55 protein-coding genes and 1 rRNA gene (1 of these 56 cut by a window edge) are annotated in these 55,348 nt (G+C 64.3%); 26 read left to right on the plus strand and 30 right to left on the minus strand.

The genetic code is table 11. The features are described from left to right. Nucleotides 1–91: ribosomal RNA gene (gene rrf / locus P3T42_RS15900) — 5S ribosomal RNA — on the plus strand; the annotation flags it as partial. 90 nt (nt 92–181) lie between these two features. On the opposite strand, the gene P3T42_RS15905 is transcribed toward rrf, so the two are convergent. The 3 genes from P3T42_RS15905 to P3T42_RS15915 form a co-directional block, all read right to left on the minus strand. Then, nucleotides 182–832, minus strand: a complete 651-nt coding sequence (locus tag P3T42_RS15905) for a hypothetical protein (RefSeq protein WP_429306576.1) — start codon at nt 830–832, stop codon at nt 182–184. Between the two features lie 4 nt (nt 833–836). After that, nucleotides 837–2,231 carry a selenium-binding protein SBP56-related protein gene (locus tag P3T42_RS15910; protein WP_429306577.1) on the minus strand — a complete coding sequence of 465 codons (1,395 nt, stop codon included), beginning with the start codon at nt 2,229–2,231 and terminating at the stop codon, nt 837–839. A gap of 197 nt (nt 2,232–2,428) precedes the next feature. Continuing rightward, nucleotides 2,429–3,433: a LysR family transcriptional regulator gene (locus P3T42_RS15915; protein WP_074295826.1), complete on the minus strand. Its 1,005-nt coding sequence runs from the start codon at nt 3,431–3,433 to the stop codon at nt 2,429–2,431. 217 nt (nt 3,434–3,650) lie between these two features. On the opposite strand from P3T42_RS15915, the gene P3T42_RS15920 reads away from it, so the two are divergent. The 3 genes from P3T42_RS15920 (at nt 3,651) to P3T42_RS15930 (ending at nt 7,901) form a co-directional block, all read left to right on the plus strand. Then, a complete protein-coding gene (locus tag P3T42_RS15920) occupies nt 3,651–5,822 on the plus strand; it encodes an FUSC family protein (RefSeq protein WP_429306578.1) in 2,172 nt (723 codons plus the stop codon). Between the two features lie 157 nt (nt 5,823–5,979). Beyond that, the gene (locus tag P3T42_RS15925; RefSeq protein ID WP_074295824.1) at nt 5,980–6,219 is read left to right on the plus strand and encodes a hypothetical protein; all 240 of its coding nucleotides are present in this window, start codon (nt 5,980–5,982) and stop codon (nt 6,217–6,219) included. A gap of 167 nt (nt 6,220–6,386) precedes the next feature. Further along, nucleotides 6,387–7,901 carry an acetyl-CoA hydrolase/transferase family protein gene (locus tag P3T42_RS15930; RefSeq protein WP_429306784.1) on the plus strand — a complete coding sequence of 505 codons (1,515 nt, stop codon included), beginning with the start codon at nt 6,387–6,389 and terminating at the stop codon, nt 7,899–7,901. Nucleotides 7,902–7,977: 76 nt separating this feature from the next. On the opposite strand, the gene P3T42_RS15935 is transcribed toward P3T42_RS15930, so the two are convergent. Together P3T42_RS15935 and P3T42_RS15940 are read right to left on the minus strand one after the other, a co-directional pair. Beyond that, nucleotides 7,978–8,232, minus strand: coding sequence for a GlsB/YeaQ/YmgE family stress response membrane protein (locus P3T42_RS15935; protein WP_074295822.1), 255 nt, complete (start codon nt 8,230–8,232; stop codon nt 7,978–7,980). Between the two features lie 453 nt (nt 8,233–8,685). Beyond that, nucleotides 8,686–9,393, minus strand: coding sequence for an MgtC/SapB family protein (locus P3T42_RS15940; protein ID WP_074295821.1), 708 nt, complete (start codon nt 9,391–9,393; stop codon nt 8,686–8,688). A 712-nt stretch (nt 9,394–10,105) separates the two neighbouring features. Here P3T42_RS15940 and P3T42_RS15945 point away from each other — a divergent pair. Next, nucleotides 10,106–10,612, plus strand: coding sequence for a hypothetical protein (locus P3T42_RS15945; protein WP_074295820.1), 507 nt, complete (start codon nt 10,106–10,108; stop codon nt 10,610–10,612). A 172-nt stretch (nt 10,613–10,784) separates the two neighbouring features. Here P3T42_RS15945 and P3T42_RS15950 read toward each other — a convergent pair whose 3' ends face one another. Continuing rightward, nucleotides 10,785–11,948 carry a metallophosphoesterase gene (locus P3T42_RS15950; protein WP_074295819.1) on the minus strand — a complete coding sequence of 388 codons (1,164 nt, stop codon included), beginning with the start codon at nt 11,946–11,948 and terminating at the stop codon, nt 10,785–10,787. A gap of 476 nt (nt 11,949–12,424) precedes the next feature. Here P3T42_RS15950 and P3T42_RS15955 point away from each other — a divergent pair, with 476 nt between their 5' ends. Beyond that, entirely contained in the window at nt 12,425–12,736 is a 312-nt protein-coding gene (locus tag P3T42_RS15955; RefSeq protein WP_429306579.1) for a hypothetical protein, read from the plus strand. A 125-nt stretch (nt 12,737–12,861) separates the two neighbouring features. Here the strand turns inward: P3T42_RS15955 and P3T42_RS15960 are convergent, their stop codons facing one another. After that, nucleotides 12,862–13,446, minus strand: a complete 585-nt coding sequence (locus P3T42_RS15960) for a malonic semialdehyde reductase (RefSeq protein WP_074295817.1) — start codon at nt 13,444–13,446, stop codon at nt 12,862–12,864. Between the two features lie 190 nt (nt 13,447–13,636). On the opposite strand from P3T42_RS15960, the gene P3T42_RS15965 reads away from it, so the two are divergent. Beyond that, nucleotides 13,637–14,227: an alpha-ketoglutarate-dependent dioxygenase AlkB family protein gene (locus P3T42_RS15965; protein ID WP_429306580.1), complete on the plus strand. Its 591-nt coding sequence runs from the start codon at nt 13,637–13,639 to the stop codon at nt 14,225–14,227. Nucleotides 14,228–14,327: 100 nt separating this feature from the next. Here P3T42_RS15965 and P3T42_RS15970 read toward each other — a convergent pair whose 3' ends face one another. Further along, nucleotides 14,328–14,762 (minus strand): universal stress protein, encoded by a 435-nt coding sequence (locus P3T42_RS15970; protein WP_074295815.1) that lies wholly within the window; start codon nt 14,760–14,762, stop codon nt 14,328–14,330. Nucleotides 14,763–15,111: 349 nt separating this feature from the next. Between P3T42_RS15970 and P3T42_RS15975 the strand changes: the two genes are divergently transcribed. The 4 genes from P3T42_RS15975 to yjfF all read left to right on the plus strand — a co-directional run bounded on the left by P3T42_RS15975 (nt 15,112) and on the right by yjfF (nt 19,967). Then, entirely contained in the window at nt 15,112–16,098 is a 987-nt protein-coding gene (locus P3T42_RS15975) for an ABC transporter substrate-binding protein (RefSeq protein ID WP_074297378.1), read from the plus strand. Between the two features lie 121 nt (nt 16,099–16,219). Further along, complete coding sequence (locus P3T42_RS15980) at nt 16,220–17,821, plus strand: sugar ABC transporter ATP-binding protein (RefSeq protein WP_429306581.1); 1,602 nt, start codon at nt 16,220–16,222, stop codon at nt 17,819–17,821. Continuing rightward, a complete protein-coding gene (locus P3T42_RS15985) occupies nt 17,818–18,849 on the plus strand; it encodes an ABC transporter permease (protein WP_074295814.1) in 1,032 nt (343 codons plus the stop codon). Before P3T42_RS15980 ends, P3T42_RS15985 begins: the two co-directional genes overlap by 4 nt. Next, complete coding sequence (gene yjfF, locus P3T42_RS15990) at nt 18,846–19,967, plus strand: galactofuranose ABC transporter, permease protein YjfF (RefSeq protein WP_429306582.1); 1,122 nt, start codon at nt 18,846–18,848, stop codon at nt 19,965–19,967. The genes P3T42_RS15985 and yjfF overlap by 4 nt, the downstream gene beginning before the upstream one ends. Nucleotides 19,968–20,074: 107 nt before the next feature. Here the strand turns inward: yjfF and P3T42_RS15995 are convergent, their stop codons facing one another. Then, entirely contained in the window at nt 20,075–21,379 is a 1,305-nt protein-coding gene (locus P3T42_RS15995) for an MFS transporter (protein WP_429306583.1), read from the minus strand. Nucleotides 21,380–21,457: 78 nt separating this feature from the next. Continuing rightward, nucleotides 21,458–22,237, minus strand: coding sequence for a putative hydro-lyase (locus P3T42_RS16000; protein ID WP_074297373.1), 780 nt, complete (start codon nt 22,235–22,237; stop codon nt 21,458–21,460). Between the two features lie 179 nt (nt 22,238–22,416). Here P3T42_RS16000 and P3T42_RS16005 point away from each other — a divergent pair, with 179 nt between their 5' ends. From P3T42_RS16005 to P3T42_RS16015, 3 genes are all read left to right on the plus strand, one after another. Beyond that, on the plus strand, nt 22,417–23,349 hold the full coding sequence (locus tag P3T42_RS16005; protein WP_074295811.1) for a LysR family transcriptional regulator: 933 nt from the start codon (nt 22,417–22,419) through the stop codon (nt 23,347–23,349). A 155-nt stretch (nt 23,350–23,504) separates the two neighbouring features. Further along, complete coding sequence (locus P3T42_RS16010; RefSeq protein WP_074295810.1) at nt 23,505–23,753, plus strand: AbrB/MazE/SpoVT family DNA-binding domain-containing protein; 249 nt, start codon at nt 23,505–23,507, stop codon at nt 23,751–23,753. Further along, the gene (locus P3T42_RS16015) at nt 23,747–24,067 is read left to right on the plus strand and encodes a type II toxin-antitoxin system PemK/MazF family toxin (protein WP_074295809.1); all 321 of its coding nucleotides are present in this window, start codon (nt 23,747–23,749) and stop codon (nt 24,065–24,067) included. Before P3T42_RS16010 ends, P3T42_RS16015 begins: the two co-directional genes overlap by 7 nt. A 37-nt stretch (nt 24,068–24,104) precedes the next feature. On the opposite strand, the gene mdcH is transcribed toward P3T42_RS16015, so the two are convergent. From mdcH to P3T42_RS16055, 8 genes are read right to left on the minus strand one after another with little or no spacing between them, the layout of a single operon-like run. Further along, on the minus strand, nt 24,105–25,043 hold the full coding sequence (gene mdcH, locus P3T42_RS16020) for a malonate decarboxylase subunit epsilon (RefSeq protein WP_429306584.1): 939 nt from the start codon (nt 25,041–25,043) through the stop codon (nt 24,105–24,107). Further along, nucleotides 25,043–25,771, minus strand: a complete 729-nt coding sequence (locus tag P3T42_RS16025) for a malonate decarboxylase holo-ACP synthase (RefSeq protein WP_429306585.1) — start codon at nt 25,769–25,771, stop codon at nt 25,043–25,045. The genes mdcH and P3T42_RS16025 overlap by 1 nt, the downstream gene beginning before the upstream one ends. Next, nucleotides 25,771–26,586 carry a biotin-independent malonate decarboxylase subunit gamma gene (gene mdcE, locus P3T42_RS16030; RefSeq protein WP_429306586.1) on the minus strand — a complete coding sequence of 272 codons (816 nt, stop codon included), beginning with the start codon at nt 26,584–26,586 and terminating at the stop codon, nt 25,771–25,773. Before mdcE ends, P3T42_RS16025 begins: the two co-directional genes overlap by 1 nt. Beyond that, a complete protein-coding gene (locus P3T42_RS16035; RefSeq protein WP_429306587.1) occupies nt 26,583–27,479 on the minus strand; it encodes a biotin-independent malonate decarboxylase subunit beta in 897 nt (298 codons plus the stop codon). The genes mdcE and P3T42_RS16035 overlap by 4 nt, the downstream gene beginning before the upstream one ends. Then, complete coding sequence (locus P3T42_RS16040) at nt 27,476–27,781, minus strand: malonate decarboxylase subunit delta (RefSeq protein ID WP_429306588.1); 306 nt, start codon at nt 27,779–27,781, stop codon at nt 27,476–27,478. Before P3T42_RS16040 ends, P3T42_RS16035 begins: the two co-directional genes overlap by 4 nt. Then, a complete protein-coding gene (locus P3T42_RS16045) occupies nt 27,769–28,815 on the minus strand; it encodes a triphosphoribosyl-dephospho-CoA synthase (protein ID WP_429306589.1) in 1,047 nt (348 codons plus the stop codon). The genes P3T42_RS16040 and P3T42_RS16045 overlap by 13 nt, the downstream gene beginning before the upstream one ends. A gap of 2 nt (nt 28,816–28,817) precedes the next feature. Beyond that, nucleotides 28,818–30,497: a malonate decarboxylase subunit alpha gene (mdcA, locus tag P3T42_RS16050; RefSeq protein ID WP_429306590.1), complete on the minus strand. Its 1,680-nt coding sequence runs from the start codon at nt 30,495–30,497 to the stop codon at nt 28,818–28,820. Between the two features lie 8 nt (nt 30,498–30,505). Then, nucleotides 30,506–31,285 carry a GntR family transcriptional regulator gene (locus tag P3T42_RS16055; protein WP_074295801.1) on the minus strand — a complete coding sequence of 260 codons (780 nt, stop codon included), beginning with the start codon at nt 31,283–31,285 and terminating at the stop codon, nt 30,506–30,508. Between the two features lie 196 nt (nt 31,286–31,481). Between P3T42_RS16055 and P3T42_RS16060 the strand changes: the two genes are divergently transcribed. The 3 genes from P3T42_RS16060 (at nt 31,482) to P3T42_RS16070 (ending at nt 33,628) form a co-directional block, all read left to right on the plus strand. Further along, on the plus strand, nt 31,482–32,780 hold the full coding sequence (locus P3T42_RS16060) for an MFS transporter (RefSeq protein ID WP_074295800.1): 1,299 nt from the start codon (nt 31,482–31,484) through the stop codon (nt 32,778–32,780). Nucleotides 32,781–33,072: 292 nt separating this feature from the next. Continuing rightward, nucleotides 33,073–33,369, plus strand: coding sequence for a type II toxin-antitoxin system Phd/YefM family antitoxin (locus P3T42_RS16065; protein ID WP_074295799.1), 297 nt, complete (start codon nt 33,073–33,075; stop codon nt 33,367–33,369). Then, the gene (locus P3T42_RS16070) at nt 33,323–33,628 is read left to right on the plus strand and encodes a Txe/YoeB family addiction module toxin (RefSeq protein WP_083640345.1); all 306 of its coding nucleotides are present in this window, start codon (nt 33,323–33,325) and stop codon (nt 33,626–33,628) included. The genes P3T42_RS16065 and P3T42_RS16070 overlap by 47 nt, the downstream gene beginning before the upstream one ends. A 44-nt stretch (nt 33,629–33,672) precedes the next feature. On the opposite strand, the gene P3T42_RS16075 is transcribed toward P3T42_RS16070, so the two are convergent. Then, the gene (locus P3T42_RS16075; RefSeq protein ID WP_429306591.1) at nt 33,673–34,596 is read right to left on the minus strand and encodes a DMT family transporter; all 924 of its coding nucleotides are present in this window, start codon (nt 34,594–34,596) and stop codon (nt 33,673–33,675) included. Nucleotides 34,597–34,697: 101 nt separating this feature from the next. On the opposite strand from P3T42_RS16075, the gene P3T42_RS16080 reads away from it, so the two are divergent. After that, on the plus strand, nt 34,698–35,633 hold the full coding sequence (locus P3T42_RS16080; protein WP_074295796.1) for a LysR substrate-binding domain-containing protein: 936 nt from the start codon (nt 34,698–34,700) through the stop codon (nt 35,631–35,633). On the opposite strand, the gene P3T42_RS16085 is transcribed toward P3T42_RS16080, so the two are convergent. From P3T42_RS16085 to P3T42_RS16110, 6 genes are all read right to left on the minus strand, one after another. Then, nucleotides 35,618–36,676 (minus strand): ABC transporter ATP-binding protein, encoded by a 1,059-nt coding sequence (locus tag P3T42_RS16085; protein ID WP_074295795.1) that lies wholly within the window; start codon nt 36,674–36,676, stop codon nt 35,618–35,620. The two genes, P3T42_RS16080 and P3T42_RS16085, sit on opposite strands and share 16 nt — an antisense overlap. Nucleotides 36,677–36,713: 37 nt before the next feature. Continuing rightward, on the minus strand, nt 36,714–38,318 hold the full coding sequence (locus tag P3T42_RS16090; protein WP_429306592.1) for an ABC transporter permease: 1,605 nt from the start codon (nt 38,316–38,318) through the stop codon (nt 36,714–36,716). Further along, entirely contained in the window at nt 38,319–39,350 is a 1,032-nt protein-coding gene (locus P3T42_RS16095; protein ID WP_074295793.1) for an iron ABC transporter substrate-binding protein, read from the minus strand. It lies immediately after the preceding gene. 72 nt (nt 39,351–39,422) lie between these two features. Further along, complete coding sequence (gene efeB, locus P3T42_RS16100) at nt 39,423–40,718, minus strand: iron uptake transporter deferrochelatase/peroxidase subunit (RefSeq protein ID WP_429306593.1); 1,296 nt, start codon at nt 40,716–40,718, stop codon at nt 39,423–39,425. Nucleotides 40,719–40,720: 2 nt separating this feature from the next. After that, nucleotides 40,721–41,872, minus strand: coding sequence for a hypothetical protein (locus P3T42_RS16105; protein WP_074295791.1), 1,152 nt, complete (start codon nt 41,870–41,872; stop codon nt 40,721–40,723). Between the two features lie 78 nt (nt 41,873–41,950). Then, on the minus strand, nt 41,951–43,477 hold the full coding sequence (locus tag P3T42_RS16110; RefSeq protein WP_429306594.1) for a carbohydrate porin: 1,527 nt from the start codon (nt 43,475–43,477) through the stop codon (nt 41,951–41,953). A gap of 532 nt (nt 43,478–44,009) precedes the next feature. Between P3T42_RS16110 and P3T42_RS16115 the strand changes: the two genes are divergently transcribed. The 8 genes from P3T42_RS16115 to hutC (P3T42_RS16150) all read left to right on the plus strand — a co-directional run bounded on the left by P3T42_RS16115 (nt 44,010) and on the right by hutC (P3T42_RS16150) (nt 51,824). Beyond that, complete coding sequence (locus tag P3T42_RS16115; protein ID WP_429306595.1) at nt 44,010–44,834, plus strand: arylamine N-acetyltransferase family protein; 825 nt, start codon at nt 44,010–44,012, stop codon at nt 44,832–44,834. A 184-nt stretch (nt 44,835–45,018) separates the two neighbouring features. Continuing rightward, nucleotides 45,019–45,696, plus strand: a complete 678-nt coding sequence (locus P3T42_RS16120) for a methyltransferase family protein (protein ID WP_074295788.1) — start codon at nt 45,019–45,021, stop codon at nt 45,694–45,696. A 374-nt stretch (nt 45,697–46,070) separates the two neighbouring features. Continuing rightward, nucleotides 46,071–46,931 (plus strand): transporter substrate-binding domain-containing protein, encoded by an 861-nt coding sequence (locus tag P3T42_RS16125; RefSeq protein ID WP_074295787.1) that lies wholly within the window; start codon nt 46,071–46,073, stop codon nt 46,929–46,931. Nucleotides 46,932–47,032: 101 nt separating this feature from the next. After that, nucleotides 47,033–47,755 (plus strand): ABC transporter permease, encoded by a 723-nt coding sequence (locus P3T42_RS16130; protein ID WP_074295786.1) that lies wholly within the window; start codon nt 47,033–47,035, stop codon nt 47,753–47,755. A gap of 15 nt (nt 47,756–47,770) precedes the next feature. Beyond that, nucleotides 47,771–48,523, plus strand: a complete 753-nt coding sequence (locus P3T42_RS16135; RefSeq protein WP_429306596.1) for an ABC transporter permease — start codon at nt 47,771–47,773, stop codon at nt 48,521–48,523. A 25-nt stretch (nt 48,524–48,548) separates the two neighbouring features. Further along, a complete protein-coding gene (locus tag P3T42_RS16140) occupies nt 48,549–49,340 on the plus strand; it encodes an ABC transporter ATP-binding protein (protein WP_074297371.1) in 792 nt (263 codons plus the stop codon). Nucleotides 49,341–49,351: 11 nt separating this feature from the next. Continuing rightward, nucleotides 49,352–50,977, plus strand: a complete 1,626-nt coding sequence (locus tag P3T42_RS16145) for an aromatic amino acid ammonia-lyase (protein ID WP_429306597.1) — start codon at nt 49,352–49,354, stop codon at nt 50,975–50,977. An 88-nt stretch (nt 50,978–51,065) separates the two neighbouring features. After that, entirely contained in the window at nt 51,066–51,824 is a 759-nt protein-coding gene (hutC, locus tag P3T42_RS16150) for a histidine utilization repressor (RefSeq protein WP_074295783.1), read from the plus strand. 26 nt (nt 51,825–51,850) lie between these two features. On the opposite strand, the gene hutC (P3T42_RS16155) is transcribed toward hutC (P3T42_RS16150), so the two are convergent. The 5 genes from hutC (P3T42_RS16155) to P3T42_RS16175 all read right to left on the minus strand — a co-directional run. Then, a complete protein-coding gene (hutC, locus tag P3T42_RS16155; protein ID WP_074295782.1) occupies nt 51,851–52,573 on the minus strand; it encodes a histidine utilization repressor in 723 nt (240 codons plus the stop codon). Beyond that, a complete protein-coding gene (locus P3T42_RS16160; RefSeq protein ID WP_429306598.1) occupies nt 52,570–53,445 on the minus strand; it encodes an amino acid ABC transporter ATP-binding protein in 876 nt (291 codons plus the stop codon). The genes hutC (P3T42_RS16155) and P3T42_RS16160 overlap by 4 nt, the downstream gene beginning before the upstream one ends. Nucleotides 53,446–53,464: 19 nt before the next feature. Continuing rightward, nucleotides 53,465–54,127, minus strand: a complete 663-nt coding sequence (locus P3T42_RS16165; RefSeq protein ID WP_074295780.1) for an amino acid ABC transporter permease — start codon at nt 54,125–54,127, stop codon at nt 53,465–53,467. Nucleotides 54,128–54,137: 10 nt separating this feature from the next. After that, nucleotides 54,138–54,788, minus strand: coding sequence for an amino acid ABC transporter permease (locus tag P3T42_RS16170; RefSeq protein WP_074295779.1), 651 nt, complete (start codon nt 54,786–54,788; stop codon nt 54,138–54,140). A gap of 87 nt (nt 54,789–54,875) precedes the next feature. Further along, a protein-coding gene (locus P3T42_RS16175; RefSeq protein ID WP_429306599.1) for a transporter substrate-binding domain-containing protein crosses the window boundary here: on the minus strand, nt 54,876–55,348 show its 3' portion. 352 nt of this gene lie beyond the right edge of the window; the window shows 473 of its 825 coding nt (coding positions 353–825); its start codon lies off the right edge, out of view — the gene reads right to left on this strand; its stop codon occupies nt 54,876–54,878.

Genomic DNA, 55,348 nt, shown 5'->3' on the forward strand with positions numbered 1-55,348 from the left:
ACCACCCCTTCCCATCCCGAACAGGACCGTGAAACGACTCCACGCCGATGATAGTGCGGATTACCCGTGTGAAAGTAGGTAATCGTCAGGCTCCCTAGCAGCAAGCACAAACCCCACCCCGCAAAGGTGGGGTTTGTGCGTTTACGCGCTCAAAATTGAACGCACGCAACATCACCCTCAATCACAGCGCCAGCTGTATCACCCCGCATGTCGCCAGCGTACCGGTCCACAGCAGATCGAAGTTGAGCCACTTGGTGCGCAGACCCGCCACGCCGAAGTAATCGTAAACAGCTAGCGCGATCACCCCGGTCGTCAAAAGCATTGCCGCGCTGTGTACGCACAAGGCGATTGCTGCAACCGTCGCTGTAGAACCGGCGCTCGCGGCCGCAACCCCCGTTGCGTTAGACAACGCACTACATATCGGCATCAACGCTGGAATCAACATGAGTCCGGCGCCATGGGAACCCGCCATCACAAACGACCAAAGCGTGAGGCCGGCGAAGCCCGTTTGCATGCCGACCAACGGCCGCATCCGATGACCGCGCCACGCATGCCAGGCCGCCCAACCGATCAGCAACGTCCCACACACTCGATTCAGCACCGTGTGATCGATCACCATGCCCAGCGACAGTCCCGCCATCAACATGCTGCCGGCGGCAAGCGCATGACCTAGCGCGATCGGCACGAGCGATAGCAAAACCACCCGGCGACTGCGTCGATACAAGCCGAGCGCAACCGCGAACAGCCATCCCATCGCCGGGTTGAGACCGTGAAACGTGCCGAGTGCGGCGACCGCGAGCCATGTCCACCATGAGGAGGTTGGCGGAGTCATCTGCTCAGGGGTAGCAGTACGAATCGGACGAACAGTCGCCGCCTTGCAGGCGAATCTGATGCGGTCTATGCCCTTCGGGCCAGGCGAGGAAGAACTTCTCATCGAACGCCAGGCCGCCGTCCGTTCCGGCATCCAGTTTGACCATCCACCCGTCGATGCCTTCGGGATAGAACTGCGCATCCACCGCGCCGTAAAGCGAGTTCGTGAAGTAGACACGCTTGCCGTCGCGGCTGATCTCGACCATTTGCGGACCGCCATTGAGCGCACCATTCGATGCGCCGGGATGCGTCGCGTGCGAAACGATGCCGCCGATCCGCACTTTCCCCGTCAGTTTCGGTGCGAACGGATCGGACACGTCGTATTGCAGCAGGTCGCCCGTACCCCAGCAGGACACATATAGGAATCGATCGTCCATCGACAGATCGATGTCGCTTACCAGCGGCGGCACCGCACCGAATGATTTGAGCATTGGCGGCAGCAAAGCGGGATCGGCCGGCTCCGCCGGAATATCGATGATCTTGCGCACGGCCCATGTGTTCTTGTCGCGATACCAGACCCAGATGGACGACGACAGGTCCTTCAGACTAATCACGCAATTGACGAAGCCGTACGCTTTGGTCGGATCGTGGGCTGGGCGCAGTTCGAAGACGAGCTGATATTCCGGCCCAAAGTCGATCTCCTGCAGATGCTTGCGACGGGTGAAATCCCAGAAATGCAAACGACGGCCATAACGCGCACCGAGAAGCACTTCAGGAATCAGGCCGTCTTCAAAGGTGTCCGGCGTGCCCCATTCGCTGGTCACGAGGGTGTCGTAGCCCAGGTGCCACCAACCGTCGTAGGCCAACTGTTGCGGTCCGCGGTCGACCTCCCAGCGTCCGAGCGGCTCAAAGCTCTCAGGATCCAGCAGGAAAATCCCGCCCGGCGCACCGCCGTCGGTATTTCCGAGCGCCGTCACATAGATGCCGCCCGGACCGCAGTGCACGGTGTGCGGACGCGTGTAGCCGGTGCGGCTCGCAATCGTCTCCGGCTCGATCACCTTGGCGATGGTGGGGTTCAGCGGGTCGGCTTTCGTATCGAGGATATAGATGCGTGAGGAGCGTAGTCCCGGCACGACGAGGTAACGCCGCTCAGTATGCGGATGCGGCGCGTTGGGGCAAAGACATGAGGAGCAGGCGTTCCAGCCGAAGTGATGCAGTTCGTCGCCGGTGTGCGGCATCGACACATTACCGACGATGCGTGCATAGGCCGGGGACGCAGGGTCGACGTCGACCACGGCGATCCCATCGGGTCGTGTGCGATCCGGATCGAACGCGGCCACATAAGCGAGCTTTTCGGGCGGCGCCTGCGCGGCAAGCCGCGGTGACGGATAAAAGCTCGGGTCCGGCTTCCAGATACCCATGGTGTTGCTCCTCCGTATCGGTTTGAATTGCGAATCGGGGCGGCACAACCAGCCATCTTGAACTTTAGTTGGTTTAGGTCCGGCGCAAAGCTCATTCTGGAATAAGCATATGCGCCTTCAGCACGAAGAGAGTCAACTTGCGATGCAACATGGGCGCGGGGCACGCTCAGTGGCGCGTGTCCCGCCTCCGCAGAACCTCAATGCTCGAACGGTTGATCCGGCGCGACGGCCGGTTCGCCGCGCACGGGCAAAAGGCCGTCGCGCGGATCGGTCTGTCCCACTTCGGCGAGCAACGCCTCATCGCGGGCGATGACCTTCGGCATATGCGTGCGAAGGAATTCGACCCATGTGCGAGTCTTCGCGTCGATGAACTTGCGCGAAGGATAGAGCGCGTAAATGCTCGTCTTCTGCAGCGTGTGCTCCGGTAGAACCCGTACCATGGATCCGTCGCGCAGCCCGTCGATTGCCGCATAGAGCGGCAGCGTGCCGATCCCCATGCCTTCGCGGATCGCCACCACCAGCGACTCCGCGATATTCACCTGCACCGACCCGCTGACTTCCATCAACTCACTGCCGTGGGGGCCTTCGAGCAGCCAATCGTTGGCAGGAAAGGCGGGCGTTTGCAGGATCAGACATTCGTGATGCGCCAGATCGCGCGGTTCTTTCGGCGCTCCGCGGGCACGCAGATAGGCCGGCGATGCACACAGGATGTTGAACGTAGAGCCCAGTAACAGTGACACGAGATCCGAATTCGGCAAGCTCGAGGCCGTGACCACCGACACGTCGCTGCTACCTTCGTACAGATCCGGCATGCGTTGCGACAGCGTCAGCTCGACGGTGACCTCCGGATAGAGCGTGCGATAGCGCGAAATCGCCGGCAGCACGTAATGCTGTCCGATGCTGGCGAAGCTGTGCATGCGCAGCGCGCCGGTAGGGCGCTCATGCGCGCAACTGGCTTCCTCCTCCGCGGTATCGACGTCCGCGAGAATCTGCCGGCAGCGCTTCAGATAGCGTTCGCCGGCGGTCGTGAGCGCGAGGCGCCGGGTCGAGCGGTTCATCAGACGGGTGCGCAGATGGGCTTCGAGTTCCGAGACTGCGCGCGACATGGCGCCTGTCGTCGAATTGAGCGACTGCGCGGCGGCGGTGAAGCTGCCGGCCTCCACCACGCGCACGAACACCCGCATATTTTGTAGCGTATCCATCAGTCCTTCTGGTTCGACATTTTTGAGAGAGAGCCGATATTGTCCTCCTGTCGCGCAACGCGATTGTTGTTCGATCTGGAATGGACGTTCCCGACTCGTGCCATTAATGCGCGTCTCCTGGGCTCCTACAATCGGGCCCTTGCCAGCCGGAGCGCGCATTGCCGCGCCCGGCGCTCTCTCCAGTCCGCATGACAGTCCGGGGCGCGGTTTTGCTTTCATGAAACGCCAGCATCTGATCCAGCAAACGTCCGACCCTCGCGGCGGATGGCCCCCGGTGCTGCGTGCGACCGCCGCGGCCGTCCGTGACTGGGCGACGGGCGATGGCCTCGTCTGGCTTCATCTGTTCAAGACGGTCACCGCGGCGCTGCTCGCGCTGGGCATCGCGATGCTGCTGGATCTGCAGCAACCGCGCACCGCCATGACAACCGTGTTCGTGCTGATGCAGCCGTTCAGCGGCATGGTGCTTGCCAAAAGCTTTTATCGGATCATCGGGACGGCGGTGGGGGCGATCGCCGCGCTGGTGCTGGGCGCGGTCTTCGTGCAGCAGCCCGAGCTTTACCTTCTCGGACTGACATGCTGGGTGGGTGCCTGCACTGCTGCGGCGGTCCGGTATCGGCATTTTCGGTGGTACGGCTTCGTGCTGGCGGGTTACACCGCCGCCCTGATCGGCATACCGGCGGTGACAGAGCCCAACAGCCTGTTTCTCGCAGCGCTCACGCGCGCCGCGGAGGTCGCGGTCGGCATTGTATGTTCGAGCGCAGTCAGCGCCTTGATCATGCCCCAAAGGTCGGCACTCGCGCTGCAGCGCACGCTGCGCAACAGGTATCTCGATTTTACTGCGTTCGCTGCGCAGGTGCTCAGCGGCAAGGTCGAGCGGGGTGTCTTCGAGGGGCGTTTTGCCGACCTCGTCGATGAAATTGTGGGCTTCGAGGCGACCCGCACCTTCGCTGCGTTCGAGGACCCGGGCATGCGCTCCCGCAGCGGACGTCTGGCGCGCCTGAACAGCGAGTTCATGGACGCCTGCGCTCGCCTGCACGCCTTGCATCAACTGCTCAAGCGGTTACGGGCAAGCGGCGCGAGTGCGGTTGTCGACGCAACCCTGCCGTATTTCGAAGCGCTATCGGCCCTGTTGATTCGCCAGAACGCGCAGACCGCCGATGCTTCGCATGCCGTTCGCGCGGCCGTCGAGTTGCGGATCTTCCAGTCCATGCTGCCGCGCAGCGTGCGGCAGACTCGCCGGCCGCTGGAGGCATCGGCGCCGGACCTGCTGGCCGACTTCGATACCTCGGCCGAGCTGCTCTATCGCTTCGTGGAGGAGCTCATTCGCTATACGGAGACCTATGCATCGCTCGAACACCGCAAGCCTGAAAAGGAGCGGCAGACCGTCCGCTACGTCAGCAAAACGAACGGTGTCGTGGTCGGGCTCACTTTTCTGCGCACGGTGGTGGTGATGGCGATTGTCGGGTGTTTCTGGATCGAAACCGACTGGCCAAGCGGCGGCCTTGCCGTCATCGGCGCGGCGCTTGCCTGTGCCTTGACCTCGACCGCGCCCAATGCGTCGAAGCTAACGCTGCAGATGGCCGTCGGTGCTGTCTTCGCCACGATGGTGGGCTACCTGTTCACCTGCTATGTGTACCCGAACATCGACGGCTTCCCGCTGCTTTGCGCGACGCTCGCGCCCGTGCTGGCATTCGGTGCGTTCGTCGCGATGCGCCCCGGCATCTCCGGCTACGGCGTGGGCTTTTCGGTGTTCTTCTGCTTGCTGGCCGGGCCGGATAACGTGGTGATCTACCAGCCCGATCTTCTGATCAACAACGGCATGGCCATCGTCGCGGCAATGCTGGTTGCTGCGCTGGCGTTTGCCGTGATTTTCCCCGCGCACATGCCATGGCTGATCGGCAAGATCAAAGGCAGTCTGCGATCTCAGGTGGTACTCGCCTGCAAGGGCGAATTACGCGGGTTGAATCAATATTTTCAATCGAGTACTCACGATCTGATGGCGCAACTCCGCGTCCTGCTGACGAAGCCCTCGCGCGAGCATCGCGACGCCTTGCGCTGGATGCTCATGACCGTGGAAGTAGGACATGCGGTGATCGACTTGCGCAACGAAGCGGCTCACGCAGCCTACGCGGAGGGCTTGCATCCGCGCTGGAGTACTTGCCTGGAGGAGATGAACGGCGCTATCGCGGCGCTGTTCGAGCAGCCCACGCCGCGCCGTCTCGAGCGCGTGCTGACGTCGATGCGCGAGACGATCGGGACCGTGCAGGCGGTCCTCGAAACCGTTCACGCGGATCGCGAGCGTCGGCATGACCTGCAGCGCATGCTCGGCTGCCTGCATTTTATTCGTACCGCCTTGCTCGATAAAGACGCGCCGTTTAATGCGCGTTGAGCGAGGCGCGGCTTCAATCCTTCTGCCAGATGGAAAGATGCTTTCCAGGCAAGGCCGTTTATCCGTGTACATGCTGGCCATATAGTTTTGATCACGCCCTCGCCGTTCCCAAGGGGACTTCTTGCAGGGCGTAATCGTCAGTACCGGAGAAAATAGAATGAAAGCGTTGAAAACAGTCCTGCTTGCCTGTTCCTTGTCTGCTGTAGCCGCCGTGGCCCAGGCACAAACCACCGCTCCCGCCGCCGACGCACAGCAGCAGCTTGCGCAAACCCAGGAGCGAAGCCACGAGCCGTTCGCGAGCGGCGCCGTCCAGCATGGCCGCCTTGCCGCGCCGGCAAAAAAGGCCGAAGACTGTGTCGGGCCGGTGAGTTTCTGCAATCTGTTCTTCGGCAGCTAGGAAAAGCCATCAGCTTTTGCTGATCAGTAGTGCGATGCATGCCCCGCAGCGATGTCTTACGTCATGAGACACCGCTGCGGGGCACGACAACCTGACTCCTGATTCACGCACGCGGAAGACGTGCGCATCGGTAGGCTGGAGGGTTGATTATGGAGAGACTGAGTAGCATGTACGAAGACCGGATTCGTTGTGCCGCGGTGCGCGGCAAAGTCACCTCGGCCGCTGCTGCGGCAGCGCTGATTCACGATGGCATGCGCGTCGGCGCCAGCGGCTTCACGCGCGCGGGCGACGCGAAGGCCGTGCCCGTTGCACTGGCCGAGCGGGCCCGTCAGGAAGGCAAACCGCTGCGCATTACGTTGATGACGGGCGCCTCGCTCGGCCACGACGTGGACCGGACGCTGACCGAAGCGGGCGTGCTGGCCCGCCGCTTGCCTTTCCAGGTGGACAAAACCTTACGTGATGCTATCAATCGCGGCGAAGTGATGTTTGTCGACCAGCACCTGTCCGAAACGGTTGAGATGCTGCGCGCCAATCAGCTCGGCAAACTGGATGTCGCGATCATCGAGGCCGTCGCGATTACCGAAACCGGCGGCATCGTGCCCAGCACCTCCGTGGGCAACTCGGCAAGCTTCGCGATCCTGGCCGACAAGGTGATTGTCGAGATCAACCTCGCGCAGCCGCTGGCGCTCGAAGGTCTGCACGACATCTGGATTCCCGGCCGCCGGCCGAACCGTGAGCCGTTGCCGATCGTCCATCCGCGCGATCGGGTCGGCACGCCGGTCATCGAGATTCCGCCTGAGAAAATCGCCGCTATCGTCATCACGAATATGGCGGACAGCGCGTCGACCGTGCTGCCCGCCGATGAAGAGACCGAGCAGATCGCCGGCCATCTGATCGAATTTCTGCAGCACGAAGTGTCTCGCGGACGCATGCCGGCGCGCTTGCCGCCGCTGCAGGCCGGCATCGGCACGATTGCCAACGCGGTGCTGGCCGGCTTCGTCAAGTCGCCCTTCGAAGCGTTTGAAATCTATTCGGAAGTGCTGCAAGACTCGACCTTCGACCTGATGGATGCAGACAAGGTCACGTTTGCATCGGGCGCCTCGATTACGCTCTCGGCCGCACGGCACGCGCAGGTGTTCGGCAACCTGGATCGCTATCGCGACCGTCTCGTGCTGCGCCCGCAAGAGGTCAGCAACCACCCCGAAGTCATCCGCCGCTTAGGCTTGATTGCGCTGAATACCGCGCTCGAATTCGATATCTACGGCAACGTCAATTCCACTCATGTGGGTGGGACGCACATGATGAACGGCATCGGCGGATCCGGCGATTTCGCGCGCAATGCGTCGTGCGCGATCTTCGCGACGAAGTCGATTGCGAAGGGCGGACGCATTTCAAGCGTGGTGCCGATGGTGCCGCACTGCGATCACAATGAGCACGACGTGGACGTGGTGGTCACGGAGCAGGGGCTCGCCGATCTGCGCGGGCTTGCGCCGCGTGAACGCGCCGTGCTGATTGTTGAGAAGTGTGTGCATCCGCTCTATCGCGACATGCTGCGCGACTACTACCGGGATGCATTGAAACAGGGGGGGCAAACGCCGCACCGTCTGGAGCAGGCATTCAGCTGGCATACACGCCTGAACGAAACCGGCTCGATGCGGGAAGAAACGGCCGCGCTGGCTTGATGGTCCGTGTAACGGGACGTAAGGCGAAGACGCGCAGCCAGGGTCAGGCGACCGGAGTCGCCTGACGCGGCAAGCGCTAGGCTCCTCGCTTGAACAGCCGGACGATAAACAACAGGATCACTGCGCCGATCACCGCTGTAATGATCGAGCCGATCCAGCCGCCGCCGAGCGAGATGTGCAGGACACCGGAGAGCCAACCGCCGATAAACGCACCGACAATGCCGACGATGATGTCGACGATCAACCCGAAACCGCCGCCCTTGACGAGCACACCCGCCAGCCAGCCAGCGATTGCGCCGATGATGAGCCATGCAATGATGCCGTGTTCCATAATCAAGACTCCATGGTTGAGCGTGAAAAATTCACGGTGACAGAGCTTAGTCGAAGGGTGGGGTGCAGTCCATATTCGGGATACAGAATTAACATTGTCTCAATGTTTTGCGGCGAAGCAGACAGTGAGGCAGGCGAAAGCGCGGAACGGGACGCATGGCGGCAGTGGCCATGGCGGGGAGGCAGGGACAGACAAGGCGCAGTCGCTCGTTTCATTTCGTTCTCGGTGTCGGGCTGCACAGGCATACGAAGCGTCAACTCATACGGCGTACCCCACCCTCGCCGAGGCGAGACGCCAGCCGATGCTTCGTCTACGGTTGTTATAGATGAAGCCGTCGCCGGGCGCAAGGCGTGGACTGGCCGGTATACGGCAAGCGCCCCGCTGCCGGGCGTTTGAGGGCGTGGCGCCGGTGCGTGGCGGGCGCGGCCGTCCACCACAACCGGCGCCGCCGTGCTACTCCGGCGTCGGTTCCGCTTCTTTGGCAATCCAGCTGACGCTCGAAACGCTCGTTTCCATGCTGATGCGGCTTGCCATCAATTCGAGCTTGGACTGATCCTTTGGATGCAGTTTGATGGTCGCCGTGACGCGCATACGGCCGGGCTGCTCCGTGACATCCTCGCTTGTCAGACTTTGAAACGACAGCGGCATCGAATACATCGAGTTCGATAGCGCCGCGCGGATATGAATCTCGTCCTCGTCGCGGCAGACCACCGTCAGCACGTACTCGCGCACGAGGTCGGCGTTCGAAACCGGCGTCGCATTGATGGTGCGGCTGACTTCGCGCAGCACGGTGTTGGTCAGCAGCACGATACCGGTGCCGGCGAGCGCCGGGCCGAAATGTCCCGCACCGCACAACACGCCGACGGCCGCCGAACACCACAAGGTCGCCGCCGTGTTGATGCCCTGGATGGAACCCTTGTCGCGCATGATCACGCCGCCGCCAAGGAAGCCCACGCCGGACACCACATATGCGGCGATCTGCGTGACCCCAGCCGAGCCGTTGCCGGTCAGCACCCCGAGTGTGACGAACAGGCACGCGCCGCTTGCGACGAGGGTGATGGTGCGCAGACCGGCGGTGCGCTGCCGCATCTGCCGTTCGATGCCGATTGCCACACCACAGGCGAAGGCGGCGAGAAGCCGCAAGACAAATTCAAGCGTCATGGGATAAGTAGTCAAGGCGTGCTAGACGCATAGTTTGAACCATACGCGTGACAGCCTCGCTAATCTAACGCGAGGCGTTACACGTGACGGGCGCGCGGGCTCTCGCTCGCGACGCGAATGCTGCCGCCACGGCGAGGCATGAAGCCTTGTCGCGACGCATTACAGGTGCACGGGGATGACTACGGCGCGCACCGTCTGCCCAGATGGCAAGACGGCGGCAGGGATGAGACTGGCGCGGCGAGCTTGCCGATCAGGCGATTGCGTAAAACGGAGATCGATAACTGCTACTGTCCAAGATGGGGAGTCCGGTTAAACGTGTGGACGGATTTTAGGCAGCGGCACGACGTGAAGTCAACCGCTGAATGGCGCTGTGAGCGAGGGCGGGATGTCTTATATGGCCGTTGGCCTGGGGGCACGGTATCAAAGCGTTCTCCGATAGCTCAGGGTGCCGTCCCGAATATCTCCCGTCTCATCTCAAAACGCATCTTGAAATAAATGCGGACTCCGAAGCTTGACAGGCTTCATCCCGGAAAACAGACTGATCGATGCGTTGAATCATGCCGTGCCGCCCGTGCGTCATTTCACACGGGTGACTGCACGTAGGTGCCCTCCCACATAACCCTGCGCGAGCGCTCCCGGCAACCGGGGGCGCTGCCTGGGGCATTTGTCCGCGGCGTGATTCTTTTTTCGTCATTACCTGTTTGAGGATCGCATGAACAAGAAAGCTCTCGGCATCGTTGCCGGCGCACTGATCGCAGCAGCACCGCTTGTCTCGTCGGCGGCTGATTCGCTTCCCGCACCGTTCGAAGGCAATAGCGTGTTGCAGGCCGACGGCATCGTAAAGGGTGTCGACGAGGCAAAGCACGCTGTCACCGTGATCGACGCCCATGGCGGCGAAGCGTCATTTACCGTCACCGACACCAGCAACCTTGCCCAGCTTCGCCAGGGCAGCAAGGTCCACGTTCGTATGGTGCGTAGCGCGCTCGTGAGCCCGACGCGCAACGCGGCCGGCGTCCAGTCGTCACCGCAGAACGTCAGCGCAGAAGTGGTTGCGCTCGATCGCGCGTCCGGCGTGGTCGAATTGAAGGGCCCCAATGGCGCCGTATTCCATATCCAGGGGCGTGATCCGGTGAAGGTCGGCAACCTGCAACCGGGTATGCACGTCGAGGTGGCCTACGCTCCGCAAGTGAGCGTCGCTGTCGCGCCTGCGGCGCAATAACCGTTCCGCGGTCAAGCTAGTTAGCTAGCTGCGCGTGAGTCTGTGCGCGGAACGCCTGCAAGGGCGTTCCGCGTTTTTTTACCGCCGCTTTCGTTCGCCTTCTATCGGCGCTTTTCATCGCGCCTGTTTGCTCGACGCGAGGCGCGACGCCATCGCTGCTGACCTTCCCGTTTCAGCTGACTTCACCCGGCACCAGACGCAGCCGGGTAATCTCCGACGGTGCGCCAAGCCGCTTGGGCGGTCCCCAATAGCCGGTTCCGCGGCTCGTATAAACCCACAGTCCGTTGAGTCGCGCAAGCCCAGCCGTGAACGGCTGCTGAAACCGCACAAAGAAATTCCACGGGAAGAACTGGCCGCCGTGCGTATGCCCTGACAACTGCAGGGTGAAACCGGCTTCCGCCGCGGCTTCGGCCGAACGCGGCTGATGCGCGAGCAGTACCTTGATCAATATGTCTCCCGGGGCGCCTGCAAGTGCCGCAGCAGGGTCGCTGCGGTGGGCCGGGTCGAAGTGCGCGGCCGAGTAGTCGGTCACGCCCGCGATCACCGCACGTGCGCCTTCGTGCTCCACCACCACGTGCTCGTTAAGCAGCACATGCAGGCCGAGTCGACGGAACTCGTCGATCCAGGCATCGGCGCCCGCGTAGTACTCGTGATTGCCGGTGACCAGAAACGCACCGTGCCGTGCGCTGAGGCGCGACAGCGGGCGTGTGTGGTCCCTCAGTTGCGGCACGCTGCCGTCGACCACGTCGCCGGTCACGGCAATCAGATCGGGCTTGAGGCGGTTGACGGCATCGACGATCGCGTCGACGTAACGGCGCTTGATGGTCGGTCCAACGTGAATATCGCTGATCTGGACGATCGTGAAGCCGTCGAGTGCGGGCGGCAGATCGTCGATCGGCACCTCGATCGTGACAACGCGTGCCCGGCGCCGCGCGTTGAAGAGGCCCACCGCGGTGGACAGCAACGCCAGCAGCGGCACCGCCGCGGCGGAGTCCGTGCGCCAGACGCTCAGCGGGATGGCATGCGGCCAGATCGCATCGACGGTCAGCAGCGATGCCATTGCCAGATCGCGCACGAAGGTGAGCACCAGCAGGGACGAGAAGAAACCCATCGCCAGCAGGCCGATCCACGCGAGGCGGTCGCCGAGCGGCTGGCGCTCGATCGTGCGCGCCAGCATGCCGAGCGGAATCAGCAGGCAGGACAGCACGAGCCAGAGCGCTGCCAGCCATCGGGCGGCGGTATCGATGGGCAGGTCTGGAATGATACGAAAGCCGACGTAAATATGCAGCAGGACGCCAATGCAAATAATGCGGACAAGGAACGATGAGCGGCGCATAGAAGGGGGTCAAGGCGGAAGGGGTGCCGGACGAGCGCGCAAAGGTTCTGGCGCGTTCTGTGCAGACTTGCCGGCAAGGCAGATCATTCTACCGGCATGTCGTCGGGCCTGCCGGAGCGGCCCGGATTCCTTCCAGGCCAAGCCTGCGGCCGCGAAAATTCTGACGAGGGACGCTTGCGTGTCGCGGCGCGCTGGCCGGGTGCGGAGCGGTCAGAGGCCGGCCGGAAAAGGGCCCGGAAACGACCTCAAAAAGACCGCACAAAAACTCCAAAAAAACCGGAAAGAAACCGGGGAAACGCGAATTAAACAGCTTTTGAATTGCCCGCCCGAGTGGACTATCCTGAAAGAGAGCCCTGATGCAACCGGCCCCTCCGGCGCCTTGCATCCGTCTGGATCGCCGCGGCCAGTCAGGTATGACGGTTGCATCACGTGGTTCGTCTTGTCGCCCGTTGAGAGCGAGAGGTGGGAGACGCATCATGAAACTGACCAGAACCTGCCATCATCCGCATCACGTCGGCCATGAAGGGAGTCATGTGATGTTGCCGATGGTGGTGTTGTCGCTGATGGCCATCGGGGTGTACTACGCAGTGCGCAGTCTCGACATTTCGGAGCTGGGCCGGGACGCGCTATTCGATGTCGTGATGGTCTTTGTGGCGCTGGGCATTGCGGGGCTCTTCGGCGTCGTTGGCGCGTGGTTGCGCTCGCGCGGCGACGAGGCCGAAGAAGGTTTTTGCTTCGTCGGCGCACTGATCGGCGCCATTGTGTTTTACGTGGCGTTGTTCGCCTGAAGCGTGAAACCCGAAGCCCGAAGCCCGAAGCCCGAAGCCCGAAGCCCGAAGCCCGAAGCCCGAAGCCCGAAGCCCGAAGCCCGAAGCGAAACCCGCCGCGCGCCTCGTACTTCACAACACCTGCGTCAGACGATCTGAGCGGCCTCGTCGAACGTAAAACGCGGGCTGCGCGCGAACAGCTTCGACGGGTCGCCGTAGCCGAGGTTGATGAGGAAGTTTGCCTTCACCGTCGTGCCCGCGAAGAACGCCGCGTCGACCTTGGCCGCATCGAAGCCCGACATCGCGCCGGTATCGAGCCCCAGCGCACGTGCCGCCATGATCAGATAGCCGCCTTGCAGCGTCGCGTTGCGAAAAGCCGTGTCGGCGATGGCTTTTTCGTTGCCCGCAAACCAGCTGCGCGCATCGGCATGCGGGAACAGTTTAGGCAAGTGCTCGTAGAAGGCCATGTCCATCCCTACGATCACCGTCACCGGCGCAGCCATCGTCTTCTCGAGATTGCCAGCCGACAGGGCGGGGCGCAGCTTTTCCTTCGCTTCCTGCGACTTGACGAAAACGAACCGGCCCGGGCTCGAATTAGCCGAGGTCGGTCCGAGCAGGACGAGTTCTACCAGTTGCCTGAGCAGGGCATCGTCGACCGGTTTGGGTTGCCAGCCGTTATGCGTGCGCGCGTTGCGAAAGAGCTGGTCGAGTGCGTCGTCGGAAAGGTTCATGATGGTCAATTGGGTAACAGGAAAAGTTGGATCGTGGGGCTGCCGGAGGGGCGCAGCGTGGCACGGTTTGCCGCGAGTGGGCGTGAATAAAAGCGCAAGCCGGATACGTGACCCACGGCGGCGACTCGTTCCATAATAGCCCGGCCACTTTCCACTCAAACGCGCAGATGCGCATGCGATATGCTATCCCATGAACGATCTGTTCGACGATCTTCCCAAGCCCGACGTTGCCTGGTATCCCGACTGGCTCGCGCCCGCCGCGGCTGAGCGCGCGTTGCGGCAACTCATCGACGAAGTGGCGTGGAAGCAGGAATCGATGGGCACGCCGGCCGGTCGCGTAGCGCTGCCGCGTCTCACCGCGTGGCAAGGCGAAGCGGACGCGATCTACGTCTACTCCGGCATTCGCAACGTGCCGCAAGCGTGGACGCCGATGGTGGCCGAGTTGAAGACGCAGGCGGAAACGATCTGCGAGTGCCGCTTCAACAGCGTGTTGCTCAACCGCTACCGCGATGGACTCGACAGCATGGGCTGGCACGCCGATCACGAGCGCGAGTTGGGGCCGCAGCCGGTGATTGCGTCGGTGAGTCTGGGCGCAGCCCGCACTTTCGATCTGCGTCACAACAAGACGGGGGCGGTGCAGTCGTATCAGCTCAAAGGCGGCAGCCTGCTCGTGATGCGGGGCAACACGCAGGCGGAGTGGCGGCATCGGGTGCCTAAGGAGCCGCGTATTAGCGGCGAGCGGATCAATCTGACGTTTCGCTGGGTGATGCCGGAGCGCTAGCGGCGTTCAATGGCGCCGGCGCGGTGGGCGCAGATAAAACCCGCCTGTTTGCCGCGCGGCGTTGAAACCCCCACGCGCAAGCAAGACCGCCCATGCCGCTTCAATTGACTGCCGTGACCGGAACGCGCGAAACGCTCACCAGCCGGTCCAGCACACTGCGGTTCACCAGCCGCGCGACGGCGTGAAACAGATCCCTGCGCGGCGCGGTGACCACGATCTCGTCGCAATCGTTTTGCTCTGCGCAATTCGCAATGGTCGGCACCAGCGCGCCCACCCTGACTTCTACGGAGTACTTGACGCCTGCATCCTCTAGAATGCGTTTGGCGCGGCTAAGCGCCGCCTCGGCGTAGCCATCTTCGAGCGCGCGCAGTGTCGAGAGCGAATAAAACGCTTCGAGACGTGTCGATTCGAGCGGCGGCTGCACATTGACCAGCACGACTTCGGAGGCACATCGCTCGTTGTAGAGGAACGCAGCGTGCCGGACGGCTTGCAGCGAGCGCGTCGAGCGGCTTACGGGAACCAGCAGTTTCAGCATGATCGGTTGTCCATCAGTTGAACGTCGGATCTGACTGCGGGTGTGCAGCAGGATCAATTAAAGCGTAGCGGCAGGCGTGTTCCAGGCGTCTAAAGACTGCCTGCCGACGCGTAAAAATCACATAAAGAACGCTGCCGGAGCGCGTGGACGAGCGCACATTGCGGCTGCCGCGCCGGTATGCATGACTGTGAGCCCCGCTTCAGGTCGCTATACCAAAATTGGTATGGAGGGCGCGAATCATATGATTGGACGCTGAGGGCGCCAGCCACTACGCTTGATCACGATCCTTGCCGAGGGCTTGCTTCAGGCCACCACGGATCGCCAACACAACAACGATCAGGAGACAGTCATGGCGAATTCACGACGCGTGGTATGTCGTGCGTTGGGCGCGCTCGCGCTCACTGCGGGTTTCGGGGCACTCGCCCTCACTGCACCCGGCGCATATGCCCAGGACAAACCCATCACCCTCGGTTTCGCGCAGGTCGGCGCCGAGAGTGCATGGCGCACCGCCAATACCGAATCGATCAAATCGGCCGCGGCCGATGCCAAGATCAACCTCAAGTTCTCGGATGCCCAGCAAAAGCAGGAAAACCAGATCAAGGCGATCCGTTCATATATCGCGCAGAAAGTCGACGTGATCGCCTTCTCGCCGGTGGTGGAATCCGGCTGGGAGCCGATCCTGCTCGAGGCCAAGGCCGCGAAGATCCCGGTGATACTGACCGACCGCAACATCGACGTGAAGGACACCTCGCTCTACGTCACGATGATCGGCTCGGACTTCATGGAAGAAGGGCGGCGCGGCGGCCACTGGCTCGAAGATCACTATAAGAACGATCAAGGGCCTATCAACATCGCGGAACTGCAGGGAACGGTCGGCTCCGCGCCGGCGAATGACCGGCACTCCGGACTGATGGAAGTGATCAAGAACGATCCCAAGTTCAAGATCATTGCCTCGCAAAGCGGCGACTTCACGCTAGCCGGCGGCAAGCAGGTGATGGAAGCCTTCATCAAAACTTATGGAAATAAAATAAATGTTGTTTATGCGCATAACGACGACATGGCGTTAGGCGCCATCCAGGCGATGGAAGAGGCCGGCATGCACCCCGGCAAGGACATCACCGTCGTCTCGTTCGATGCGACCAAGGGCGGCTTCCAGGCGATGGCCGCGGGCAAGATGAATGTCGATGTGGAGTGCAGCCCGTTGCTGGGGCCGCAACTGATGTCGGCGGTGAAGGACGTGGTGGCCGGCAAGCCATTGCCGAAGCGGATTTTGACGCAGGAGACGGTCTTCCCGATGAGCGTCGCGGCGCAGACCTTGCCGACCCGCAAGTACTGAAACCGAAGCGAATCGAATCGATCAGGTGATCAGTAGAACATAACGAGTTTCTCCAGCGGTGCCTGGCCGTCCGGCTGTGACTGCAGCGGGCGGCCTCTTTTCCACCCATCGAGCGAGGTCTATGGCCCACCCGACTCCTGATTCGTCCGATCCCGTCCGTGATCGCGGCCCGGCGCCGACGGCGCATGCCGCTTCAAACGCTCAAGCGGGAGAAATTGAGCCAATCCTGGCAACCGCCGGCGTCAGCAAGACATTCCCCGGCGTGAAGGCGCTGCAAAACGTCGACTTCCGTCTGTTCCCCGGCGAGGTGCATACGCTGATGGGGCAGAACGGCGCCGGCAAATCCACCTTGATCAATGTGCTGACGGGCGTGGTTGCGCCCGATAGCGGCGTGGTGCGGCTCGGCGGTCAGCCGGTGGCCTTCGGTTCGCCGCAGGAGGCCGAGGCGGCCGGCGTGCGGACGCTGTACCAGGAAGTGAATCTGTGTCCCAATCTGTCGGTGGCGGAAAACGTCTTTGCGGGGCGCCAGCCGAAGCGTTTCGGCGCCATCGACTGGCGCGAAATCCGGCGCCGCGCGCAGGCGGCGCTTGCCCGGCTCGACGTCTCGCTGGATGTCACCAAATCGCTCGATGCCTACCCGATCGCCGTGCAGCAGATGGTGGCCATCGCACGGGCGATCTCGGTCGACGCGCGCGTGCTGATTCTCGACGAGCCCACTTCCAGCCTCGACGACAGCGAGGTGGCGCAGCTTTTCAAAATACTTCGGCATCTTAAGCAATCGGGTATTGCGATCTTGTTCGTGACGCACTTTCTCGAGCAGACGTACGCCATTTCCGATCGCATTACCGTGATGCGCAACGGCGAGTGTGAGGGCGAGTACCTCGCGCGCGACCTGTCGGCGGATCAACTGGTTGCGAAGATGGTCGGACACGAGCGGATGAGCGCGCGCCTGCGGGACGCCGAGCACGAAGCGCCGGCAGAACGGCAAGCCGTGGAGCCGTTCGTCGAGCTGCGCGGCGTTGGGCGGCGCGGCAGCATGCAGCCGGTCGATCTCGACGTCCAACCCGGACAGATTCTCGGTCTGGCCGGCCTGCTCGGATCGGGACGGACCGAGACCGCGCGTTTGCTGTTCGGCGCGGATCGTGCCGACAGCGGCACGATCACCGTAGGCGGGAAAGCGGTGCGCCTGCGCTCGCCGCACGACGCGGTGGCGCTCGGCATCGGCTATTGCCCGGAAGACCGCAAGAAGGAGGGTATCGTCGCCGAACTGTCGATCCGCGAAAACATTCTGCTGGCGCTGCAGGCGCAGCGCGGCTGGCTGCGCAAGATCAGCCGCGCACGGGCCCGGGAACTGGCCGATCTGTGGATCGAGCGGCTTGGCATCAAGGCCTCGGACGCTGAACAGCCCATCGGTCTGCTGTCCGGCGGCAACCAGCAAAAGGCGCTGCTGGCGCGCTGGCTTGCCACCGAACCCAGGTTGCTGATTCTCGACGAACCGACTCGCGGCATCGACGTAGCCGCGAAGTTCGACATCATGGACCGGATGCTGGCCTTGTGCGCCGGCGGCCTCGCAATCCTGTTCATTTCGTCGGAGGTCAGCGAGGTGTTGCGCGTGAGCCACCGCGTCGCGGTGCTGCGCGACCGCCGCAAGATTGCGGAAGTGGCGGGCAACGCCTCGAACGAGGACAACATCTATCGACTGATTGCGGGGAGCGGCGAATGAAGCTATCGAACTGGTTCGCGCGTGATGGCGCGGAGCGCCCGCTGATCTGGCCGTGCGTGACGCTTGCGCTGCTTTTCCTGCTCGATCTGTGGGTCAATCCGCATTTTCTGTCGCTGCGCATGCTCGACGGCCACCTGTTCGGCGCGCCGATCGACATTCTCAATCGCGCGGCGCCGCTCGTTCTTGTGGCGACGGGTATGACGCTGGTGATCGCCACGCGCGGCATCGACATTTCCGTCGGCGCCGTGGTGGCTATTGCCGGCGCTGCAGCGGCCACCATGCTGGCTACGCAGCCGTTCCCGAGTGCCGGGCTGATCGGAGAGGCGCTCGCTGCGGCGTTGCTTGTGGGGATTCTGAGCGGCATGTGGAACGGCATGCTGGTGGCCTACGTCGGCATGCAGCCGATCATCGCCACCTTGATCCTGATGGTGGCCGGCCGTGGCGTCGCGCAGTTGCTGACCGGCGGCCAGATCATTCCGATCGGCGCGCCGGGCTATCTGTTCGTCGGCGGCGGCTATCTGCTGGCGGTGCCGTTTTCCGTGTGGATCGCGACTGCCGCGGTGTTGCTGACGGCGCTGCTTATCGAGGGCACGGCGCTCGGGCTCTTTATCCGCGCGATTGGGGTGAATCCGGTGGCAACCCGGCTGGTGGGACTGCGCTCGAAAGCCATCGTATTTGCCGTGTATGGCTTTTCCGGACTCACCGCGGCCATTGCCGGCATTCTGATCAGCTCGAACGTACGCAGTGCAGACGGTAACAACGCGGGACTGCTGCTCGAACTCGACGCTATTCTCGCGGTGACGCTGGGCGGCACTTCGCTGCTCGGCGGGCGTTTCAGTCTCGCGGGCACGGTGCTCGGTGCGCTCATCATCCAGACGCTCACCTACACGACCTATTCGATCGGCGTGCCGCCCGAAGCGACGCTCGTCGTCAAGGCGGTGGTGGTGCTGGTGGTCAGCGTGATCCAGTCGCCTTCGGCGCGTGCGCTGGCGATGTCTGTGTTCAGCCCGCGTGGGGTGGCGCGATGAAACGTCTGGTCGATATCTGGGCTCGCATTTTCGATCCGCGCACGCTGCCGATCGCCGTCACCATCCTGCTGTTCTGCGCGCTGTTCGGTTTCGGCTCGGTGATGTACACCGGCTTTTTCTCGCTACAGGTGCTGCTCGATCTGCTGATCGACAACGCCTTCCTGTTGATTGTCGCGATCGGCATGACGTTCGTGATCGTCTCGGGTGGGATCGACCTCTCGGTGGGTTCGGTGGTTGCGCTGACAACCATCGTCGAGGCGGTGCTATCCGAGCAGATGCACGTGTCAGTCTGGGTCATCCTGCCGATCGTGCTGGTGATGGGCGCGCTATTCGGCGCGGTGCAGGGCGCGTTGATCCACTTTTTCCGGTTGCAGCCGTTCATCGTTACGCTGGCTGGGATGTTCTTCGCTCGCGGGCTGTGCTTCCTGATCACTACGCAGTCCATCACAATCACCGATCCGACCTTCAAGGCCATCTCGTCGTACCGTCTTCCGGTCGGCACCGGCTCGGTGAGCGCCAATGTGCTGATCGCGCTGGTGACGCTGATTGCCGCGATTTTTGTGGCGCATTTCACGCGCTTCGGACGCAATGTGTATGCGGTCGGCGGCAATCCGCGTTCGGCTCTGCTGATGGGGCTGCCGGTGGCGCAAACACGGATTGGCGTCTATGCGCTGAGCGGCTTCTGCTCGGCGCTCGGCGGCGCGGTCTTCACGTTCTACGTACTGTCCGGCTATGGATTGCAGGGGCAGGGCATGGAGCTCGATGCGATTGCCGCGACTGTGATCGGCGGCACCTTGCTGACGGGCGGCGTCGGCTATGTCATCGGCTCGCTGTTCGGTGTCGGCATTCTGGGCACGATCCAGACGCTGATCACGTTCGACGGCACGCTGAGCTCATGGTGGACCCGCATCGTGATCGGCGCGCTGCTGTGCGCGTTCTGCCTGCTGCAGCGGCTGATCGAACGTCATGCGCGTTCGGTGCGGCGGCCGGGCGGTCCCGCTGGTGCGGTGGTGGCGACGCCGTCGCGCGAACGCGCACGTCATGACGCGTCCGCGACGGATTCGCATGCGGCTGGCCGCGTGCCGCAGGAAGGGTTGCCCAAGGCATTGGGTCGTTGAAAGAGGCGTGGGCGCTCTGCCGTTGGGCAAAGACGCTCACGCTACGAAGCAACATGTTGATGTAGCCAGGCAAGACGATCAGCGACGCCATCAAGCGCGCGGAGACCTCACGACATCAAGGCTCGGCCTTTGGTTTCAGGCAAGGTGAAGGCAGCGAGAATCACCACGCCATACGCCGCGGCCGCAAACACGCCGATTGCATGTCCGAGCGTCATGCTCTGCGACACATAACCGATCAGGAACGGAAACGTCGCACCGACCGCTCGTCCGAAGTTGTAGCAGAAGCCTTGTCCCGACCCGCGAATCCGGGTCGGGAAGAGTTCGGTCAGGAACGCCCCCATCCCCGCGAAGATTCCCGACGCGCAGAAGCCGAGTGGGAAGCCGAGCGCGAGCATCGACAGGTTGTCGAGCGGCAAGCGCGTGTACATCAAGGCGATCGCCACCGAGGCCAGCGCGAAGGCGATGAAGGCGCGCTTGCGGCCGATTGCATCGCTGATATACGCGCCGGCCAGGTAGCCGCAATACGACCCGGCGATCACCACGCCCAGATAGCTGCCGGTGCCGATTACGCTCAGATGCCGTTCGGTTTTCAGATACGTCGGCAGCCAGGTGGTGACCGCGTAGTAGCCGCCTTGCACGCCGGTGGCGAGGATCGAGGCGCGCAGCGTGGTCCAGATCATGTCGCGGCGAAAGATGTCGAGCAGGGAAGGGTGCACCTGCGTATCCGCTTCAACCCGTTTCTGCTGCCGATGCGCCTCCGGTTCGGCGACGAAACGGCGAATCCAGATCACGAAGGGCGCCGGTGCAATGCCGAGCGCAAACAGCACGCGCCACGCGTCGTGCGCGGGGACGAACGAGAACACCAGCGTGAACAGCAAGGTGGACACTCCCCAGCCGATTGCCCAGCCCGCTTGCACGAGGCCCACTGCCTTGCCTCGGTCGCGCGGGCGGATCACTTCGCCGATCAGTACCGCGCCCGCCGTCCATTCGCCGCCGAAGCCTAGCCCCATCAATCCGCGTGCCCACAGTAGCTGCGCGAAGTTCTGCGCCAGCGCGCAGGCCAGCGTGAAAATCGCAAACCAGAGGATGGTGATCTGCAGCGTCTTGACCCGGCCGATGCGGTCCGACAGCACACCGGCCGCCCAGCCGCCGAGCGCCGAACTGAGCAGCGTGACCGTGCCGATCAGACCCGCATCGCCGCGCGTGATACCCCAGGTGGCGATCAGCGTGGGAATCACGAAGCTCAGGAATTGCGTGTCCATTGCGTCGAGCATGTAGCCGATCTTGCAGCTCCAGAAGGCGCGCTTCTCGCCCGCCGAAATCGTGCGGTACCACGAGAACGGGCCGCCGGTGCGTGCGTCGGAGGGGGATGTCTCCGTCGTATCGGCTGTCAACTGCGCTTTGCTTTCCATGCTTAACCTCCGGGTCGTTTTAGGAACCGTGTCTTGATGCACGGCTTGCAGCGGGATAGAAGACCTTGAGTGACGCGTTCAGAGAATCGCGAGCCGCGTGTTCGGGATATCCGTGATCAGCATGTGACCGGGTTTGTGGGCAATCGCGAACGGCAGACGCGCGCTTTCGATGGCCGCTTGCGGTGTCACGCCGCAGGCCCAGAACACCGGCAGCTCGTCGCTGTGGATGTCGACCGCATCGCCGAAATCGGGCCGTGACAGATCGCGGATGCCGATCAGCGACGGGTCGCCCAGATGCACCGGCGCACCGTGCACGGAGGGAAAGCGGCTGGTGATCTGGATGGCGCGAATCGCGTCGGCGGCCTTCATCGGCCGCATCGATACGACGCGATGACCGCCGAACACGCCGGCCCGCACGTTGGCTTCGCTGGTGCGGTACATGGGCACGTTGCGTTCCTGTTCGAGATGGCGCAACGCAATTCCCTCGCGCTTGAGCATCTCCTCGAACGAAAACGAACAGCCGATGGCGAACACCACCAGGTCGTCGCGCCAGAGTTCGTTCAGGCTGCGCACTTCTTCCGTGCGTTCGCCGTGACGGTAGATGTAGAAGGCGGGCACGTCGTTGCGCACGTCGAGATCGGCGCCGAGCGCGGGCACTCGCCAGTCGCCGGGCTCGCCGATTGCGAGCAGCGGACAGGCCTTCGGATTGAGCGTGCAGAAGCGCAGGAAATCGTCGGCGGATTGGCGCGGCAGGATCGCCAGATTGGCTTGCGCGAAATCGCCGCAATAGCCGGCGGTGGGGCCGGACAGGCGGCCGCTGCGAACCTGCTGGCGGAATTCGGATGGAGCAAGGGACATGAACGGGCTTCGCTTCGGGTGACGGATGCGAACCAGAGTAGTCGCGCCGAAAATATCCATCTAGCGAGATTTTTTTGCTTTTCGTTAAATTAAACTTAACGAGGTAGACGGCCGTCGCGCCACTATTTGCCCCATCATTCGCCAGATGATTGACCCGCTCATTTGCCAGAGATGCCGCTGTGAATACACGCTTTGTGGAAACGTTTCTGACGCTGGCCCGCCTCGGCAGTTTTCGCGCAACCGCTAACGCGATGCACGCGACGCCCGCGGCGATTTCATTGCGCATCAAGACGCTGGAGGCGGAATTGGGCGTCGAGTTGATCGAGCGCAGCGCGGCGGAGTTTCAACTGACGCCGCACGGCGAGCGTCTGCTCACGCATGCGCGCTCGGTCGTGCAGGCGACGCGCTCGCTGCAACTCGCCGCCCAGGACGACGCGCAAATCGCCACGCGGCTGCGGCTCGGCGTCATCGAAACGGTTGTGCATAGCTGGCTGCCCGACTATGTCCGCATGCTCAACACAGAATACAGCCGCATCGTGGTGGACCTGACCGTCGACGTGAGTGCCGTGCTCGCGCCGCGACTGCGCGCGGGCGAACTGGACCTGGTGTTGCAGGTGGAGAGCGACGGCGACCCCACGGTGGTGTCTACCGCGCTGGCGAGCTACCCGGTGCGCTGGATCGCGCGCCGCGACCTGATTCCCGCGAGCCGCGCGAAGCATGTGCAGACGGTGCTGCACAAACCGGTGCTGACGTTCGGACGCGGGACTGCGCCGCAGATGGCGGTGGAGGGCATTGTCAGCGAGCTCGCGAGACGGGCGGGTGTGCCGCTCGAACAGACCAACGTCACCTGCATGCCGTCGGTCGCGGTGATCGTGCAGTTGCTGCGCGACGGCTACGGCGTGGCGGCGGTGCCGGCGCTGTTCGTCGAGCCGTTGCTACAGAGCGGAGAACTCGGCGAGTTGCAGGTGCGGCCGTTGCCGCCGCCTATCGTCGTGGCCATGTGTTATCGCGATGACGCCGCTGTGGGCGTGCTCGCGGCAGCGCGAGTGGCGCACGACGCTTGCGACGCCTATGCGCAGACCATGGGCCGACAGTTGATCCAGCGACGCTAGCGGGCGGGGGCTTTGGCAACGTACCGCATCGACTCGCGGCGGATTGCAACGTATCGCAATGCGATTCGTCTTATGCCGTTTGCCGTGCTATCGTGTAATAACATTGTGCTTACTTATGTTCGCTAACCCTTTAGCATTCCTGTTCAGGTGACGCCATGAAGACAACGATCCGCAGAATGGGCAATTCCCATGGCGTACTGATTCCGAAACCCATCTTGACCCAACTGGGACTGGAGGACGAAGTGGATATGCAAGTAGAGGGGAACGCATTGGTCTTGCGTCGCCCGCAGAAGAGGGCCCGCACGGGCTGGGCGGACGCGAGCCGCTCGTTGGCGGCGTCGGGTGACGACGACCTTGTGATGGGCGAGTTTCCCAACGCGGATGACGCGGGGTTCACGTGGTAGCGCGCGGCGACGTCTGGCTGGTTGCGCTGGATCCCACCATTGGCAGCGAGATTCAAAAGACCCGGCCGTGCGTGGTGGTGTCACCATCCGAGTTGCACGATCATCTGCGCACGGTGATCGTGGCGCCCATGACCACGGCCGGCAAGGCCGCGCCGTTTCGCGTGCCGCTTACGTTCTTGCGCAAGAAGGGTTTGATCCTGCTCGACCAGATCTGCACGGTCGACAAGACGCGGCTGGTGAAGAAAGCGGGGGCGGTGTCGGATCTGGCTTTATCGAACGCGTTGTCGACGCTGCAGGAGATCTTTGTCGAGTGAGGCTACACGCTGCGATAGCGCATCGCAGCCATGTCGTTCAACCTTCGCCCGCGGCGAGGCGGCGACGCACAGTCGCCACCCATCGGTCCGGTGCGATGCTGCTTAAGGCGAGTGCCGTGGTCTGCGGCCACTGCTCGCGGACAATGTCGGTCAACACCTGACCCGGCGGCGCTTCCACCACCACCTGAGCACCCATTTCAAGCATCACGGTGAGCGCGTCGAACCAGCGAACCGTATGACGCATGTTCGTCGCGAGGTCGTCGCGGATGGCCTCCGCCGTATGCAACGGCCGGCCGCCGCGATTGCCTACATAGAGACTGTGCGGCGCGTGAAACGGCACGCCGCGTGCGTAGTCGATCAATGCGTCGGCGGCATCCGCAAGCAGTTCGCAATGAGACGGCACGCTCACGGCGAGGCGCGTGGCTTTGCGTGCACCAGCCGCTAGCGCGCGTTCTATCAATGCTTCGAGCGCGGCGTCGGCGCCGGCCATGACGATCTGCCTGGGTGCGTTGACGTTGCCGATATAGACGGGCGGTAAACCTTCCTGCGCCTGTTGCGCAGCGAGCGTCTCCAACTGCCGTTCAGTCAGGCCGGAAATAGCGGCCAATCCGTACCCGGACGGATACGCGGTCTCCATCAACTCGGCCCGCTTGCGCACCATGCGCAGCGCGTCGGCGAACTCGAGCGCGCCGCAACTGACCGCAGCCGCATAGGCACCTACGGACAGGCCGGCGCTGATGTCAGGCATGACCCGCGCGTCGGCCAACAGGCGAACCATCGCGACGCCGGCCACCACCAGCCCGACCTGAACCGCAACCGTCGAGCGTAGCGCGTCGGGGGTGTCGAGCGTCAGCACGTCGGTACCGAGTGCCTCGGAGGCTTCGTCGAGCGTGGCGGCGACCACCGCGTGCTGCGGCAATCGATGCAGGAAGTCCGCAGATTGCGCGCCCTGGCCGGGAAACTGGTAAGCGAGCATTATGCGTGCGCATTGAGTGTGGGTTGCGCGGCGTGCGCGGCTTGTGTGGCGTCGGCGCCCCACGGATCGGCAATCAGCCGCGGACCTTGCGCATCACGTGCCATGACGCGCGGCTTGCCGGCAGCCCATTCCGCAAGCGCAATGCCGCCTGCAGGTGTTTCGAGTTGCACGTCGACGCGAATTCCTGCGCGTTGCGCATGCAACTCGAGTTCGTTCAACATCTGCGCGGCGTGCTCGCGCGAGAGTGTTCGCGGCGTGCGGACCAGCAGATCGAGATCGCTCGTCACGGTGACGGTGGGCATGCCGCTCACCAGTTCGAAACCTGCGCTGCCGGTGGGCCCCCACGACAACGCGTCGAGGTAGCGCGCTTCGCGGCGCAAGGCGGCATACAAGGCGAACGCCGGCAGGGCACAACGTTCGGCGTCGGCAGGCAAGCTGACTGCGAGGTCTTCGGGGGCGATCGCGGCTTCGATATCGCCGCTTTCAACCCACGTGCCGTAACGTTGTGCGCGGCCGTTGCCGCGCACGCCGATGGCGATGAAGCCGGGCGCCGCCTGCGCGCGCCTGACCACCGCGAACGGCGCGCCTGCGAAGGCGGCGCGAACCCACTCCGGCTCACCGTCGAATGCGGGCAGACGACGCAGACGCAGCAGGTCATGCGGCCGCCAACGCGCGTCGCATTGAAGCGCGCTGTCGGTCGCAAACGGCGGCGGCGCACAAGTGCGCATTACGCAGCGTCCCACTGTTCGGCCAGGCGCCGCCGCACTTCGACCGAGGCCGCCCGGGTCTTCCTGGCGGTATCGGATTGCAGCCGGTGCGAGAGACCCGGCTGGTCGTCGCGCGCGCTGCGAATCGCCGCGCTCAGCACCTCACGCACGTGTCCGATCTGCGCGTCGCTGGGCGCATCGGCATCGACGCCTTTGATCAGTTCGTCGAGCAGGCCAAGTTTGGCGAACGAGGCCATCGAATACGACATCGGCACAATGGTTTCACCAAGCGCTTCGAGGTCTTCGACCGTGCGGCGCGTGACGCGGGCCGCAGCTTCCTTGCCCATGGCGTGCACCATGGTGCCGGGCGCATCGAGTGCGAGGATCCGGTTGGCCTGGTAGCCATGCGCGAGAAATGCGCCGGACATCGCCGGCCCGACAATCAGTGCAATGACAGGATGGCCGGCGTCGCGTGCGGTTGCATACGCGTCGACCGCCGCGGCGCAGGCGAGGTGAATGCCGAGCGTCTCTTCACGGTAGCCATAGGCCTGGCTTTTCACATCGACGATCGCAACGATCGGGCGCCGCGTGCCGCTTTGTGCATCCTCGGCGATGGCCTTGCGTACCGCACGCGCGAGCAGCCAGCCCTGTTCGAGGCCGACGACGTTATCGGTGGCGCGCGGAAAGCGGTTCTGCGGATCGGGCACGACGGCGAAGAAGTGGGCGGTGTCGTTGCCAAGCGGAGCGTCGCCGCTCCACACCGGCGCCGCGCTGACCGGCTCGCCGGCGAGGGCGCGAAACCAGCGTGCGCCGCGGGTAAGGGAGGCTTCGGTCATGCTTGCTCCTTGGAGGACGAGAGCGCGGCGTTCGCATGAAACACGGTCCGCATGGTTTCAGGGGTGACGTTCGCCGGATCGATCCGCGCGAGTCCGTCCAGATAGCTGTCGACCTGCTCGGTCCGGTGCGCCGCCGGGACGCCCTGGGTGAAAGCACGCTGCACGGCGCTGCGCAGCGCATTGGGATCGTCTTCGACGAGGGCATCCGCAAAGCCCGTCAAGGCCCGCTGTTCGCCGCCGATCAGTTGCCACACATGACGGCGGTCGCTGGCGTCGAGTTCGTCGATACCGGCTTCCTGTTCGATCACTTCGGGCCCGTTCATGCCGAGCCGGCCCTGCTTCGTGACGACCAGATACGAGCACAGCGCGGCCGCGAGCGACATGCCGCCGAAGCAGCCCACCATCCCCGAGATCACGCCGACCACCGGCACATGCCGGCGCAGCGCAACGATCGCGGCCTGGATTTCGGCGATCACGGCGAGGCCCAGATTGGCTTCCTGCAGACGCACGCCGCCGGTTTCGAACAGCACCACCGGACGAACCGGCTTGCCGCGTTCGCAGTCGCGTAAGGCGAGTTCGAGCGCCGCCGCGATCTTGCTGCCGGAGACCTCGCCGATACTGCCGCCCTGGAACGCCGATTCGATCGCGGCGACCACCGCAGGTTCGCCGTCGATCGTGCCGCGCGCGATCACGCAACCGTCGTCCGCCTGGCAGACGATGCCTTGCAACGGCAGCCACGGCGACTCGATCCGGTCGAACGGTCCGAGCAGTTCGCGAAACGTGCCGGCGTCGAGCAGGGCGCGGGCGCGTTCGCGCGCCGACAGTTCGATGAAACTGTCGTGCAGCACGGGCGCGGGTTGAGGGGTAGTCACAGGGGTAGCGACGGTGCTCATGCCTCGTCTCCCTGTTCCGCTTCCTCCACCGCTTCCGCGAGACGCAGCGCCACTACGCCGGGGGTCGCGCCGAAGTCGTTGATCTCGATCTGCGCGGCGCCGTCGTAGCGCGTGAAGAAGCGGTCGAGCACGCTCTTCCAGATATGGCCGTAGCCGTCGACGCTGGTGCGCACGACCACGTGCGCCGTCATCGAAGCGGCCGGCGACAGCAGCACTTCGAGGTCGCCCGAGCCGACCACGCCGACATGGGCGCGGGTCGTGACGGCGCGCTGCGCCGGGTAATTGAAGGTCAGATTTTCCATGAGACTTGGCTCCCGCCGGTGCCGTGACGCACCAGCATGTCGATGAAGAGGGTAGCGGCGAGCAGATCGGCTGCGCCGCCGGGGGATGCGTTAAGGGACAGCAGCGTGCGGTCGAGTTCGGCGAGCGCGGCGCGGCCGGCGATGGTATTGCTGCCGCCGAGATCCAGCACCCGCCGTGCGCCTTGCTGACCGGCTTGCAGGCCCGGCAAGCCGGCGCGATGCAACAGGCAGGTGTCGTCGAGCGAGGCCATGATGGCGAGCAGCGCGTCGATACGCGCGGCGTCTTCCGGTGCGCCGTGAGCCCGGGCTGCGAGCAGCGCCGGCAGGCCGACGGCGACGACGTGCGGAAAGCCGTCCTGCGCTTCGCGCCGCGCGCCGCCGACCTGATAGCGCTGGCGTACGCGTTCGCCGTGACTGTCCGGGGGCGCGGCGACGCGGTCGGGGAAGCAGGCGATCTGGGCGGCCAGCGCGCAGACGTTCGAGGCGGCGTTCGCAGACGTGGCTGCTGCGGCGTACGCCGGCGGGCGGCCATCCACCAGCGCGGCTCCTGCCACCAGCAAGCCGACAATCCAGATCGCCCCACGGTGCGCATTGCTGCCGTCGGTGGCCTGCATCATGGCGTGTTCGCCGGCGCGACCGATCTGCGCCAGTTCCGCGCGCAGGGTCGCGGACGGTGCGTTGTAGCGTGCGGCCGAGGCGAGCGCGGCGAAGGTCGGTTCCAGCGCCTGCGCGGAACGCAACATGATGTCCAGATTGAGATCGCGGTGCGCGCCGCTGCCGCGCCGATCCACCAGGGCGGGCTTCGGCGTGAGTTGTGCCTCTTCGATCAACGCGGTGGTGGCAAGCCGGGCCAGCCACGCGTCGGCGGCGCTGGCTTCGCGGCGGGCTTCGAGGCCGCCCTGGCGACCGCCTACGGCGAGGCCCGCCGCAAACGGCGCGGCGTATGTCCCGACCGGCAGCCTCTCACCCGCAGGTGGCCTGGCGCCGACAGAAACCCGCGCGGCGGATACCGGCATCAGTGTGGGCGTAGCCATGCTTACCAGCTCCGGAAACGCGCCGGCGGCACATACAGACCGCCCGACCAGGTGACCAGATCGTCGATGCTGCGCGCGGCCAGCAGCGAGCGTTTCGCTTCGCCGCGCCGGATGCCGAGATCTTCCGGATAAGCGACGATGCCGCGCCGGCGCAGCTCAGCCGTTTTCTCCGGCTTCGCGCGCAATCCGATCGGCGTGACGCCCGCCACCGCCGCGATCGCGGCGCGCCGTTCGTCGATGCCTTCAGCCTTGTGCAGATGCGCGATGCCTTCTTCGGTGACGACATGGCTGACGTCGTCGCCATAGATCATCACCGGTGCGATCGGCATGCCGCTCTTCGCGCCGACCGCAACCGCGTCGAGTTCGTCGACGAAGGTCGGCTCGCCGCCTTTCTTGTACGTCTCGGCGAGCTGGACCACCAGCTTCTGTCCACGCGAAACCGGGCCCTGGTCCTTCAGCAGCTTGAGCCACGCTTCGCTCGAATGACGGCGCCCGCGCGGATCGTGGCCCATGTTCGGCGCACCGCCGAAGCCGGCGAGCCGCCCGCGCGTGACCGTCGACGAGTTCGCATCCGCGTCGATCTGCAGCGTCGAACCGATGAACAGATCCACACCGTATTGGCCGGCCAACTGGCACAGCACGCGGTTCGAGCGCAGGCTGCCGTCGCGGCCGGTGAAGAAGACGTCGGGACGCGCCTCGATGTACTGTTCCATGCCCACTTCGCTGCCGAAGCAATGCACGCTTTCGACCCAGCCCGATTCGATGGCCGGAATCAGTGTGGGATGCGGGTTGAGCGTCCAGTTGCGGCAAATTTTGCCCTTCAGCCCGAGTGCTGCGCCGTAGGTCGGCAGCAGCAGTTCGATCGCCGCGGTATCGAAGCCGATACCGTGATTGAGCGAGGTCACGCCATACGCTTCGTAGATGCCGCGAATCACCATCATCGCGGTCAGCACCTGCAGATCGCCAATGTGGCGCGGATCGCGCGTGAACAACGGCTCGACCGCAAACGGCCGGTCGGCTTCCACGACCACGTCCACCCACGAGCCGGGAATATCGACGCGCGGCAATTCGTCGACAATTTCGTTCACCTGAACGATCACGATGCCATGCCGGAACGCCGCGGCCTCCGCGATGGTGGGGGTGTCTTCGGTATTCGGGCCGGTGTAGAGATTGCCGTGACGGTCCGCTTTTTCGGCGCACAGCAGCGCGACGTTCGGCGTCAGGTCCACGAACATCCGCGCGTACAGCTCGACATAAGTGTAGATCGCGCCGATTTCGAGCTGGCCGTCCTCCAGCAGTTGCGCGACGCGCAGGCTTTGCGGTCCGGCGAAAGCGAAGTCGACCTTGTGCGTGATGCCGCGCTCGAACAGCGTCAGATGCTCGGGACGGCTGATGCTGGAAATCAGCAGATGCACGTCGTGAATCTTTTGCGGATCGACTTTGGCGAAAGAACGCGACAGAAAGTCCGCCTGCTTCTGGTTGTCGCCTTCAAGGGCGACGCGGTCGCCGGGGCGGATCAGGATCTCCAGCGCATCGACCATGCGCGCGGCGGGCAGCACTCCGTCTTCGAGCCACGGCGCGATGGCGGCAAGCCGCCGGGCCTTCTCGTCGCGCAGGGTGGTCCAGGACCGGGCCGCGGGTGCGGTGGCGGAGTGGGAAGTGGGTTCGGCTCGTGGATTCATCGGCGGATTCAGCTCTCGGTAGGGGCGGGGCGCGCGCGTTTCGCGCGCGGCTTGCGGCCGTTGGCTTGCGCGGCTTCGGCCTGCGCGCGTTCGGTCAGAAAACGATAAAGCAGCTCGCCGGTGCCGAGCAGATGCGCGGCGACCAGCGAGCGGGCGGCCTCGATGTCGCCGCGGCGCACCGCGTCGAGAATGGCCGTGTGTTCGCGATCGGACTCGTCCTTGTACACGGGCAGTCCGAATTTGAGGCGCAAATAGCGTTCGCCGCGGCGATGCAGCGTGGTGATCATCTCTTCGAGCTGAGACCGGGCGGCAGGCGCATACAGGCTCATATGAAACGCCTCGTTGCGCGCGACGTAGAGCGCCGGGTCCAGCTCGGCCTCGGCGGCGCGGCACAGCGTTTCCGCCTCGCGCAGCGTCGCGGCGGTGTGCCGGGGAATGGCGAGGCCAATGGCAAGACTCTCCAGCGCCGAGCGAATTTCGTAGATCTCGCGGGCTTCCTCCGCCGACAGCGGCGCGACCGTCGCACCCTTGTGCACGGCGACCTTCGCCCAGCCTTCGCTTTCCAGTTGCCGCAACGCCTCGCGCACGGGAATTGCGCTGACCGAGAAGTGACGGGCAATCGCGTCCTGCCGCAGCGGGGCGCCGGGCGCCAGCGTGCCTTCGACGATCGCCGTGCGCAGTGCGTCTGCAATCACACGTGAGGTGCTGGCCCGCGGCGTGACCGTTACAGGCAGAAAAGGGACGCGCGGTGCGCTGTCCAGGGGAAAACCATCGGTTGCGTCGTTCATAATTTCAAATATTATATATGAAATGGCGCGTTTGCAAGGGGGAGATCCGGGGCTCAGGCGGCAAGCGGAACCTGGGCACCGAGGTCAGGAGGGGTTTGGGCCTTCTGAGGAAGGCCTGCTGTACCAGCCGCACGCACGCTAACCCGCTGTTAAGAATAGGCAATAGGCAATCCAACCGTAGGGCCGGAGGAGCACGATGAATACAATCTCGGACCGCGCGCGTGTCGCGCGGCATCGCACGCCACTTAACCGCTCGCAGATAGCCGGTTTCTGGGGCGCATGGGCGGGCTGGACGCTGGACGGGATGGATTCGTTCATCTACGCACTGGTTCTCACGCCCGCGCTCACTGAACTGCTGCCGCGTTCGGGTTACGCGGCGACACCTGCCAACGTCGGGCTCGCCGGGTCGATCCTGTTTGCGCTGTTTCTGGTCGGCTGGGGGCTGTCGTTCATCTGGGGGCCGCTCGCGGACCGCTTTGGCCGCACCAAGGTGCTGGCCGGCACGATCTTCACTTTTGCAATTTTTACGGGGCTTTCGGCGCTCTCGCAGAATGTCTGGGAGCTGGCTATCTTCCGTTTTATCGCGGGCGTGGGGATTGGCGGCGAATGGGCGCTGGCGGGCACCTATGTGGCGGAGGCCTGGCCTGAGGATCGTCGCAAGATGGGGGCGGGCTATCTGCAAACCGGCTACTACGCCGGCTTCTTTCTGGCCGCCGCGCTCAATTACACGATCGGGGTTCACTACGGCTGGCGGGCGATGTTCCTGACCGGCGCCGTGCCGGTGTTTGTCGCGATTCTGATCCTGCTGCGCGTGAAGGAGCCGGAAAAGTGGCAGAAGGCGGAGCCGAACGCCGTGCGCAGCCGGCCGTTGCGCGAGATTCTCGGGCCTGTGTACCGGCGTCGCACCTGGGTTGCGTGCGCCTTGCTGACGATTGCGATTATCGGGCTGTGGGCGGGGGCGGTGTATGAGCCGTCGGCGGTGATCCAGCTCGCGACGCGCGCCGGGATGGGCAAGGCGGACGCGATTCGCACGGCGTCGATCGCCACCGGCTTGCTATCCATTTCGACGGTTCTGGGCTGTCTCGCCCTGCCGCCGCTAGCCGAACGGATCGGACGTAAGAAGACCCTGGCGATCTATTTCGCGGGCATGGCAGTGGCGATTGCCGGCAGCTTCGGCTGGTCGTTTTATATGCCGAACGGGCTGGTGCCGTTTATCGCGTGGCTGTGCGTGCTGGGGTTCTTCGGCGGCAATTTTGCGCTGTTCAGCCTCTGGCTGCCGGAGCAGTTCGAAACCCGCGTGCGGGCGACGGCGTTTGCGTTCTGCACCTCGTTCGGGCGCTTTGTGGGGGCGGGCGTCAACTTCCTGCTGGGCGCGGCGGTGCTGCATATGCATACGCTCGGCATCCCGGTCGCGTTGACTGCGCTCGCGTTCGTCGTCGGGCTCTTCATCATTCCATTTGCGCCGGAGACGAAGGGGGAGGTGTTGCCGCAGTGAAGAGGGGACGCGGCGCACATCCTTGTGCGCCGCGGGTTGGCCGATTGGCCAGGTGGTATCTGGGCGCGATACGCGGCATGCTTCGTTCTGGTTAGGCGGTGTTTGGCATCCTGATCGCACACTTGAGATCTTGTACCGGTTTCTGTACAATTGATTTCAGAGCCGTGAACGTCCAACTCATGTTGGGTCGGTGGACTTGCCCCCTTCTGGGGTCGGCTTGGTTCGCTACGCTAAATACCGCTAACTTTTTTATCAGGAGCGGCCGAAGGTAAGCCTCCGGGCCGGATAAGCCATGAACACCCTTACTTACAGCGAGGCCCGTGCAAGCTTTAAGCAAGCAATGGACGACGTATGCCGCGACCACACGCCTATGCTGATTACCCGGCAAGGCGGCGAACATGTGGTGATGGTTTCGCTCGAGGACTTCAGCGCCATGCAGGAAACGCTGTATCTGTTGAGTTCTCCGAAGAATGCCGAACGGCTTGTACGTTCTGTTGCCCAGATCAATGCACGCAAGGGTACGCCGCGCAAACTGCTGACAGATGAGCAAACAGAAAGCCCGCAACAAGGAGACCGTGAGGTCCGATAGCGTTTTTGTCTTCACGGATGAAGCTTGGGATGACTATTTGCATTGGCAAAGGATCGACGCCAAGGTTTTGCGGAAGGTCAACGAATTGCTGGAAGAATGCCGGCGTGACCCTTTCAAGGGGTCCGGTAAACCGGAACCCCTGGTAGGCAACCTGACGGGTTTCTGGTCGCGTCGAGTGACGCATGCCGATCGTCTTGTCTATCTTCCTCAGGACGGACTGATCTACGTCGCCGCTTGCCGGTTTCACTACGACGACTGAAGCGACGCCGGGCGCCACCACGCCCGGCATCGCCCCGGCGATGCTCAATCCACCGGATGCCTGACCCGCGCACCACGCCGCAGAATGGACACCAGCGGCCACCCAAGATTGACACCGAGACTCGCCGTCACGATCAACGCCATACCGGCCAGTTGCGGCGCGGACAACGCCCGTCCATAAACAAGCGCATCCACAACGATCGCCGTCAGCGGATAAACAAACAGCAGCACCGCGATGATCGGCGTAGTCAGCTTGGGCAGCGCGCCGTAGATCAGCACATACGAAAGCCCCGTATGCAGCACCCCCATGCCGACCAGCCAGAACCACTGCGCCGGCCCAATATGCGCCACCGAATGCAGCGGCGCGATAAACGCCAGACAAACCACGCCGACCAGGCACTGCGCGAGCGTCAGCAGATGCGGGCGCAACTGGCCGAGACTCTTGGCGATCAGCGTCACGCTCGCATAGAGCACCGAGCCCGCCAGCGCCTCGCCTACGCCAAACAGATAACTGGCGTGTCCCTGCAGGTTTTCGCTCGTGGCCACGCCTGAGGCGAGCACGAGTCCGACAAACGCCGTCGCGATCCAGCCGAGCCGGTCGCCGCCAAGGCGTTCATTGAACAGCGCCGCGCCCATCAGCACCACCCAGAAGGGCTGCACGTGAAACACCACGGTCGCGACCGCGATGCTGGTGCGATGAATCGCGTCGAAAAACCACACCCACTGGGTCACCATCAGCAGGCCCGACAGTACCGCGAGCAACACCATGCGCAGGGTGAAGCGCTGCGCCCGGAAGAAACCCTTCCACGCGCAATAACCGGCCAGCGCCAGAAAGCCGAACAGGCAGCGAAAGAACACCATCGTCATGGCGTCGAGCCGCGCTTCCTCGACGAAGATGCCGATCGTCCCCATCAGCAAACCGCCGCTGGCAAGGGTGATGGCGCCCTGTTGACGTGAGGTGAGTGACATGCAAAACGCTCCGTGACGATAACCAGGTCGAGTATCGGGGACTTGCCGTCACGCAACAAACGAATAAAATTGAGAAATTCGATAAGCTGGGCTTATAAATCATGCACCCTGAATTCGACGTCGATCTGCTGCGCACCTTCGTCGCCGTGGTCGAGGCGGGCAGTTTCACGAAAGCCGCGGCGACGGTGCACCGCTCGCAGGCGGCGGTCAGCATGCAGATCAAGCGGCTCGAAGGCATGCTCGGCACCACGTTGTTTGCCCGCGATACCCGCAATCTGGCGCTGACGCGGCCTGGCAGCACGCTGCTCGAGTACGCGCGGCGCGTGATCGATCTGCATGAGGAAGCGTGGTCGGCAATCGTGCGGCCCGAGGTCACGGGGAGGGTCGTGCTGGGCGCGCCGGACGACTACGTGTCGTCGTTGCTGTCGCCGGTGCTCCGGCGTTTTTCGAACCTGTACCCGCACGTCGAGATCGAGATTGTCTGCGCACAAAGCACGGCGCTCGCGCCGATGCTGGCGGACAACAAGATCGACCTCGCGTTCGTTACCCGCGACCGCAAGCTGCGCGGCGAATATGTGCGCAGCGAGCCGATGGTGTGGGTGGGGGCGTCGGAGGATACGCCGGTGCTGGCGGCGTCGCCCTTGCCGGTGGGCTTATACGAGCCGGGCTGCGTGGCCCGCACCCACACGCTTGCGGCGCTGGACTCGGCGCGGATCCGCTACCGTGCCGCCTATAGCAGCGCCAGTCTGCTCGGACTCGTGGCGACCGTCGATGCGGGTTTGGCGGTGATCGCGCTGACCCGTTGCAGCGTGCCGTCGCGTCTCGCCATCCTCGGTGCCGCGCAGGGTTTGCCGAAGATCGAGTCGCTGGAGATCGTGGTGGCGCGCAGCGCCAAATCGGACCGGCCGACCTGCGATTACCTGGCAGCCCAGATGATTCAGGATTTGTCGGTGCGGGCGCAGCCGCGCGCTTCGGCGGCTGCCGCGTCCGCGGCGCCGCGCGACGAACGCGCGTCCGACGTTCAGGCGCGCGCGTAGGCCGTGACGTCGCCGTCGATGGCGAGCCGCACGCGCTCACCCGGCTGCGGCGTCCGGTAGCCGGGCACGCGGGCGCGTACCACCGTGCGCGCCGCCGACTGCAACTGCAGGCCGACAGCCGCGTCCTGTCCCTGGAAGATCACGTCCTGAACAATGGCATCGAACGAAGCCGTGCCGTCCGGCGTAGTTTCGTCGGCGCGCCACAGACGGATCTGCTCGGGGCGCACCATCACGTCGACGGCGCCGTCTTTCGCCGGCGCCGCCAGCGTCAGTTCGCCGAGTTCGCAGGTCACCCGGTCGCGTGCGGCGACGCCTTGCAGCAACACCGCCTCGCCGATGAACGACGCAAGCTCGCGCGTCACCGGGCGCCGGTAGATGATTTCCGGCGTCGCGGTCTGGATCAGCTTGCCGTGCCACAGTACCGCGACCTCATGACCGAGCGAAAGCGCTTCCGATTGATCGTGCGTCACCAGCACGGCGGTGGCGCCGGCTGCCGCCAGCGCGCTGGCCACGGCCTGACGGGTTTCGAGGCGCAGCGCGGCGTCGAGCGAGGAGAACGGCTCGTCGAGCATCACCAACGTGGGCGAGGGCGCCAGCGCGCGTGCCAACGCTACCCGTTGCTGCTGGCCGCCGGAAAGCTGCTGCGGCGCGCGCTCGGCGAACGAAGCCGGCAAGCCGACCAGTTCGAGCAGTTCGGCGACGCGATGGCGCGCCCGCCGTTGCGCGCGCGGCAGACCGAAGACGATGTTGTCCGCTACCGACAGATGCGGAAACAGCGCGCCTTCCTGCGGCACATAACCAATGCGGCGTTGTTCCGACGGCACGTGCAGCGCATCGCCGGCGACGCGCCGGCCGTCGATTTCCACCGTGCCGCGGTCCGCGCGTTCGAAGCCGCACAGCACGCGCAGCAGCGTGGTTTTGCCGCTGCCGGACGGACCGAGCAGGGCGAGCAGCGTGCCGCGCTCGACGGACAGATCGATGCCGTGCAGCACCGGGTTGCCGTCGAACGATTTTTGCAGGCCGCAGATACGAAGTTCGCTCATGAGAATCCGATGGGGATAGCGGGAGTGCGACGCAGTCTTAGCTGCGTTCGCCGAGCAGCGCCGAGCGGCCGAGCAGCGCGAACAGCAGGCCGGAGGCGCACAGCGAAATGCCCGTGAGCAGCGCCGCGTAGGGCGCGGCGGCGGCAAACGCCATGGTCGAGGTGTCGGACCAGACCTGCGTGGCGAGCGTCTGGGTGCCGATGGGCGAGAGCAGGAGCGTCGCGTTGAGTTCGGTGACCACGGAGATGAACACCATCGACGCCGCCGCGCCCAGACCTGGTCCAGCGAGCGGCAACAGCACGCGCACCAAAGTCTGCCGCCAGCCCAGCCCAAGCGCACGCGCGGTTTCTTCAAGACGCGGCTGCGCCTGCATCAGCGCGGCGCGCACGCTTACCAGCGCAAGCGGCAGGAACAGGATCGCGTACGTGATGATCAGCAGCGTGGTGCTCTGGTAAAGCGGCTGCAGCGAATGCACCGCGAGCGAGACGACGGCGAGCGCAATCACGAGGCCGGGGATACCTTGCGCGAGAAACACGGTGCGTTCGAACAGGGTGGCGAGGCGCCCCGGATAACGCACCAGCAGAAACGCCAGCGGCACGATCAGCAGCGTGGTCAGGACGGCGGCGCCGAGTCCGAAACCGAGCGAGGAAAGCGTCGCATTGAACAGCAGTTCGGGCGAGACGTCGGCCGGCGTGACGGCGGCCGCGCCCGGCTGCGTCAGCCAGTAGCCGATCATGCCGAGCGGCACGCCGAGCGTGGCGAGGGTCAGCGCGGCGAAGCCTGCGACCACCAGCCAGCGCCACACGCCCAGGTCATAGCGCAGCACGGCGCGGCGCGCGCCGCGATCCACACGTTCATAACGCGCCGCGCCGCGCACGCGGAATTCGAACGCGAGCACCACGAGGCACATCACGATCAATAGGCAAGCCAGCAGCGAGGCGCCCGGGCCGTCGAAGCTGGTGCGGTATTCGGCGTAGATTTCGGTCGTGAAGGTGCGAAAACGCAGCAGGGTGAACGCGCCGAATTCGGACATCACGCCGAGCGCGACCAGCAGCATGCCGCCCAGCAAAGCAGGGCGCAGTTGCGGCAGGATCACGCGGGAAAAAGTGCTCCAGCGGCCGCAGCCAAGCGAGCGGGCGCTTTCTTCCAGTGCCGGGTCCATGCTGCGCAGCGCGGCCGCGACCGGCAAATAGACCAGCGGAAAATAGGCGGAGGTAATGACCAGCAAGGCGCCGTTGAAGTCCTGCAGATCCAGACTGAACGACACCCACGCATAGCTCGTGATGAACGGCGGCATGGCGAGCGGCGCAGCCATCGCCACGGCCCAGAAGCGGCGCCCGGGCAGGCGGGTGCGTTCGACGAACCACGCGGCGGCCGTACCCAGCACGGCCGCGGCGAGCGTGGCCGACACCGTGATCATCAGCGTATTGACCAGCAGTTCGCCGACCAGCGGCCGGAACACCAGCTCGGCCGCTTCGGCAAAACCAAAACTGGCCGCCCGCCAGACGGTAAAGGCGAGCGGCAGCAACACCAGCAATGCGCTCAGCGCGGCAGCTGCGAACAAACCACGCGGCGCGCGCTTGCGGCCGCGCGCCGGTTCAGAGGCAACAGCCGGCGGGGCGGCTGACACGGCATCGCTCATTTACAGCAGTCCGGCCTGGCGCAGGAGTTTGCCGGCCTGGCTGTCGTCACCGAGTTGCTGCACTGTCAGCGTCGGCGGGCTCAGTTCGGTGAACGGCTTGAGGATCGGATCCGGTGCGACGCCGCTGTGCAGCGGGTACTCGAAGTCGACGTGGCTCTTCGCCAGCAGCGTCTGGGCACGTTCGCTGACCAGATAGGCGAGGAATTTCTGCGCGCCGTCTTCGTTGTGCGCCGACTTCAGCACCGCCGCGCCCGACACGTTCACGAGTGCGCCGGCATCGCCGTTGCTGAAGTGATAGAGCGCGCTACGGGTGGCCTTGTCGCCGATTTCGGCATTCAGACGCGCCCAGTAGTAGTTGTTGATGATGCCGGTTGCGACTGCACCGCGGTTCACTGCGGCCACCACACCTTCGTCGTCGTCGAAGATCTGCGAGTTGGCCTTCAGGCCCTTCAGCCACTCGAGCGTTTGCGCTTCGCCCTTCAGGGCGATCACGGCGCTCACGAGCGGCAGGAAGTCGCCGTCGCTCGGCGCAATGCCGACCTTGCCTTTCCATTGCGGCTTGGCCAGATCGAACAGCGATTGCGGCAACTGGTCCGGCTTGACCTTGGCCGTGTTGTAGGCCAGCACGTTTTCACGTGCGGTGACGCCGACCCATGCGCCGGTCGGCGAATCGAAACGCGTCGGGACGGCCGACAGCGTCGCGGCATCCACCTTGCCGAGCAGACCCTTTTCTTCGAGCAGCATCAGTTCCGGCGAGTTTTCCGTGAAGTAGACGTCGGCGGGGGAGGCGGCGCCTTCCGCGACGAGCTGCGCGGCCAGTGCCGGGCCTTCGCCGGTGCGGATCTTCACCGAGATGCCGGTTTGGCTCTGGAAGTCCTTCGCGAGCATGTTGACGACCTGCTCGTGCTGCGCGCTATACAGCGTGATCGATGCAGCATGGGCGGCGAGCGGTGCAGCACCCAGCGTCGCCAGCAGAAGGGCCGCCGCGCCGCTGATTGCGCGAACACGGTTGCCAAGCCAGGAATGAGTCATGATTCAAAATTCCTTTTGTGATGGTATCGATCTGTTTCACGCGCGGCGAGCCGCGTGGGCGGCGTTCGCGCCTTACGTTTCGAACAGCCCCGCGCCGATGTACGAACCCGGTTTGGCGCCCGGCGGGCAGGCAAACACCGCGCTGCCGACGTGCGTCGTGAACTGGTTCATCATGTCGAACTTCGAGAGCTTCTCGTTGATGGGGATAAAGCCGGTACGCGGGTCGCCCTGGTACGCAATGAAAATCAGCCCCGTGTCGTACTCGGTTTCCTGGCGCCATGGCGGCCAGCGCTCGATGTAGAAATTCGAGCTGTCGTTGTACGAATACGAGCGGCGCAGAATCTGCGCGCCGTTATTGGTCGCCTGGTTCGACAGCCGGACATGCGAGTTTTCCGGAATCACCGGATTGCCGTCCTTGTCCTGCGCGTCGAGATCGAGCGGGTCGAATTCGTTCTTCTTGCCGATCGGCGCACCGCTGTACTTGTGACGGCCGAACACCTGTTCCTGGAAATCCTCTTCCGTCATGTCCCAGTGTTCGAGCGTGATGCGGATGCGGCGCACGACGCCGTACGAGCCGCCCTGCATCCACGGTGCGTCCGCGCCGTTCGCCCAGACGAACTGGTTCATCAGCTCGGGTTTTTTCGTCGACGGGTTGTTGGTGCCGTCCTTGAAGCCCATCAGATTGCGCGGCGTTTGCCCGCGCGGACCCGACACGAAGCCGGCCTGGCCCCAGCGCATCGTCGCAATGCCGTAGCTCTGGCGCGCCAGTTGGCGCACCGCATGGAAAGCCACTTGCGCGTCGTTCGCACAGGCCTGGATGAACAGGTCGCCGCCGGTTTTTTCCGGCAGCAACTGGTCGCCGTTAAAGCGCGGCAGATCGACGAGCGCCGCCGGGCGCTTGCTGGCGATGCCGTAGCGGTCCTTGCCGTCCGAGGTGAACAGACCTGGGCCGAAGCCGAAGGTCACCGTCAGGCCGGCCGCGCCGAGGCCCAGCACGTCGCCGGAATCCGGCGCGGCTTTGCCGTCGGCGCCGGGCAGCGCGCCTGCGGGCAGGCCCTGGGTCATGCGCGCGGCGGCGTCGGTCCAGGTGCGCAGCAGGGCGATCACGTCTTCGCGTTTGGTCGTCGTGAGATCGAGCGCGGCCACGTAGATATGCGCTTGCTGCGGCGTGACGATGCCGCCCTGATGCTCGCCGAAGAACGGTTCGACGGCGAGGTAGGGATCGTCGGTGTGCGCTTGCGGCTTGCCGAGTGCGGCGTGGGCGACGCTGGTCGCGGACAGGCTCGCGCCTGCTGCGACCGCCGCCCCTCCCGCCTTCAGAAAGCCGCGCCGGGCAGGCCGCTTGGGGGGATGTGTATCGTTTGCCATGATTACTTCGCGAGTACCAAAGTGTTCACGTCGTCCTGCACGTAGTAAAAACCGTCGCCCGCCGGCGTCATGACGATGCCGAACAGGTCGCCGTTACCCGGAGGCGACTGCGCCTTGTCGGTATCGATCCAGCGTGCGTAGATCTGCTTGCCGCTCGCCGGGTCGATCTCGACGACCTGGCCATTCAGCGCGTTGGTCACCAGCAGGTGGCCGTTGGGCGCCGTGACCATCGCCAGCGGCCGGTGCAGCAGGCCGTCGGCGGTGAGCTGGCGGCCCACACCGGCGCTGGTGTCGCGCGTCATCGGATCTTCGATCACGTTGACGCGGTTGCCGATTGCGTCCGAAACATACAGGAGTTTCTGATCCGGCGACAGGGCGAGGCCGGTCGGCCCGACGAGGAACACGCCCTTGTCGGCCTGCGCGCCAAAGCCGCTGCCCACGACCATTTCCTGCTTCACGACCGGCGGCTTGCCGTCCGGAATGTCGAGATCGAGGCGCAGCACGGTGGCTTGCTTGAACACCGGCGGATCGCCCGCCGCCGAACCGACGCCGAAGCCGGCGTTGCTGACGAACAGCGTGGCGCTATTGCCGTTGTCGACGACCGCCATGTTGCCCCACGGGTCGTTGATGTTCGGGCTGTTGATGGTCGAGACCACCTTGCCTTGCGGATCCAGCACGATCAGGCAGCCGGCGCCCTTGGTGCCGGTGGTGCCGTCGTTGCTCGGCGTGCTGCCGACGATCACCCAGCCCGACTTCAGCATGGTCATGGCGGTCGACAGACCGACGCCGCCCGGGCATTCCTTCAGATCGCGCGGAATCACGGCGAACACCGACATCTGCTTGGTATCCGGGTGGTAATCCACGATCGTGGAGCCGGTGCCTTGCAGGTTGGTCGAGTTGTTGAAGTTGTCGACGAGCACGTCGTCTTTCTTCACCGTGCCGGCCGAAACCGGTGCGACGACCAGCGCATACGGGTTCTGGTCGCCGTTGTCGGGCACCGTATTGATGAGCGTGGTGTGCTTGTGCACCGTCTCGAGGAAGCCTTGCGGATCGGCGTACGCGGTGCCGGCCGCGAGCAGCGCGGCGGCGCCCGCCGCTGCTGCCATCAGTGCCCGCGTAGCGCGCGGCAAAGACTTGCGCTTGGGGTAATTCATGATTGAGCCTCCGTGCCTGCGCACAAAGCGTTGAATGCGGTCATGATCGAAAGCATGGTGTCCAGGTTATGAAAGCGGTCAGAACGTGATGTTGGTTCGCACGCCGACAACAAGAGTGTTGCGCAGCGCCTGAGTCGGGTCGCTCGGGTTCTGTCCGGCGCCGGCATTGAACGTGTATTGCGCGTCGGCCTGGATCTGCCACCACGGGTTGACCTGAAACTGATAGGTCGCTTCCAGGGTGGTTTCCTGCGTGCGCACGCCGTAGGGACTGTTCAGGAAGGCCCGATTGTCGAGATCGAGGTTCTCCACGCTATTGCTGACCTTGATGTAGGTCAGTGCGAGGCCCACGGTGTCGTTGTCGCGTCCGGCGAACGGCGCCTTCATCACTACGCCGAGGTTGGCGGAGAAGTCGACGAGGTTGCGGTCGCCTGGTGCGCCCATCACCCGGGCGAACACATTGATGCTGCGCGGCTCGTCCGGATCCGGACGCCACACCATCTGGTCTGCCACGGCATAGAAACTGTAGTCGCCGCGATGCTGCGCAGCGACGCCCGTCGAATTCGGGTTCGCCAGCGACACGCCGGTGTTGTCGTAGTACTCGTCGGCGAAGCTGCCGGTGTTGTACCAGAAGCCGAGCTTGTAGCTGCCGGGCAGGCCGGTGTTGCCGGCGCCGACCATCTCGCCGTCGCCCGGCTGGTTCAACGCGTACTGCAGTTCGCCGATATACAGCGCGCTGGTGTGCAGGTTGAAATTCGTGCCGCTGATGTTGTTCGGATTGTTGCCGAGCGGGTCGCCGTCGAACACGCCTGCGAGGGCGGTCAAGGTCGGCGTGATCTGGCCGCGCACGCGCACGCCGAGGTCGGCGAGCGGGTAGGCCGGGCCGCCCGACGGCATGTCGTAAGACGGCAGCGCGGGCCAGCCGAACATCGTATTGACGAACAGGCCGGCGCTCTGGCTGCCGATGAACTCCTGATCGATACTCTGCTGACCGACCTTGACGTCCATCTTGTTGTTCAGGAAGGACTGCTGGTACCACAGCTCCCACAGACGGGTCGTATCCTGCGCCTCGATCCCGCTCGCGGTATTCAGCGTGCCGAGATTGTCGGCGCTCAGATTCTGGCCGTGGATGTTCAGCGCGCTGACGTTGAAGAGACCGCCCGGCAGGCCGAATGCCTTCTTCGTATCCACCTGGACCGTGGCCGTCGTCAGGCCGTCATAGGTGCCGCCCGTGTTCAGGCCGCCGCGCGCGTTGTAAAGGTATTCGCTGGTCTCGGTCAGGCCGAACGTCACGCCGTACTTGCCGAGCCACGGACGCAGGCCGCCGATGTCGCCGAGCAGGTTGCCGCGGTTCCACACGCCGGTCCATTGGCCGGTGGGCCGCGCCTGAATGCTCAGGTCGGCCTCGGGCGCGTCGTTCGGCGCGGCGTCGGGATTGGTCTCGGCCATCGCGGTGGCCGCCGTCAGCGAGGCCCAGGCGAATGCTGTGTAAAGCGCCACGCTGCGAATCGAGGGCAGACCTGGCTTGCGTGCGGCGCGACCGCGCGGTGTAGCATTCCTGGATGGACGCGCGTCTGACGCGCGTCGTTTGGACTGGGCGAACTTCATCGAAATCCTTATTGTGTTGTATCGACTGTTCCGGCTATCTGCTTTGGGTGACGATAGCCGGCATCCCGCGCATTGCTGCTGCGGTTCGCGACGCCTCAGGCAGCAATGTCGAGATCGTACGCATGCCCAATAGGTGCGTCAATACAAATGAGAACGATTCGCAACAATATTACTGGGGTGTAATTGATATTTTTACGGTTGCTGGCTTTTATTTGACTTTTTGTTATTTAAAAGTAATTTAAACGTAATTAAATGGTATGGAATTGAAGGCCTGTTTTGCGACGCCTATCGGTGCTGATGCGCGAGCGGTGAGCTTGTCCGGGAGGGTGGACAGCGCGCTGGTCCTTCGCGCGAAAGCTCGTGTGACAGATGCATCGAAGCGGCGCCGGGATGCGCTGTTGAAGTGCCCGAATGCAACGAAAGCTTGTTGTCAGGAGATCTGTCCATGAATCGACACATTGTTTGCTTTCGTTGGTCGCCGGCGCAGGTGCGCTTGATATAGTCGCTACCGTCGTTCCCAGGACCCACACTCATGTCAAATGCACTCGACCTCGACCTGTATTTTTCCCGCATCGGCTACGAGGGTCCGCGCACGGCGACGCTCGCCGTGCTACGCGAACTGCACCGCCTGCATCCGCTCGCGATCCCCTTCGAAAATCTCGACCCGCTGAGCGGCCGCACGGTCTCGCTGGAATTGCCGGCCGTCGTCAACAAGCTGCTCGAGCGCCGGCGGGGCGGTTATTGCTTCGAGCAGAACCGGGTGTTCGCCCATGCGCTGATGCAACTGGGCTTTCGCGTGACGCCTCTGATCGCGCGGGTGTTGTGGGGGCGTGAGGCGGACGCCGTCACGGCTCGCACCCATATGCTGCTGCGCGTCGATATCGACGACACGCCCTGGCTCGCAGACGTCGGGTTCGGCAGCGCGACGCTGACCGCGCCCTTGCGTCTCGAGGCGGGCATGCCGCAAGCCACGCCGCTCGAAGCGTTTCGCCTCGCGGATGCGTCGCATGGCGCGCTCGACCTGGAAGTGCAGTCGGGCGACGGCTGGATGAAGGCCTACCGCTTCGAGCAGCAGCGCGCCGAGTGGATCGACTATGAGGTGTCGAACTGGTACACCTCCACCTGGCCGGCGTCGCTCTTCGTGAGCAACCTGATTGTCTGCCGGGTCTTGCCGCATGGGCGCCTCGCGCTGCGCAACGACCGTTTGACGGAGCGCGCCGCTGACGGCCAGGTGGTCAGTGAACAGGTGATCGGAACGGCCGCCGACCTCGCGGCATGCCTCGGCGAACGGTTTGGCTTGCCGGTCGGCGAGTTCGACGTGCCGCGCCTGTTCGAGCGCATCCGGGAGCCGCACTGACGCGGCCACGAAGACTCGACGAAGACCGATGAAGGCCAATGAAGGCCAATGAAGGCCAATGAAGGCCAATGAAGGCCAATGAAGGCCAATGAAGGCCAATGAAGGCCAATGAAGGCCAACCAAGGGGCAACCCCGGGGCAATCAGAAGGGCCAATGAAGAACCCAAACTGCGGAGCCTGATGCGATGGTCAAAAACCTGCTGCTTCAATTGGCGCTCTGGTTTGCCTTCATGGCGGCCCTGCTGTTCGGTGCCGCCGGCACGCTGCACTGGGTCGCGGCCTGGTGGTTTCTGCTCGAATGGGCGGTGCTCGGCCTGTGGTTAGGCCTGTGGCTCGCGCGGCATGATCCGGCGCTGCTCACCGAACGGCTGAAACCCATCGTGCAGCCGCAACAGAGCCGCTGGGACCAGATCTTCATGGCTTATGTGGGTGTCGTCTGGATTGGCTGGTTGATCCTGATGGGACTCGACGCCGGCCGTTTTCATTGGTCGTCCATGCCGGGCTGGCTGAATGGGCTCGGCGCGCTCGGCATGTTCGTGTGCATCTACGCGTGCCGCTCGGTGTTCCGCGCCAACAGCTTCGCGGCGCCGGTCGTCAAGATCCAGTCCGAACGCGGCCACACGGTCAGCGACACAGGACCGTACGCCTACGTCAGGCATCCCATGTACGCGTCCGCGCTGCCGTTTCTCGTCGGCACGCCGTTGCTGCTGGGTTCCTGGTGGGGGCTCGCCTGCGTGCCGTTGCTGGTGGCCGGCATCGGCTATCGCGCGGTGCGGGAGGAGCGCATGCTCGCCGAACAACTCGAAGGCTATGCCGCGTATGCCGCTCGCGTGCGCTATCGGTTCGTGCCGTATATTTGGTAGCGGGCGGGTGGCGGGCGTCATCTCTCGAACGTCTTAAAGTTCTCAATCCTCACGTCCCCAGACCCAGGCCGGGCGTCTCGATCCACCCCTGTGCACCCTTGCACCAGGGCGATGCATCGTGCGTCGTTGAGTGAACCTGTCTAGACAAAATGCACCAAAGCAGCGTGCGTGGCGCAGTATTTTTCAATCTCCTTTCGCCTCTGAATCGCGCCATGGGCCTTTATTTATAGGGCTTACCCGAGGATTTCGGTGAAATCTCACAATTGTGCTTGCGACGATTTTTTTACTCATGCAGACTTGTCTAGTCAATTTAGGCGAGTGAATCAGTCGCTCGACTAGCTGGATGGTGTTCCCTCAATCAAAGGAGTTTCGACGTGAAGGTAAAGCGCACTACGTTGGCTAAAGCATTGATTGGCGCCGTCCTCGGCGCAGCGACTATTCTCGCGGCCCCTGTGCAGGCGAAAGAATGGAAAACGGTGACCATCGCGCTGGAAGGCGGCTATGCACCGTGGAATCTGACGCTGCCGGGCGGCAAGCTGGGCGGCTTCGAACCGGAACTGGTGGCGAACCTGTGTGCGCGCATCCAGTTGCAGTGCAACCTCGTCGCCCAGGATTGGGACGGCATGATCCCGGGTCTGCAAGCCGGCAAGTTCGACGTGCTGATGGACGCCATTTCGATCACGCCGGAGCGCGAAAAGATCATCGCCTTCTCGCGTCCTTATGCGGCTACGCCGGCCACCTTCGCCGTGACCGACACCAAGATCCTGCCGAAGGCCGGTCCGACCAGCGCCGTCCTCAAGCTGACCGGCGATCCGAAGACCGACCAGCCGACCGTCGACTCGTTGCGTAAGGAGTTGAAGGGCAAGACCATCGGTATCCAGTCGGGCACGGTCTATACCAAGTTCATCAACGACGGCTTCAAGGACGTCGCCACGATCCGCGTCTACAAGACCTCGCCGGAGCGTGACCTCGATCTGGCGAACGGCCGTATCGACGCTTCCTTCGACGACGTGACCTACTACGCCGCCAACACGGACAAGAAAGAGACCGCTTCGATCGTGATGGCCGGACCGAAGATCGGTGGCCCGATCTGGGGTCCGGGTGAAGGCCTCGCGTTCCGCCAGCAGGACGCCGACCTGAGGGCGAAGTTCGACACCGCGATTGCCGCGGCGCTTGCAGACGGCACGGTGAAGAAGCTCTCCGTGAAGTGGTTCAAGACGGACGTCACGCCCTGAGCGGTAACTGAGTCAAGCGGTACCAGCAGGTGGTCCAGCACGCGCGGCAACGCTCGCGCGTGCCGCCTGATCGATTCAACGGATTGGACGAGGGGTAGGGTATGGCTCTGATCGGGATGCTCGGCTTCGGGCCGGATGGCTGGGGCGGCGTCGTGCTGCTGGCGGCCTTGATGACCGTCGCGCTGACGCTCGCGGCGCTCGCCGTCGGCGCGGTGTTCGGCGCACTGGTGGCGGCGGCGAAGCTGTCGCGCTTTCGCACGCTGCGCATCGTCGGCGACTTCTACACGACCGTGTTTCGCGGCGTGCCCGAACTGCTCGTCATCTATCTTTTCTATTTCGGCGGTTCGACGCTGGTGACGACGATCGGCCAGTGGTTCGGCGCCGACGGCTTCGTCGGCGTGCCGCCCTTCGTGATCGGCGCGCTCGCGGTGGGGATGATCTCCGGCGCGTATCAGGCCGAGGTGTACCGCGCGGCGGTGCTGGCGGTGTCGCGCGGCGAGCTGGAAGCGGCCCGTTCCATCGGCATGCCCACGCTGACCATGGCGCGCCGCATTCTGATCCCGCAGGTGCTGCGCTTCGCGTTGCCGGGCATCGGCAATGTCTGGCAATTGAGCCTCAAGGATTCCGCGCTGATCTCGGTCACGGGCCTCGCCGAACTGCTGCGCGTGAGCCAGGTTGCCGCGGGTTCGACTCATCAATATTTCACGTTCTTCGTCGTGGGCGGCGGCTTGTACCTGGTGATGACGAGCATCTCGAACCGGGTCTTCAACCACGCGGAAGCCCGCGTAGGCCGGTCCTTCCGCCGCAATTTCGCCCGCAACTGACGAGGCCGCGCCATCATGCATATCGACTTCGATTTCCTGTTCGACACGCTGCGCCAGTTGCTCGGCGCCGTGCCGACCACACTCGGCCTGTTCTTCTCGTCGCTGATCCTGGGCGGTCTGCTGTCGCTCGTGATCGTCACGATGCGGGTCTCGCCGCACTGGCTGCCGAACCGCTTCGCACGCGCCTATATCCTCGTGTTTCGCGGCTCGCCGCTGCTGATCCAGATGTTTCTCGTCTACTACGGACTCGGCCAGTTCGGCGTGATACGCGAGAGTTTCCTGTGGCCGGTGCTGCGCGAACCGTATATGTGCGCGGTGCTCTCGCTCGCCTTGTGTACGGCCGGCTATACCGCCGAGATCATCCGCGGCGGCCTGATGGCCGTGCCGGTTGGACAGATCGAAGCGGGCTACGCCATCGGCCTGTCCGGCTTCGCGTTGCTGCGCCGCGTGATCGGACCGATTGCGCTGCGCCAGTGCCTGCCCGCGTATTCCACTGAAGCGGTGTTGCTGGTGAAGTCGACTGCGCTCGCGAGTCTCGTCACCGTGTGGGAAGTGACCGGCGTCGCGCAGCAGATCATCCAGCAAACCTATCGGACAACTGAAGTTTTTATCTGCGCCGCGTTGATCTACCTGTTCCTCAATTTCGTGATCGTGCGCCTGTTGGGCCTGCTCGAAGTGCGCCTGTCGCGTCATCTGCGCGCGGCGCCGGTCCAGGTCGCCTCGCGCCCGGTTTCCGCCACCACCGAAGCACGTCGTGCCGCGCACTGAACGGCCGCTCATTCCGGAGAATCACATGAACGCTACGGCACCCGTTGCATTGTCGGTCAAGAACATTCACAAGTCGTTCGGCGACCACCACGTCCTCAAGGGCATCTCGCTCGACGCGCACCAGGGCGACGTGATCTCGATCCTCGGCGCGAGCGGTTCGGGCAAGAGCACTTTCCTGCGCTGCCTGAACCTGCTGGAAACGCCCGATGACGGTTCGGTCGCGCTGGCCGGCGAAGAACTCAAGATGAAGCGCCGCGGCGACGGCAAGATGCAGCCGAGCGACCGCCGCCAGGTGGACCGCATCCGCTCGCAACTCGGCATGGTGTTTCAGAACTTCAACCTGTGGTCGCATATGACGGTGCTCGAGAACCTGATCGAAGGTCCGATGCGCGTGCAAAAACGCAGCCGCGCCGAGGCCGTCGAAGAAGCCGAAGCGCTGCTCGCCAAGGTCGGTCTCGCGGAAAAGCGCGGCCACTATCCGGCGCATCTGTCGGGCGGCCAGCAGCAGCGCGTGGCGATTGCGCGGGCGCTGGCGATGCATCCGAAGGTCATGCTGTTCGACGAGCCGACTTCGGCGCTCGACCCGGAACTGGTCGGCGAAGTCTTGCGCGTGATGCGCTCGCTGGCGGAAGAAGGCCGCACCATGCTGGTCGTCACGCACGAAATGGGCTTTGCGCGCCATGTGTCGAACCGCGTGATGTTCCTGCATCAAGGCGAGGTCGAAGCGGACGGTACGCCCGACGAGGTGTTCGGCGAACTCAAGTCCGAGCGTTTCAAGCAATTCGTCTCGAGCCACCACCACCGTACTGCGAACTGAGTATCGTCATCATGGCTGTCATTCGTTCCGATCGTCCTCTCGACTGGCGTCAGGTTGCGGCCGTGGCCGCAGGCGAGCCGCTCGAGCTTTCCGCCGATGCGCGGGCGCGCATTGCGGCGGCGCATGTCCTCGTCGAACAGATCGTCGAGCGCGGTATTCGCGCCTATGGCGTGAATACCGGCGTGGGCGCCTTGTGCGATGTGATCGTGTCGCCGTCCGAGCAGCGCACGCTGTCGCGCAATATCCTGATGAGCCATGCGGTGGGCGTCGGCACGCCGCTCGGCGTCGCCGAAACGCGCGCCATCATGGCCGCGGCGCTCAACAATTTCGCCCACGGGCATTCGGGCATCCGGCTCGCGGTCGCCGAGCAGCTGGTGGCGCTGCTCGATGCCGATTGTCTGCCCGAAGTGCCGGCGTTCGGCTCGGTCGGCTATCTGAGCCATATGGCGCATATCGCGCTGGTGTGCATCGGCGAGGGCCATGCGCGCTATCGCGGCGAGCGCTTGAGCGGCCGCGAGGCCCTGCAGCGGCTCGGGCTCGAGCCGCTGGTGCTCGATGCCAAGGAGGGCCTTAGCCTCGTCAACGGCACGCCGTGCGTGACGGGACTCGCGGCGCTGGCGCTGGCGCGCGCCGCGCGGTTGCTCGACTGGACCGACGCGGTGGCGGCCATGAGCTTCGAGAACCTGCGCGGCCAACTGGCGGCGTTCGACGCCGAATCGCTGGCGTTGCGGATCTCGCCGGGACTGAACGTGGTGGGCGAAAGAATGCGCGGCGCGCTTGCCGAGAGCGGCATCCTGGCCGCGGCGGTGGGCCGTCGTACGCAAGACCCGCTGAGCATGCGGACCATCCCGCACGTGCACGGCGCGGCGCGCGACGTGCTGAGCGCGACGGCGGAAGTCGTCAATCGCGAACTGGCGTCGATCACCGACAATCCGATCGTCGCCGGTACGCCCGAAGCGCCGCGCGTCTATTCGCAGGCGCATGCGGTGGGCGCCTCGATCGCGCTGGCGATGGACAGCCTCGCCACGGCGATTGCCCAGGTGGCGGCGATGGCCGAGCGCCGCCTCGACCGCCTCGTCAATCCGCTCGTCAGCGGCCTGCCGGCGTTTCTCGCCGAGCCGGGCGGCACCTGTTCGGGCTTCATGATTGCGCAGTACACCGCGGCCTCGCTCGTCGCGCAAAACCGCCGCCTCGCGATGCCCGCGAGTCTGGACGGCGGCATCACCTCCGGCCTGCAGGAAGACCATCTGTGTCACGCGACGCCGGCGGCGCTCAAGGCGCTGGAAATCGTCGACAACGCCGGACGCATCGTGGCAATCGAATTGCTCGCGGCATCCCAGGCCTATGATCTGCAGACGCTCGATGCAGCGCGCGCACCGTACACCGATTCGCTCTGGCGCGGCGTGCGCAGTCTCGTGCCGACGTATCGCGACGACCGGCCGCTCGCCGAGGACATGGCGCTCGCGTTCCGTATGATTGCGGACACCGAGCCGCCGCCGCTGCCGAACCCGGGTAAGATGCGGCCAGCCGCCGCCGGCGTAGTCGGGCACACCGGTTATGCAACGGCCGGCGAAGCGAACCCAACGGCTGCCCATTTGCCTGACGCCGCCGGGCGCGATCTGCAATCGGCGGCATGAACGGGGCGAGCGCCCCACGAGCCGGTGTGGCCGGCCTACCTGCCGGCGCATTGGCGTATTGCGTACCACCCACGAGGTCGACGTGAATATGACTCTAAATAACGCGCCATCCGACACCACCCAGCTCCGCCCGGGCAATGCCAGCGAGGCGCCTGTCAAAGCCACGCCGGCCTACGAGCAGATCAAGCGCTATGTCGTGAAGCGGATCTCGGAAGGCGACTGGAAGCCGGGCGGCCTGATTCCATCGGAAACCGAACTGGTCAAGGAATTCGGCGTGGCGCGCATGACGGTGTCGCGCGCGCTGCGCGAGCTGACCGCCGAACGCGTGTTGACGCGCGTGCAGGGCTCGGGCACTTTCGTCGCGCCGCAGCGCTATGAATCGACGGTTCTCGAGATTCGCAACATCGCCGACGAGATCGCCGCGCGCGGCCATCGGCACATGGCGCACGTGCTGGCGCTCGAACCGAGCGACGATGCACAGGCGCTCGATGCGCTCGGCCTGTCCGCCGGCCCCGCGTTTCATTCGCGCATCGTGCATAGCGAAGAGGGCGAGCCGATCCAGTACGAAGACCGCTACGTCAATCCCAAGGTGTTCCCCGAGTATCTGCGGCAGGACTTCACGCTCGAAACGCCGAATCACTACATGGTGCGGCTCGCGCCGATCCAGCGCGCCGAGTTTCGCATCTACGCGCAAAAGCCCGACGCGCATGTACGCCGGCACCTGCTGATGGAGATTGGCGAGCCGTGCCTGCTGTTGTGGCGCCGCACGTGGGTCGGCGAAGCGGTGGCGACGTCGGTGCAACTGTGGCATCCGGCCTCGCGCTTTCATCTGGCGGGCAACGTCTGATACGGGCGCCGCGCCAGCGGCTCTGCTCAGCCCTGGCGCTGCGAGAGGTCCGGCGCGAACCGGCAGCCCAGCCGGTAGCGCGAACCCGGATGCACGAAGCGGGCGAACGTCACCGCCACGCCGCTCGTCCATGTGCGCCGCACCAGCGTCAGGCACGGCTCCTCTGCGCGGATTTCGAGTAACCCGGCTTCGTCGCGAGTAGGCAGGCCCGCGTCGACGACATGTTCGACGTCGTGCACGGGCACGACGTTGTAGAGATACTCGGACGGCCGGATCGCCGCGAAGTCCTGCAGCAAGAATTCCGGCGCCGTGGCTGGATTGACGTAACGGTCTTCGAGTTGCACAGGCAGGCCGTTTTCGCGGTGGACACAGATCACGTGAAACACCGAGGTGCCCGGCGCCAGGCCCAATGCGTTCGACACCAGAACCGGTGCGGTCTCCCGTTGCTTGAGCAGCGTTGCGTAGCTGTACTCATGACCGCGCGAGCGGATCTCGTCGCCGATGTGGGCGATCATCAGCAAGGTGGATTGCGGTTTCGCCTCCGCCACGAAGGTGCCCACACCCGAGACGCGCGTGACGAGCCCTTCCTCGGCGAGTTCGCGCAAGGCACGGTTGACGGTCATGCGCGACACGCCTAACGCTGCGACAAGGTCCAGTTCCGACGGGATGCGGTCGCCCGGCTGCCGCGCGCCCGAGTCGATGGTGCGGCGGATGTGGCTCTTGACCTGTTCGTAGCGCGCGGTGTTCATGGCGAACCCGGCTCATCGGCGCCTTGCGTCCAGAAGGCGTTGCGGTCGAAGTAATTCTGCAGGAACTGGCGCAGGCGCGGCTGCCCGGCATCGTGAAAGACTTCGCGCGGCTTGCCTGCCACCGCAATGCGGCCTTGATCGATAAACACCACCTTGTCCGCAACCTGCGCGGCAAAGCCCATTTCGTGCGTGACGACCGCCATGGTCATGCCGTCGCGGGCGAGTTGCTTCATCACCTGCAGCACCTCGCCGACCAGTTCGGGATCGAGCGCCGAGGTGGGTTCGTCGAACAGCATGATGTGCGGTTCCATGGCCAGCGCTCGCGCAATCGCCACGCGTTGCTGCTGGCCGCCGGAGAGCTTGGCCGGATACGCGTCCGCCTTGTGCGCGAGCCCCACGGTCTCCAGCATCGCATGGGCGCGGCGCCGTGCGTCGTCGCGCGGCAGATGGCGCACGCGCAGAAGCGCTTCCATCACATTGCCGAGTGCCGTCATATGCGGCCACAGGTTGAACTGCTGGAACACCATGCCGACGTTGCGCCGCACGCGGTTGATCTCGCCTTGCGAGGCCCGCATGCGTTTGCCGTTGCGCTCGGTGTAGCCGAGCAGTTCGCCTTCGATCCGCACATCGCCCTGATCGTAGGTTTCGAGCGCGGCGAGACAGCGCAGCAAGGTGCTCTTGCCGGACCCCGACGGGCCGATGATGCAAACCACTTCGGATCTGGCGATCTCCAGATCGATGCCGCGCAGCACGTCGACTTCGCCGAAGCGCTTGCGCAGGTCGCGTACTTCGATCAGCGGCGAGCGGCTGGCTTGTGCGGCGGTCGTGGTGGCGGTGGGTTCGGAGGTGGGCATATCGGCAAGGGCATTCATCGATCAATCCGGAGTTCGTTCATGCCATGAACCGCGCAATGCGGGCTTCCGCCCACATGCCGGCACGCGAGGTGAGTTCGACGAGCGCGAGGTAACACACGCAGAGCGCGAGCAAGGTTTCGACGAAAGCGAAGGTGGCCGAGCCGATGCCGGTCAGAACGAAGGTCAGTTCAGGCACGGTGACGATCGACAGCACGGCAGTCTCCTTGCTGAGCACGATGATCAGATTGGTGAGCGCCGGGACGATCAGCACCAGCATCTGCGGCACCTGAATACGCAGCACCGCTTGCCAGCGCGACAGGCCGAGGCACGACGCTGCTTCGAGATGGCCGGGCGGCACCGACTGGAAGCCCGAGCGGAACGCCTCGGCAAAATACGCGCTGCCGTACAGGCCGAGACCGAGGACACCGGCGGTCATCGGTTCGAGTGTGAGGCCGATGGACGGACCGCCGTAGTAGAGCAGAAAGAGTTGCACCAGAAACGGCGTGCCGCGGAACAGTTCGATATAGAAGCGCAAGAACCCGCGCACCCAGCGTCCGCAGAAGAGTTGCAGCACGGCAATCAGAAAGCCGATCAGGATGCCGATGGCGACGCCCGCGGCCCACGTGCCGACGGTCGTCGCGAGGCCCGCTGCGATCGGCTGCAGGTTGTGCGTGATGACGGTAGGGTCGAATTGCTGCATGGCTTGGCTCTCAGGCTTGCTGCAAGCGGTGTTCGGCGCCATGCGCGACCAGCGCGAGCGTCCCGCAGATGACGAAGTAGATCAGCCCCGCGGCGAGATATGCCTCAAGCGGACGATAGGTGCTGGCGGCGATGTTCTGCGCGGTGCGGGTCAACTCGGCGACGCCGACCACCGAAATCAGCGACGAGGCCTTGATCAGCAACACCATCTCGTTGACAAGCGACGGCAAGGTCAGTCGGAAGGCCTGCGGCACCTGAATGCGCCGCAGCATGTCGAGCGGCGACATGCCGAGCATGCGCGCGGCTTCGATCTGCCCCGGCGGAATGCTCAGGAAGCCGCCCCGCAAAATTTCGGCGATGTACGAAGCGGAGCAGAGCGACACGGCGCTGATCGCCGCAACGAGCGGCGACACGTTGATGCCGACGAAGGGCAGCAGGTAGTACACCAGCAGCAATTGCACGAGCATCGGCACGCCGCGAAAGAAGAACACATACGCGCCGCCGAACATGCGCGCCGCGCGATGCGCCGACAGCCGCGCCGAACAGACGCCGATCGCGACGAAGAAGCCGATCACGAGCCCGGTGAGCGAAATGCCGACCGTGGCGATGGCCGCGTGCAGCAGCAGCGGCAAACCCTGAAGAAAGACAGGCATGCTGAACATGTGTCGGGCACCCGCTAGAGCAGACCAGCAGGCGCTGCCTGCCTAAGACCATACAGCCGGCAGCGTCCGCTTCAAGGCATCAGTAGATCAGTAGTTCGGCGTGGGCATGGTGGTCGGCGAGTCCATTGCGACGCCGAACCACTTCTTCTGCAAGGCCGCGAGCCGCCCGTCGTCGTGCATCTTGACGAGCGCGGCGTTGAACGCGTCGTCGAGCGACTTGCTGTCCGGGTCCTTGCGCATGCAGTAGGCGAAATACACCTTGGCGCCGAACGGCGGCTGCACCACGGCGAAGGTCTCGGGGCGCTGTTTCGCCACATAGGCGATGTTCGTCATCGAGTTGGCGACGGCGGCAATCCGGCCGGCGGCGAGGTCGGCGTAGGCCTGATTGTTGTCGACATATTCGCGGACTTCAGGCGGCTTCGGCAGCGTCGCGATGTAGGTCTTCAACTGGTCGAGCTGTGCCGAGCCCTTGCCCGCACCGACCGTCTTGCCGGAGATATCCGAGGATTGCTTGAGCGACGTATCGCTTGCGCGTTTGAGCAGCGCGTCGGTGGCGTCCG

It is taken from the genome of Paraburkholderia sp. GAS38 (assembly GCF_050434965.1).
Classification (GTDB): Bacteria; Pseudomonadota; Gammaproteobacteria; order Burkholderiales; family Burkholderiaceae; genus Paraburkholderia; species Paraburkholderia phenazinium_A.

Bases quoted from the DNA above. Each gene is read 5' to 3' on its own strand.
- P3T42_RS15935 (WP_074295822.1), bottom strand. From the start codon at position 8,232: ATGGAACACGGCATCATTGCATGGCTCATCATCGGCGCAATCGCTGGC.
- P3T42_RS15960 (WP_074295817.1), bottom strand. From the start codon at position 13,446: ATGAACCTTTCCGACGACGCACTCGACCAGCTCTTTCGCAACGCGCGC.
- P3T42_RS15930 (WP_429306784.1), top strand. From the start codon at position 6,387: ATGTACGAAGACCGGATTCGTTGTGCCGCGGTGCGCGGCAAAGTCACC.
- P3T42_RS15920 (WP_429306578.1), top strand. From the start codon at position 3,651: ATGAAACGCCAGCATCTGATCCAGCAAACGTCCGACCCTCGCGGCGGA.
- P3T42_RS16040 (WP_429306588.1), bottom strand. From the start codon at position 27,781: ATGGAAAATCTGACCTTCAATTACCCGGCGCAGCGCGCCGTCACGACC.
- P3T42_RS16070 (WP_083640345.1), top strand. From the start codon at position 33,323: ATGAGCAAACAGAAAGCCCGCAACAAGGAGACCGTGAGGTCCGATAGC.
- P3T42_RS16145 (WP_429306597.1), top strand. From the start codon at position 49,352: ATGGCTGTCATTCGTTCCGATCGTCCTCTCGACTGGCGTCAGGTTGCG.
- P3T42_RS15965 (WP_429306580.1), top strand. From the start codon at position 13,637: ATGAACGATCTGTTCGACGATCTTCCCAAGCCCGACGTTGCCTGGTAT.
- P3T42_RS16160 (WP_429306598.1), bottom strand. From the start codon at position 53,445: ATGAATGCCCTTGCCGATATGCCCACCTCCGAACCCACCGCCACCACG.
- P3T42_RS16000 (WP_074297373.1), bottom strand. From the start codon at position 22,237: ATGTCCCTTGCTCCATCCGAATTCCGCCAGCAGGTTCGCAGCGGCCGC.
- mdcH (WP_429306584.1), bottom strand. From the start codon at position 25,043: ATGCTCGCTTACCAGTTTCCCGGCCAGGGCGCGCAATCTGCGGACTTC.
- P3T42_RS16165 (WP_074295780.1), bottom strand. From the start codon at position 54,127: ATGCAGCAATTCGACCCTACCGTCATCACGCACAACCTGCAGCCGATC.
- P3T42_RS15950 (WP_074295819.1), bottom strand. From the start codon at position 11,948: ATGCGCCGCTCATCGTTCCTTGTCCGCATTATTTGCATTGGCGTCCTG.
- yjfF (WP_429306582.1), top strand. From the start codon at position 18,846: ATGAAACGTCTGGTCGATATCTGGGCTCGCATTTTCGATCCGCGCACG.
- P3T42_RS15970 (WP_074295815.1), bottom strand. From the start codon at position 14,762: ATGCTGAAACTGCTGGTTCCCGTAAGCCGCTCGACGCGCTCGCTGCAA.
- hutC (WP_074295782.1), bottom strand. From the start codon at position 52,573: ATGAACACCGCGCGCTACGAACAGGTCAAGAGCCACATCCGCCGCACC.
- P3T42_RS16060 (WP_074295800.1), top strand. From the start codon at position 31,482: ATGAATACAATCTCGGACCGCGCGCGTGTCGCGCGGCATCGCACGCCA.
- P3T42_RS16065 (WP_074295799.1), top strand. From the start codon at position 33,073: ATGAACACCCTTACTTACAGCGAGGCCCGTGCAAGCTTTAAGCAAGCA.
- P3T42_RS16090 (WP_429306592.1), bottom strand. From the start codon at position 38,318: ATGAGCGATGCCGTGTCAGCCGCCCCGCCGGCTGTTGCCTCTGAACCG.
- P3T42_RS16095 (WP_074295793.1), bottom strand. From the start codon at position 39,350: ATGACTCATTCCTGGCTTGGCAACCGTGTTCGCGCAATCAGCGGCGCG.
- P3T42_RS16025 (WP_429306585.1), bottom strand. From the start codon at position 25,771: ATGCGCACTTGTGCGCCGCCGCCGTTTGCGACCGACAGCGCGCTTCAA.
- P3T42_RS15980 (WP_429306581.1), top strand. From the start codon at position 16,220: ATGGCCCACCCGACTCCTGATTCGTCCGATCCCGTCCGTGATCGCGGC.
- P3T42_RS16140 (WP_074297371.1), top strand. From the start codon at position 48,549: ATGAACGCTACGGCACCCGTTGCATTGTCGGTCAAGAACATTCACAAG.
- P3T42_RS16170 (WP_074295779.1), bottom strand. From the start codon at position 54,788: ATGTTCAGCATGCCTGTCTTTCTTCAGGGTTTGCCGCTGCTGCTGCAC.
- P3T42_RS16055 (WP_074295801.1), bottom strand. From the start codon at position 31,285: ATGAACGACGCAACCGATGGTTTTCCCCTGGACAGCGCACCGCGCGTC.
- P3T42_RS16045 (WP_429306589.1), bottom strand. From the start codon at position 28,815: ATGGCTACGCCCACACTGATGCCGGTATCCGCCGCGCGGGTTTCTGTC.
- P3T42_RS15905 (WP_429306576.1), bottom strand. From the start codon at position 832: ATGACTCCGCCAACCTCCTCATGGTGGACATGGCTCGCGGTCGCCGCA.
- P3T42_RS15910 (WP_429306577.1), bottom strand. From the start codon at position 2,231: ATGGGTATCTGGAAGCCGGACCCGAGCTTTTATCCGTCACCGCGGCTT.
- P3T42_RS16110 (WP_429306594.1), bottom strand. From the start codon at position 43,477: ATGAAGTTCGCCCAGTCCAAACGACGCGCGTCAGACGCGCGTCCATCC.
- P3T42_RS15995 (WP_429306583.1), bottom strand. From the start codon at position 21,379: ATGGAAAGCAAAGCGCAGTTGACAGCCGATACGACGGAGACATCCCCC.
- P3T42_RS16135 (WP_429306596.1), top strand. From the start codon at position 47,771: ATGCATATCGACTTCGATTTCCTGTTCGACACGCTGCGCCAGTTGCTC.
- P3T42_RS16075 (WP_429306591.1), bottom strand. From the start codon at position 34,596: ATGTCACTCACCTCACGTCAACAGGGCGCCATCACCCTTGCCAGCGGC.
- P3T42_RS16115 (WP_429306595.1), top strand. From the start codon at position 44,010: ATGTCAAATGCACTCGACCTCGACCTGTATTTTTCCCGCATCGGCTAC.
- P3T42_RS15915 (WP_074295826.1), bottom strand. From the start codon at position 3,433: ATGGATACGCTACAAAATATGCGGGTGTTCGTGCGCGTGGTGGAGGCC.
- efeB (WP_429306593.1), bottom strand. From the start codon at position 40,718: ATGGCAAACGATACACATCCCCCCAAGCGGCCTGCCCGGCGCGGCTTT.
- mdcA (WP_429306590.1), bottom strand. From the start codon at position 30,497: ATGAATCCACGAGCCGAACCCACTTCCCACTCCGCCACCGCACCCGCG.
- hutC (WP_074295783.1), top strand. From the start codon at position 51,066: ATGACTCTAAATAACGCGCCATCCGACACCACCCAGCTCCGCCCGGGC.
- P3T42_RS15925 (WP_074295824.1), top strand. From the start codon at position 5,980: ATGAAAGCGTTGAAAACAGTCCTGCTTGCCTGTTCCTTGTCTGCTGTA.
- P3T42_RS15940 (WP_074295821.1), bottom strand. From the start codon at position 9,393: ATGACGCTTGAATTTGTCTTGCGGCTTCTCGCCGCCTTCGCCTGTGGT.
- P3T42_RS15975 (WP_074297378.1), top strand. From the start codon at position 15,112: ATGGCGAATTCACGACGCGTGGTATGTCGTGCGTTGGGCGCGCTCGCG.
- P3T42_RS16085 (WP_074295795.1), bottom strand. From the start codon at position 36,676: ATGAGCGAACTTCGTATCTGCGGCCTGCAAAAATCGTTCGACGGCAAC.
- P3T42_RS16035 (WP_429306587.1), bottom strand. From the start codon at position 27,479: ATGAGCACCGTCGCTACCCCTGTGACTACCCCTCAACCCGCGCCCGTG.
- P3T42_RS15985 (WP_074295814.1), top strand. From the start codon at position 17,818: ATGAAGCTATCGAACTGGTTCGCGCGTGATGGCGCGGAGCGCCCGCTG.
- mdcE (WP_429306586.1), bottom strand. From the start codon at position 26,586: ATGACCGAAGCCTCCCTTACCCGCGGCGCACGCTGGTTTCGCGCCCTC.
- P3T42_RS16130 (WP_074295786.1), top strand. From the start codon at position 47,033: ATGGCTCTGATCGGGATGCTCGGCTTCGGGCCGGATGGCTGGGGCGGC.
- P3T42_RS16120 (WP_074295788.1), top strand. From the start codon at position 45,019: ATGGTCAAAAACCTGCTGCTTCAATTGGCGCTCTGGTTTGCCTTCATG.
- P3T42_RS16080 (WP_074295796.1), top strand. From the start codon at position 34,698: ATGCACCCTGAATTCGACGTCGATCTGCTGCGCACCTTCGTCGCCGTG.
- P3T42_RS15945 (WP_074295820.1), top strand. From the start codon at position 10,106: ATGAACAAGAAAGCTCTCGGCATCGTTGCCGGCGCACTGATCGCAGCA.
- P3T42_RS15955 (WP_429306579.1), top strand. From the start codon at position 12,425: ATGAAACTGACCAGAACCTGCCATCATCCGCATCACGTCGGCCATGAA.
- P3T42_RS16105 (WP_074295791.1), bottom strand. From the start codon at position 41,872: ATGAATTACCCCAAGCGCAAGTCTTTGCCGCGCGCTACGCGGGCACTG.
- P3T42_RS16010 (WP_074295810.1), top strand. From the start codon at position 23,505: ATGAAGACAACGATCCGCAGAATGGGCAATTCCCATGGCGTACTGATT.